The organism is Mesorhizobium sp. M0751, assembly GCF_040320265.1.
Lineage (GTDB): Bacteria > Pseudomonadota > Alphaproteobacteria > Rhizobiales > Rhizobiaceae > Mesorhizobium.
On sequence record NZ_JAMYPH010000019.1, the window covers coordinates 1 to 55,276 of the forward strand.

54 protein-coding genes and 1 pseudogene (1 of these 55 cut by a window edge) are annotated in these 55,276 nt (G+C 63.2%); 25 read left to right on the forward strand and 30 right to left on the reverse strand.

Features of this window, described 5'->3' with window-relative positions:
* Positions 1–292: 292 nt before the first annotated feature.
* Positions 293–1,177, reverse strand: a complete 885-nt coding sequence (mmsB, locus tag NKI19_RS24845) for a 3-hydroxyisobutyrate dehydrogenase (protein WP_352490699.1) — start codon at positions 1,175–1,177, stop codon at positions 293–295.
* A gap of 136 nt (positions 1,178–1,313) precedes the next feature.
* Entirely contained in the window at positions 1,314–2,480 is a 1,167-nt protein-coding gene (locus NKI19_RS24850; RefSeq protein ID WP_352951246.1) for an isobutyryl-CoA dehydrogenase, read from the reverse strand.
* A 253-nt stretch (positions 2,481–2,733) separates the two neighbouring features.
* On the opposite strand from NKI19_RS24850, the pseudogene NKI19_RS24855 reads away from it, so the two are divergent.
* A pseudogene (locus NKI19_RS24855) lies at positions 2,734–3,159 on the forward strand (dimethylsulfonioproprionate lyase family protein); the annotation flags it as partial.
* Positions 3,160–3,246: 87 nt separating this feature from the next.
* A complete protein-coding gene (locus NKI19_RS24860; protein ID WP_352565462.1) occupies positions 3,247–4,716 on the forward strand; it encodes a cobyric acid synthase in 1,470 nt (489 codons plus the stop codon).
* Here the strand turns inward: NKI19_RS24860 and NKI19_RS24865 are convergent.
* The 3 genes from NKI19_RS24865 to NKI19_RS24875 form a co-directional block, all read right to left on the reverse strand.
* Positions 4,713–5,135: a VOC family protein gene (locus NKI19_RS24865; protein WP_352565451.1), complete on the reverse strand. Its 423-nt coding sequence runs from the start codon at positions 5,133–5,135 to the stop codon at positions 4,713–4,715. The two genes, NKI19_RS24860 and NKI19_RS24865, sit on opposite strands and share 4 nt — an antisense overlap.
* A gap of 73 nt (positions 5,136–5,208) precedes the next feature.
* Positions 5,209–6,036, reverse strand: a complete 828-nt coding sequence (locus NKI19_RS24870) for a helix-turn-helix domain-containing protein (protein ID WP_352565450.1) — start codon at positions 6,034–6,036, stop codon at positions 5,209–5,211.
* Positions 6,037–6,163: 127 nt separating this feature from the next.
* Complete coding sequence (locus NKI19_RS24875; protein ID WP_023676480.1) at positions 6,164–6,334, reverse strand: hypothetical protein; 171 nt, start codon at positions 6,332–6,334, stop codon at positions 6,164–6,166.
* Between the two features lie 191 nt (positions 6,335–6,525).
* Between NKI19_RS24875 and NKI19_RS24880 the strand changes: the two genes are divergently transcribed.
* The gene (locus NKI19_RS24880; RefSeq protein ID WP_023676479.1) at positions 6,526–6,957 is read left to right on the forward strand and encodes a TerB family tellurite resistance protein; all 432 of its coding nucleotides are present in this window, start codon (positions 6,526–6,528) and stop codon (positions 6,955–6,957) included.
* A gap of 177 nt (positions 6,958–7,134) precedes the next feature.
* Here NKI19_RS24880 and NKI19_RS24885 read toward each other — a convergent pair whose 3' ends face one another.
* The 6 genes from NKI19_RS24885 to NKI19_RS24910 form a co-directional block, all read right to left on the reverse strand.
* Positions 7,135–7,443 carry an immunity 53 family protein gene (locus tag NKI19_RS24885; RefSeq protein WP_352565448.1) on the reverse strand — a complete coding sequence of 103 codons (309 nt, stop codon included), beginning with the start codon at positions 7,441–7,443 and terminating at the stop codon, positions 7,135–7,137.
* Positions 7,444–7,697: 254 nt separating this feature from the next.
* Positions 7,698–9,320, reverse strand: coding sequence for an ABC transporter ATP-binding protein (locus tag NKI19_RS24890; RefSeq protein WP_352565446.1), 1,623 nt, complete (start codon positions 9,318–9,320; stop codon positions 7,698–7,700).
* A complete protein-coding gene (locus NKI19_RS24895; protein WP_352565444.1) occupies positions 9,317–10,186 on the reverse strand; it encodes an ABC transporter permease in 870 nt (289 codons plus the stop codon). Before NKI19_RS24895 ends, NKI19_RS24890 begins: the two co-directional genes overlap by 4 nt.
* Positions 10,183–11,130: an ABC transporter permease gene (locus NKI19_RS24900; protein WP_352565443.1), complete on the reverse strand. Its 948-nt coding sequence runs from the start codon at positions 11,128–11,130 to the stop codon at positions 10,183–10,185. Before NKI19_RS24900 ends, NKI19_RS24895 begins: the two co-directional genes overlap by 4 nt.
* A 424-nt stretch (positions 11,131–11,554) precedes the next feature.
* Complete coding sequence (locus NKI19_RS24905; RefSeq protein WP_352565441.1) at positions 11,555–13,033, reverse strand: ABC transporter substrate-binding protein; 1,479 nt, start codon at positions 13,031–13,033, stop codon at positions 11,555–11,557.
* Positions 13,034–13,163: 130 nt separating this feature from the next.
* Entirely contained in the window at positions 13,164–14,453 is a 1,290-nt protein-coding gene (locus tag NKI19_RS24910) for an acetylornithine deacetylase/succinyl-diaminopimelate desuccinylase family protein (RefSeq protein ID WP_352565440.1), read from the reverse strand.
* A gap of 222 nt (positions 14,454–14,675) precedes the next feature.
* Between NKI19_RS24910 and NKI19_RS24915 the strand changes: the two genes are divergently transcribed.
* Complete coding sequence (locus tag NKI19_RS24915; protein ID WP_023676467.1) at positions 14,676–15,104, forward strand: L,D-transpeptidase; 429 nt, start codon at positions 14,676–14,678, stop codon at positions 15,102–15,104.
* A gap of 143 nt (positions 15,105–15,247) precedes the next feature.
* Here NKI19_RS24915 and NKI19_RS24920 read toward each other — a convergent pair whose 3' ends face one another.
* The 5 genes from NKI19_RS24920 to NKI19_RS24940 all read right to left on the reverse strand — a co-directional run bounded on the left by NKI19_RS24920 (position 15,248) and on the right by NKI19_RS24940 (position 20,211).
* Positions 15,248–16,240 carry a lipid A biosynthesis lauroyl acyltransferase gene (locus NKI19_RS24920; protein WP_352490683.1) on the reverse strand — a complete coding sequence of 331 codons (993 nt, stop codon included), beginning with the start codon at positions 16,238–16,240 and terminating at the stop codon, positions 15,248–15,250.
* 1 nt (position 16,241) lies between these two features.
* Positions 16,242–17,270, reverse strand: a complete 1,029-nt coding sequence (locus tag NKI19_RS24925) for a zinc-binding dehydrogenase (RefSeq protein ID WP_352490682.1) — start codon at positions 17,268–17,270, stop codon at positions 16,242–16,244.
* Positions 17,271–17,353: 83 nt separating this feature from the next.
* Complete coding sequence (locus NKI19_RS24930) at positions 17,354–18,625, reverse strand: beta-ketoacyl-ACP synthase (RefSeq protein WP_352490681.1); 1,272 nt, start codon at positions 18,623–18,625, stop codon at positions 17,354–17,356.
* Between the two features lie 75 nt (positions 18,626–18,700).
* Positions 18,701–19,888: a beta-ketoacyl-ACP synthase gene (locus tag NKI19_RS24935; protein ID WP_352565438.1), complete on the reverse strand. Its 1,188-nt coding sequence runs from the start codon at positions 19,886–19,888 to the stop codon at positions 18,701–18,703.
* A gap of 38 nt (positions 19,889–19,926) precedes the next feature.
* Complete coding sequence (locus tag NKI19_RS24940; RefSeq protein WP_023719977.1) at positions 19,927–20,211, reverse strand: acyl carrier protein; 285 nt, start codon at positions 20,209–20,211, stop codon at positions 19,927–19,929.
* Positions 20,212–20,428: 217 nt separating this feature from the next.
* Between NKI19_RS24940 and NKI19_RS24945 the strand changes: the two genes are divergently transcribed.
* Together NKI19_RS24945 and NKI19_RS24950 are read left to right on the forward strand one after the other, a co-directional pair.
* The gene (locus tag NKI19_RS24945; RefSeq protein ID WP_352490680.1) at positions 20,429–20,629 is read left to right on the forward strand and encodes a hypothetical protein; all 201 of its coding nucleotides are present in this window, start codon (positions 20,429–20,431) and stop codon (positions 20,627–20,629) included.
* Positions 20,630–20,640: 11 nt separating this feature from the next.
* A complete protein-coding gene (locus NKI19_RS24950) occupies positions 20,641–21,213 on the forward strand; it encodes a Fic/DOC family protein (RefSeq protein WP_502899335.1) in 573 nt (190 codons plus the stop codon).
* 14 nt (positions 21,214–21,227) lie between these two features.
* Here the strand turns inward: NKI19_RS24950 and NKI19_RS24955 are convergent, their stop codons facing one another.
* Positions 21,228–21,776, reverse strand: a complete 549-nt coding sequence (locus NKI19_RS24955; RefSeq protein WP_352470325.1) for a histidine phosphatase family protein — start codon at positions 21,774–21,776, stop codon at positions 21,228–21,230.
* A gap of 337 nt (positions 21,777–22,113) precedes the next feature.
* Between NKI19_RS24955 and NKI19_RS24960 the strand changes: the two genes are divergently transcribed.
* The 3 genes from NKI19_RS24960 (at position 22,114) to NKI19_RS24970 (ending at position 25,944) form a co-directional block, all read left to right on the forward strand.
* Positions 22,114–23,064 carry an AEC family transporter gene (locus NKI19_RS24960; RefSeq protein WP_352490678.1) on the forward strand — a complete coding sequence of 317 codons (951 nt, stop codon included), beginning with the start codon at positions 22,114–22,116 and terminating at the stop codon, positions 23,062–23,064.
* A 316-nt stretch (positions 23,065–23,380) separates the two neighbouring features.
* A complete protein-coding gene (locus NKI19_RS24965) occupies positions 23,381–24,838 on the forward strand; it encodes an NAD-dependent succinate-semialdehyde dehydrogenase (protein WP_352490677.1) in 1,458 nt (485 codons plus the stop codon).
* 80 nt (positions 24,839–24,918) lie between these two features.
* Positions 24,919–25,944, forward strand: coding sequence for an aldose epimerase family protein (locus NKI19_RS24970; protein ID WP_352565437.1), 1,026 nt, complete (start codon positions 24,919–24,921; stop codon positions 25,942–25,944).
* Positions 25,945–26,041: 97 nt separating this feature from the next.
* Here NKI19_RS24970 and NKI19_RS24975 read toward each other — a convergent pair whose 3' ends face one another.
* The 5 genes from NKI19_RS24975 to NKI19_RS24995 all read right to left on the reverse strand — a co-directional run bounded on the left by NKI19_RS24975 (position 26,042) and on the right by NKI19_RS24995 (position 30,850).
* Positions 26,042–26,962: a phosphorylase family protein gene (locus tag NKI19_RS24975; RefSeq protein WP_352490675.1), complete on the reverse strand. Its 921-nt coding sequence runs from the start codon at positions 26,960–26,962 to the stop codon at positions 26,042–26,044.
* Positions 26,963–26,976: 14 nt separating this feature from the next.
* Positions 26,977–27,768, reverse strand: a complete 792-nt coding sequence (locus NKI19_RS24980; protein ID WP_352490674.1) for an ABC transporter permease — start codon at positions 27,766–27,768, stop codon at positions 26,977–26,979.
* Entirely contained in the window at positions 27,761–28,648 is an 888-nt protein-coding gene (locus NKI19_RS24985) for an ABC transporter permease (RefSeq protein WP_352490673.1), read from the reverse strand. The genes NKI19_RS24980 and NKI19_RS24985 overlap by 8 nt, the downstream gene beginning before the upstream one ends.
* Entirely contained in the window at positions 28,645–29,682 is a 1,038-nt protein-coding gene (locus tag NKI19_RS24990) for an ABC transporter ATP-binding protein (RefSeq protein WP_352490672.1), read from the reverse strand. The genes NKI19_RS24985 and NKI19_RS24990 overlap by 4 nt, the downstream gene beginning before the upstream one ends.
* Before the next feature lie 127 nt (positions 29,683–29,809).
* A complete protein-coding gene (locus tag NKI19_RS24995) occupies positions 29,810–30,850 on the reverse strand; it encodes an ABC transporter substrate-binding protein (RefSeq protein WP_352490671.1) in 1,041 nt (346 codons plus the stop codon).
* Positions 30,851–30,996: 146 nt separating this feature from the next.
* Here NKI19_RS24995 and NKI19_RS25000 point away from each other — a divergent pair, with 146 nt between their 5' ends.
* A complete protein-coding gene (locus tag NKI19_RS25000; RefSeq protein ID WP_352490670.1) occupies positions 30,997–32,046 on the forward strand; it encodes a LacI family DNA-binding transcriptional regulator in 1,050 nt (349 codons plus the stop codon).
* 12 nt (positions 32,047–32,058) lie between these two features.
* On the opposite strand, the gene NKI19_RS25005 is transcribed toward NKI19_RS25000, so the two are convergent.
* Positions 32,059–32,643: a TetR/AcrR family transcriptional regulator gene (locus NKI19_RS25005; protein ID WP_352490669.1), complete on the reverse strand. Its 585-nt coding sequence runs from the start codon at positions 32,641–32,643 to the stop codon at positions 32,059–32,061.
* A gap of 107 nt (positions 32,644–32,750) precedes the next feature.
* On the opposite strand from NKI19_RS25005, the gene NKI19_RS25010 reads away from it, so the two are divergent.
* The 3 genes from NKI19_RS25010 to NKI19_RS25020 all read left to right on the forward strand — a co-directional run bounded on the left by NKI19_RS25010 (position 32,751) and on the right by NKI19_RS25020 (position 35,607).
* Positions 32,751–33,566, forward strand: a complete 816-nt coding sequence (locus tag NKI19_RS25010; RefSeq protein ID WP_352490668.1) for an oxidoreductase — start codon at positions 32,751–32,753, stop codon at positions 33,564–33,566.
* A gap of 86 nt (positions 33,567–33,652) precedes the next feature.
* The gene (locus NKI19_RS25015; protein WP_352490667.1) at positions 33,653–34,600 is read left to right on the forward strand and encodes an alpha/beta fold hydrolase; all 948 of its coding nucleotides are present in this window, start codon (positions 33,653–33,655) and stop codon (positions 34,598–34,600) included.
* 5 nt (positions 34,601–34,605) lie between these two features.
* Positions 34,606–35,607 (forward strand): NADP-dependent oxidoreductase, encoded by a 1,002-nt coding sequence (locus NKI19_RS25020; protein ID WP_352490666.1) that lies wholly within the window; start codon positions 34,606–34,608, stop codon positions 35,605–35,607.
* Here the strand turns inward: NKI19_RS25020 and NKI19_RS25025 are convergent.
* A complete protein-coding gene (locus NKI19_RS25025) occupies positions 35,600–36,529 on the reverse strand; it encodes a sugar kinase (RefSeq protein WP_352490665.1) in 930 nt (309 codons plus the stop codon). The genes NKI19_RS25020 and NKI19_RS25025 overlap by 8 nt on opposite strands.
* A gap of 157 nt (positions 36,530–36,686) precedes the next feature.
* Here NKI19_RS25025 and NKI19_RS25030 point away from each other — a divergent pair, with 157 nt between their 5' ends.
* From NKI19_RS25030 to NKI19_RS25040, 3 genes are all read left to right on the forward strand, one after another.
* Positions 36,687–37,133: a FixH family protein gene (locus NKI19_RS25030; RefSeq protein ID WP_352490664.1), complete on the forward strand. Its 447-nt coding sequence runs from the start codon at positions 36,687–36,689 to the stop codon at positions 37,131–37,133.
* 7 nt (positions 37,134–37,140) lie between these two features.
* Positions 37,141–38,340, forward strand: a complete 1,200-nt coding sequence (locus NKI19_RS25035) for a cytochrome-c peroxidase (RefSeq protein ID WP_352490663.1) — start codon at positions 37,141–37,143, stop codon at positions 38,338–38,340.
* A gap of 129 nt (positions 38,341–38,469) precedes the next feature.
* The gene (locus NKI19_RS25040; RefSeq protein WP_352490662.1) at positions 38,470–39,201 is read left to right on the forward strand and encodes a cysteine hydrolase family protein; all 732 of its coding nucleotides are present in this window, start codon (positions 38,470–38,472) and stop codon (positions 39,199–39,201) included.
* A gap of 21 nt (positions 39,202–39,222) precedes the next feature.
* Here NKI19_RS25040 and NKI19_RS25045 read toward each other — a convergent pair whose 3' ends face one another.
* The gene (locus NKI19_RS25045) at positions 39,223–39,675 is read right to left on the reverse strand and encodes an Lrp/AsnC family transcriptional regulator (protein ID WP_352490661.1); all 453 of its coding nucleotides are present in this window, start codon (positions 39,673–39,675) and stop codon (positions 39,223–39,225) included.
* Positions 39,676–39,837: 162 nt separating this feature from the next.
* Here NKI19_RS25045 and putA point away from each other — a divergent pair, with 162 nt between their 5' ends.
* Complete coding sequence (putA, locus tag NKI19_RS25050; protein ID WP_352490660.1) at positions 39,838–43,449, forward strand: bifunctional proline dehydrogenase/L-glutamate gamma-semialdehyde dehydrogenase PutA; 3,612 nt, start codon at positions 39,838–39,840, stop codon at positions 43,447–43,449.
* Positions 43,450–43,516: 67 nt separating this feature from the next.
* Here the strand turns inward: putA and NKI19_RS25055 are convergent, their stop codons facing one another.
* Genes NKI19_RS25055 through NKI19_RS25065 form a run of 3 tightly spaced genes read right to left on the reverse strand, consistent with a single transcriptional unit; the run spans position 43,517 to position 47,475 of the window.
* Positions 43,517–44,794: an energy transducer TonB family protein gene (locus tag NKI19_RS25055; protein WP_352490659.1), complete on the reverse strand. Its 1,278-nt coding sequence runs from the start codon at positions 44,792–44,794 to the stop codon at positions 43,517–43,519.
* Positions 44,795–44,830: 36 nt separating this feature from the next.
* Positions 44,831–45,262, reverse strand: coding sequence for a hypothetical protein (locus tag NKI19_RS25060; RefSeq protein WP_352490658.1), 432 nt, complete (start codon positions 45,260–45,262; stop codon positions 44,831–44,833).
* 5 nt (positions 45,263–45,267) lie between these two features.
* Entirely contained in the window at positions 45,268–47,475 is a 2,208-nt protein-coding gene (locus NKI19_RS25065; RefSeq protein ID WP_502899332.1) for a TonB-dependent hemoglobin/transferrin/lactoferrin family receptor, read from the reverse strand.
* A 200-nt stretch (positions 47,476–47,675) separates the two neighbouring features.
* Between NKI19_RS25065 and hemP the strand changes: the two genes are divergently transcribed.
* The 5 genes from hemP (at position 47,676) to NKI19_RS25090 (ending at position 51,853) form a co-directional block, all read left to right on the forward strand.
* Positions 47,676–47,882, forward strand: a complete 207-nt coding sequence (hemP, locus tag NKI19_RS25070; protein ID WP_352451949.1) for a hemin uptake protein HemP — start codon at positions 47,676–47,678, stop codon at positions 47,880–47,882.
* 9 nt (positions 47,883–47,891) lie between these two features.
* Entirely contained in the window at positions 47,892–48,953 is a 1,062-nt protein-coding gene (locus tag NKI19_RS25075) for a hemin-degrading factor (protein ID WP_352490656.1), read from the forward strand.
* A gap of 11 nt (positions 48,954–48,964) precedes the next feature.
* Positions 48,965–49,873 carry a heme/hemin ABC transporter substrate-binding protein gene (locus NKI19_RS25080; RefSeq protein ID WP_352490655.1) on the forward strand — a complete coding sequence of 303 codons (909 nt, stop codon included), beginning with the start codon at positions 48,965–48,967 and terminating at the stop codon, positions 49,871–49,873.
* A 5-nt stretch (positions 49,874–49,878) separates the two neighbouring features.
* The gene (locus tag NKI19_RS25085; RefSeq protein ID WP_352490654.1) at positions 49,879–50,982 is read left to right on the forward strand and encodes a FecCD family ABC transporter permease; all 1,104 of its coding nucleotides are present in this window, start codon (positions 49,879–49,881) and stop codon (positions 50,980–50,982) included.
* 82 nt (positions 50,983–51,064) lie between these two features.
* Positions 51,065–51,853 carry a heme ABC transporter ATP-binding protein gene (locus NKI19_RS25090; protein ID WP_352490653.1) on the forward strand — a complete coding sequence of 263 codons (789 nt, stop codon included), beginning with the start codon at positions 51,065–51,067 and terminating at the stop codon, positions 51,851–51,853.
* Between the two features lie 13 nt (positions 51,854–51,866).
* On the opposite strand, the gene rirA is transcribed toward NKI19_RS25090, so the two are convergent.
* Positions 51,867–52,328: an iron-responsive transcriptional regulator RirA gene (gene rirA, locus NKI19_RS25095; RefSeq protein WP_023676431.1), complete on the reverse strand. Its 462-nt coding sequence runs from the start codon at positions 52,326–52,328 to the stop codon at positions 51,867–51,869.
* Between the two features lie 191 nt (positions 52,329–52,519).
* On the opposite strand from rirA, the gene NKI19_RS25100 reads away from it, so the two are divergent.
* The 3 genes from NKI19_RS25100 to NKI19_RS25110 all read left to right on the forward strand — a co-directional run bounded on the left by NKI19_RS25100 (position 52,520) and on the right by NKI19_RS25110 (position 54,969).
* The gene (locus tag NKI19_RS25100) at positions 52,520–53,824 is read left to right on the forward strand and encodes a DUF445 domain-containing protein (protein WP_352490652.1); all 1,305 of its coding nucleotides are present in this window, start codon (positions 52,520–52,522) and stop codon (positions 53,822–53,824) included.
* Between the two features lie 80 nt (positions 53,825–53,904).
* Positions 53,905–54,333, forward strand: coding sequence for a phasin family protein (locus NKI19_RS25105; RefSeq protein ID WP_352490651.1), 429 nt, complete (start codon positions 53,905–53,907; stop codon positions 54,331–54,333).
* A gap of 138 nt (positions 54,334–54,471) precedes the next feature.
* The gene (locus NKI19_RS25110; RefSeq protein WP_292664992.1) at positions 54,472–54,969 is read left to right on the forward strand and encodes a MaoC family dehydratase; all 498 of its coding nucleotides are present in this window, start codon (positions 54,472–54,474) and stop codon (positions 54,967–54,969) included.
* Between the two features lie 30 nt (positions 54,970–54,999).
* Here the strand turns inward: NKI19_RS25110 and NKI19_RS25115 are convergent, their stop codons facing one another.
* On the reverse strand, positions 55,000–55,276 hold the end of the coding sequence (locus NKI19_RS25115; RefSeq protein ID WP_352490650.1) for an aminotransferase-like domain-containing protein. Its footprint extends 1,127 nt past the window's final position; only the last 277 of its 1,404 coding nucleotides appear in the window; the start codon falls outside the window, past its right edge; the stop codon is at positions 55,000–55,002.

Genomic DNA, 55,276 nt, shown 5'->3' on the forward strand with positions numbered 1-55,276 from the left:
GCCAGCGTCTCGATGCAAAGATGTCTACGAGGGGCGCAAACGCAAAAACCGCGCTCCATCGGAACGCGGCTTTGCCAGATACGCATGGCGCTTCGCCAACAATACACTTGCGAAACTTACGGCGAAACTTACGGGCTCCGGTACGCGAGACCTGATCCGGAGCGCCGGGCGGATGTCCGCCTCGCAATCCGTTTTAAACCCACATCGTTACTGCAGGGTTAGCAAGAGCTTAAGCAAACCTAAATTTGCCGACTTTCCGCTTTGGGCAGATCGAAAACTACGAAATTGGAGCTTACGCCGGGTCACCGCGCAGGAAATTGATGATGCCGGAAAAGTCGGCGCCGGCATTTCCCTGTGCGTTGAACAACGCATAGAGCTGGGCTGCCTCGGCGCCGAGCGGCGTTGCCGCACCGACGCTCAGTGCGGCCTCCTGCGACAGTTTCAAATCCTTCAGCATCAGCGCCGCTGCGAACCCAGGCTTATAGCCATTGTTGGCGGGCGATGTCGGCACCGGGCCGGGCACCGGGCAGTAGGTGGTCAGCGACCAGCACTGGCCGGACGAGGTCGAGGCGACGTCGAACAGCGCCTGGTGCGACAGGCCGAGCTTTTCCGCCAGCACGAAGGCCTCGGCAACACCGATCATCGAAATGCCCAAAATCATGTTGTTGCAGATCTTCGCCGCCTGTCCGGCGCCGTCGTCGCCGCAATGAACGATGCGGCCAGCCATCGGCTTGAGGATTGGTTCGGCCTTGGCGAAGGCGTCCTTCGAACCACCGGCCATGAAGGTCAGCGTGCCGGCCGCCGCACCGCCGGTGCCGCCGGAGACTGGCGCGTCGATCGTCAGCAATCCATGCTTGGCGGCGATGGCATGGGCCTTTCGAGCCGACTCGACGTCGATGGTCGAAGAATCGATGAACAGCGCGCCCTTTTTCGCCTTGGCCGCGATGTCTGCGTAAACCGACAGCACATGCTTGCCGGCCGGCAGCATGGTGATGACCGCATCGGCATCCTTCACCGCTGCAACTGTATTGGCCATGATGACGACGCCGTGTTCTCTGGCGATGACGAGGTTTTCCGGCACCAGGTCGAAGCCGTGGACGGCATACCCGGCCTTGACCAGATTGGCGGCCATCGGATTGCCCATATTGCCGAGGCCGATGAAGGCGATGGTGGTCATAATGGCGCTCCGTGGTTTGGGTAAGGCAGTAGGCAGCAGGCAGTGGCCGGCCTATTCGGGCGCAAGTTTGCTAATAAGTTGGCGAAGCATTTTTCCGATGCCCTTGATCTTGGCGGTCATCTTTCTGCCTGCTGCCCTACCGTCCGATCAGGGCGCGAGCGATGATGACGCGCATGATCTCGTTGGTGCCTTCGAGTATCTGGTGGACGCGCAGGTCGCGCACAAGCTTCTCGATGCCGTAATCGTGCAGATAGCCGTAGCCGCCATGCAGTTGCAGGGCGTCGTTGGCGACGTTGAAGCCGGTATCGGTGACGAAGCGCTTGGCCATTGCCGACCATTTCGAGGCATCCGGTGCCTTGCGGTCGAGCTTCAAGGCGGCGGTGTAGAGGAAGACGCGCGCTGCCTGCAGTTCGGTCTCCATGTCGGCAAGCTTGAACTGCAGCGCCTGGAACTGGTTGATCTTCGACCCGAAAGCCTTGCGCTCGGCGGTGTAGGCGAGCGCCTTGTCGAGCGCCGATTGCGCGCCGCCGAGCGAGCAGGCGGCGATGTTCAAGCGGCCGCCGTCGAGCCCGGCCATGGCGATGCCGAAACCGGCGCCTTCAGCCGACAACAGGTTTTCGGCCGGCACCTTGCAATCCTCGAAGACGACCTGGCGCGTCGACTGCATGTGCCAGCCCATCTTGTGCTCGTTGGCGCCGAATGAAAGGCCCGGCGCATCCTTCGGCACGACGAAGGTGGAAATGCCCTTCGGCCCGTCGGCGCCGGTGCGCGCCATGACGACATAGAGGTCGCTGTCGCCGGCACCGGAGATGAACTGCTTGGCGCCGTTCAGCATATAGTCGCCGCCGCTCTTTGTTGCCCGCGTCTTCAGCGCCGCCGCATCCGAGCCCGAGCCGGGCTCGGTCAGGCAGTAGCTGGCCAGCCATTCCATCGAGGTCAGCTTCGGCAGGAAGCGCCCGCGCTGCTCGTCGCTGCCGAAGCGGTCGATCATCGATGCCGCCATGTTGTGGATCGAGATGAAGGCGGAAAACGCCGGATCGGCACGCGAAAGCGCCTCGAAGATCAGCACGGCGTCGAGCCGGCCGAGCCCTGAGCCGCCGACATCGTCGCGGACATAGATGCCGCCAAGGCCGAGCGGGCCTGTCTCGCGGATCACATCGGCGGGGAAATATTTGTTGCGATCCCAGTCGAGTGCGTTCGGCGCCACGCGGTCGGCGGCGAAGGCCTCGGCCATCTCCTGGATGGCGCGCTGGTCCTCGTTGAGTTCGAACTGGCTGGTGCCCGCATCGACAGCGGCGTCCATGGCGTGCTCCCTGATGTTTCCGGCCTGCTGGCCTGTCGTTTTTGGCTTTGCGCGCAGTCCAATCTAGACCAATGATGCCGCCGCGCAACCCGACCGTCTCGATCCAACTATCTGGGCAGCCGCTGTGCGCGAATGCGCTTTGGAGCAAAGTGTGACGACAAATTTCGACGAACTGCTTGGACGCTTCCAGGCCTATCTCCAGACGTTCGACGATGCGCTGGTGCGCGACGCCGTGGCCCGGATCGGCTGGGACATGCCGGCGCGTCGGCTCGAGCCGCATCCGATCGCTTGCCTGCACCAGCTCGACCGCATCGTCGAACTCGTTCCCGCTGCCGCCAAGCCGTTGGCGCGGCTGGTTGCGGAGCGTCGTGGCGATCTGCACTGGAGCCAGACCTATGGCGAGGCGGATTTCGGCAGGATTTTCATGGAGAATTATGGCTGGCTGGAGGTGTTCGGCACACGCGGCCATTTCGTCAATGAAGAGGTCGCAGGCGGTCTGCTGATCCTTGGACCCGACATCGTCTACCCCGATCACCACCACGTCGCGGAGGAGATCTACATCCCGCTGACCGGCGGCACCGAATGGCGCATGGGCGATGGCGGTTTTCGCCTTCGAGCGGCGGGCGAGGTGATCCACCATGCCTCTGACGTCAGCCACGCCATGCGCACCGGCAAGGAGCCGCTGCTGGCGCTCTATCTCTGGCGCGGCGGCCCGTTGGCAGCCAAGTCGACGATCACCGCACCGTTGCGCAGGGCAGGGGCTGACATGGCCAAGGCGATCATGCTGCAGGGCACGGGTTCGGATGTCGGCAAGACGGTGCTCGTCGCCGGGCTGTGCCGCGCGGCTAGGAACCGTGGGCTGAAAGTGCGGCCGTTCAAGCCGCAGAACATGTCGAACAACGCCGCCGTCGCCGATATTCCCGGCGGTTCAGGCGGCGGTGAGATCGGCCGCGCCCAATGGCTGCAGGCGATCGCCTGCGGCGTGGCGCCGACCATCCACATGAACCCGGTGCTGCTCAAGCCGCAGACCGATGTCGGCGCTCAAGTCGTCGTGCAGGGCAAGGTGTTCGGCGAGGCGCGGGCGCGCGACTACCAGGCGCTGAAGGGCCGGTTGATGGATGCGGTGCTGGACTCCTGGGCAAAGGTCGGCGAGGGCGCCGATCTGGTCATTGTCGAGGGCGCGGGATCGCCGGCCGAGATCAATCTCAGGAGCCGTGACATTGCCAATATGGGCTTTGCGACGCGTGCCGGCGTGCCGGTGATCCTGGTCGGCGATATCGATCGCGGCGGCGTGATCGCCTCGGTCGCGGGCACCCATCTGATCCTGCCGGACGCGGATCGCCGCATGATCGTCGGTTATCTCATCAACAAGTTCCGCGGCGATGTCTCGCTGTTCGACGATGGCATCGAGGCGATCGAAAAATTCACCGGTTGGCGCTGTTTTGGCGTCGTGCCGTGGCTGAAGGCGGCGGCGCGGCTGCCGTCGGAAGACTCCGTCGTGCTCGAACGGCTCGCGTCCGGCGAAAAGCGCGCGCTGAAGATCGCCGTGCCGGTGCTCTCGCGCATCGCCAATTTCGACGATCTCGACCCGCTCAAGGCCGAACCGCAGGTCGAGGTGGTGTTCGTGCCGCCTGGTGAGCACTTGCCCGAAGATGCGGGTCTGGTGATCATTCCCGGCTCGAAGTCGACGATCGGCGATCTCCTGAAATTCCGCGAGAACGGCTGGGACCGCGACCTTGCCGCGCACAGGAAGCGCGGTGGCCATATCGTCGGCATTTGCGGCGGCTTCCAGATGCTCGGCCATGTCGTGCGCGATCCCGATGGCATCGAGGGCAGCGTCACCGAGACGCAAGGCCTCGGGCTGCTCGACGTCGAAACCGTGATGGAGCCGGAAAAGACGGTGCGCAACGTCAGCGCGCGCTCGGTGCAATTCGATCTGCCGCTCGAGGGCTACGAGATCCATCTCGGCCGCACCACCGGTCCGGACACGCTGCGGCCGTCCGCCGTTATCAACGGCATCGATGACGGCGCTATCTCGGCCGACGGCAAGGTGCTGGGCACCTATATGCACGGTCTGTTTTCCGCCGATGCCTTCCGGGCGAAATTCCTCGAAAGCCTCGGCGTCAAGGGCGGCGGCATCGACTACCGCGCCGAGGTCGAACGGGCACTGGACGAGATCGCAGCCGAGCTGGAAACCCACCTCGACTGCGACGCGATTTTCGGGCTGGCGCGTTAGCTGGCGGGTTCGTCGGCCTTCGGCCAGTAGGTGCCGAACGACCAGACGTTGCCTTCCGGATCGCGGCAGATGAATTCGCGGCTGCCATAGTCGCGGTCGGTGAGCTCTTCCAGAATCTCGGCGCCGGCGGTTTTTGCCCGCGCGTATGCCGCGTCGGCGTCAGCGACCGCGACATAGATCGACTTGCCGCCGCCCGAGCCGGGCGCGCCGACCATCTTGCCATAGGCATCGTCGCGCGCCGTGCCGAGCATGATGATCGAGGACCCGAAAGCGAGTTCGGCGTGGTGCACCAGGTCGCCTTCGCCATAGCGGGCGCGAACGCTGAAGCCGAAGGCCTCGCATAGCCAGTCGATCATCTTGCCGGCATTTCTGTAGCGCAGCGCCGGATAAAGCCGCGGTGGTTCGGTGGTGTTCGGCATGGCTGATCTCCTTCAGCGGGTTGGTCGATCAACCCAGTCTGCGCGAAGGCCGGTTGCGCGTCTTGAAGAAATGTTACCTCGCGGCGACAGTCGTCGGCGTGACGCCTGCGAGGTCGCGAAACTCGCGCACCAGATGCGCCTGGTCGGCATAGCCGCAGTCGGCGGCAATGTCGGCCCAATCGCTGCTGGCCCGTCTCGACAGGCCAAGCGCATGGTTGAAGCGGACAATTCGCGACAATGTTTTTGGGCCGGTGCCGACCGCGTCCGAAAACTTTCCGGTAAGATGCTTGCGGCTCCAGCCAAGCCTTTCGGCCAGCGTCGAGATGCGGATTCGCCCACGCGTCGAGACGATCGTCTCATAGGCCCAGACTATGTCGGCATGAGTGCGGTCTGCGGTTGCCAACCGGTCCGCGACGAAGGCCTCGGCGATGGCGAAGCGTGAGCTCCAATCCGGCGCATTGCCGAGCCTTTCGCGCAGCGCGATGCCTTCGACGCCGAGCACGTCATCCAGGCCGACCATGCGGTCGGTCAGTTCGCTCATCGGCCGGCCGAAGAAGCGACGGGCGCCGAGCGGGGTGAAATTGATCTGCACACAGCAGGCGCCGCCGAAGGATTCGATCACCACCGGGCCGGCATAAAGGCCGGCGGCAAAACTGGCGAAGCGGTCATTGTCGCTTGGGTCCTTGCCGAGCCCGATGGCAAAGGGTTCGGCAAAGCTGATGACCAGCGGCACGGTCAGCGAGGCATATTCTACGGTGCGGAAGTGGCCGGGCGTGGTTTCGCGATAGCCGCATATGTCGGTGACGGCGCCCTGAAGCCGATGACTGGGCACGCGCCGCACCATCTCGAACCGATCGAGCCCTGGGCCGTCGTGGCGGTTGCCGTCTTCGCTGGCGGGCATGTGCTTTCCCTCGTCCAGGAATTCTAACAGACCATCCTGCAGAATCAAAAGCGCCCGGCTTTTGGCCGGGCGCTCCGAGTTGCCTGAGATTGCGAGTTGCCTGAGATTCTGAATTGTCTGGACGTGTTTAAGCGCCGCGCATCAGGCAGCCGGCGGCCAGCACGATGTAGGCGATGACGACAATCCACGCGGCATTCAAAGGGATGAACGCAAGAACGCCAAGCGCGGCGAGAACGCCGATGATGGCGATGACAAGGGATATGATGAAAATAAGCTGGGTAGGCGCACTGAGATTCATGTCCGGTCCCTCCTCAACATGATTCGTACAGCGGCATAGTACCAGTCGCGCGGTCACACACCAATCAGCCCAGCGGGCTTGCCGGATCGGCCGGCACTTTCGGCGAGAGGATATGGGGGTTCCACCATTCGCAACCCCCTTTTGCCCCAAGCCGATTCCGCGCTACCTTTCCGACGAATCGGAAGGGGCAGATGGCGATGGGATTGCTGGACCAGATACGCTCGATCTTCGACGGCGACCCCGGCGTGCGCAAGGTGGCGGACGATCCGGTGCTGTCGGCGGAATTGCTGATGCTGTTCCGCATGATACTGGCCGATGGGTCGGTCAGCGAAAGTGAAATGACCGCCTTCAGGCGCATCTGCCGGGACGCCTTCGGCATTCCCGAAACCAGCATCGACAGCGTCATCGAATATCTCAACGAGTTCGGCTACGAGACCAACGGCTCGCAGGCCGTCGCGCAGTTTCGCGACCTCGACGTTGAACGGCGCAAGCTGCTCGCCCGCCACATGGCCGAGATCGCCAAGGCCGATTCGCAACTTGCCGGGAGCGAGATGCAGCTGTTGCGCCGCACGCTCGACCTGCTCGACATCAGCCCTGCCGATGTGGTGAAGCCGCAAGGCTGAGGCATCGGCTGACTGCTGACATTCTGAGCGTCATTTTGTCTGTAATAGGCCATCCTCCAGGATAACCTGTCACAGAAATTGCCGTGTCTCACTCATGGGATGCAGTCCAGCACCGTCACCGTAGTTCCCGTTTTGTACATCTGGCGAAAAAAATCTTTAGGCATCTAATTGCTCTATTTACCTTTGCGTATCCATCGCAAATTTTTTAAACTCATCGATAATCTTCGACAAGTTCCTTGCCCCTCCAAATCCCTTGAAAGTACCGTCCTTTACTGTTACAAAAAACCAATCTATTTCGTCGCCATACTGAAAGCTTATGTCTGTAAACTTTCTTCCATAGAGCTGCGTCCCGTGCAAATCTATTGAAACTTCCCATCCAGGGTTGTCGATCGTATCAATTTTTATGCCGTATTGGTGTTCCCAATCGCCGTTGCACTGCCCTTGGTACCACTCCTCTAACCACTCGAGCATTGATAGGTCGACCATTAGCCCCTCCTGTTAGTCGTTTGGAACAGAAGGAGGTTTATCGCCTCCTTTGTTGGGATTTGGCTTTACAGGGTCCCGACGCCCCGTTTCGCCGCCTCCTTAGCCATTCTAGTGTCCGCCATTGTTGCCGGTCGAATCCTTGCTTTCTTTGTGGCTAGACTCGACACTCCGCTCGCCTGATTGACCGCGATCGGTGTAGTTTTCACGTGAGGGGGTAGGTATGCTTTGTGGATCAAGCCGCGCCACGAAGCTGCTCACCCCTGTTCCTGCAGCCTTTTCGCAATTGCCCGATGCAAATCGGGAGCAGCGGCGACCAAGGCCTTGGCGGCTGCGGATTGCGGGTGGTCGAGCACTTCGCTCGTCCTGCCGCGCTCGACGATCTTGCCGTCATGCATAACCATCACTTCGTCGGTGATGGCGCGGGCGACGGTCAGATCATGGGTGATGAACAGATAGGCGACGCCGAGTTTCTGGTTGAGCTCGGCGAACAGATCGAGGATCTGGGCGCGGATCGAGACGTCGAGCGCCGAGACCGGCTCGTCGGCGACGACCAGCTTCGGCCGGGTGATGATGGCGCGGGCGATCGACAGGCGCTGACGCTGGCCGCCCGAAAACTCGTGCGGATATTTGTCCATGTCGCCTGGCGAGAGGCCGACCTCGTGCAGCGCATGCGCCACCATATCGCGCCGCGCGGCGGGCGCCGGCTTCTTCTCCAGCACATGCAGCGGCTCTGCCACCAATCTTTCGACCTTCTGGCGTGGGTCGAAGGAGCCATACGGGTCCTGGAATACGACCTGCATGTCGCGCCGCGCCGGCTTGAGCTCCGCCTCGCTCTTGCCGGTGAGGGTGTCGCCACGGAAGCGGATCGTTCCCGATGTCGGCTTGTCCAGTGCCAGAACCATGCGGGCAAGCGTCGACTTGCCACAGCCGGAACGGCCGACCAGCGCCACCGACTGGCCGGGCGCCATCGAGAACGAGACATCATCGACGGCGCGGATGGCAGCCGCGCGTTTCAACAGCGATATGCGCCGTCCCGGATAGTCCCGCGTTACGCTCTCTACCTGAAGCAGCGGCTTGGCCGATCCGCTGTCATGTGTGCGGGCCCGCGCGGGCATATGCATCGAGGCCTGCGCCAGTTGGCGGGTATAGGGATGAAGCTGTTCGGATAGCGTGCGGGCCGTATCGCCGGCCTCCATCACCTCGCCATGGCGCAGGATGGTGATGCGGTCCGCCATCTCGGTCACCACGGCGAGGTCGTGCGAGATGAGCAGAAGACCCATGCGGTTTTCCGCTACGAGGTCGCGCAGCAGGTCGAGGATCTGCGCCTGCAGCACCACGTCGAGCGCCGTCGTCGGCTCGTCGGCGATCAGCAGCTTGGGTTTCAGCGCACAGGCAATGGCAATGACGACGCGTTGGCGCTGACCGCCGGAGAGTTCGTGCGGATAACGCGACAGCGGGAATTGTGCCGCCGGCAGGCCGACCCGGTCGAGCATCTTTCGCGCCCGTTCCTCGGCGTCGGCGCGGCTCGCCCTGGTGTGCCAGCGAATACCCTCGGCGACCTGCTCGCCGATGGTCTTGACCGGATTGAGCGCCGTCATCGGCTCCTGGAAAACCATCCCGATGTCGTCGCCGCGCAGTGCGCACATCTGGTCTTCGCTGGCGGCAAGGATGTCTATGCCGTCGAAGGTGATGCGTCCGCTGGCGTGCGCCGCCCAGGGCAGAAGCTGCATCAGCGTGAGCGCCGTCATCGACTTGCCGGAGCCGGATTCGCCAACCAGCCCCATCACTTCGCCGGCCGCGACGGAAAGCTCGACGTCTCTGAGGATAGCGGTGTCGCCGATGGTCAGCGACAGCTTGTCGATTTCGAGCAGGCTCATCGCTGCCGCCGCGACTTCGGATCGAGAATGTCGGCGATGCCGTCGCCAAGCAGGTTCAGGCCAAGCACGGTGACGACGATCGCCATGCCCGGAAAGATCGCCATCCACGGCGCCACCACCATGCGGGTCTGGGCGTCGAACAGCATGCGGCCCCAACTCGGCATCGGTGGCTGGGTGCCCAGCCCGACGTAGGAAAGCCCGGCTTCGGCCAGTATGCCCAGCGCGAACTGGATGGTGCCTTGCACCAGCAGCAGCGTGGCGATGTTGGGCAGCACATGTTCGATGCTGATCAGCGTCCTGCTCTTGCCGGCGGCGCGGGCGGCGAGGATGAATTCGCGCGGCCAGATCGCCAGGGCGCCGGCCCGGGCGACGCGCGCGAACACCGGGATGTTGAAGATGCCGATGGCAATGATGGCGTTGAACGCGCCCGGCCCGAAGATGGCGGTGATCATGATTGCCGAAAGCAGCGCCGGAAAGGCAAAGACCAGGTCGTTCAGCCGCATCAGCAAGTCGTCGACGAAGCCGCCGCGCGCCGCGGCAAAGGCGCCGAGCGGCACGCCGATGCCCATGCCGATGCCGACCGCCACCAGCGCCACGGCAATCGAGTTGCGGGCGCCGACCATGATCATCGACAGGATGTCGCGACCGAAATGGTCGGTGCCGAACCAGTGCGCCAGCGATGGCGCCTGGGTCTTGTCGGAAATGACTAGCCTGGTGACGTCGTAAGGTGTCCACAAGAAGGAGATGATCGCGACCGCGGCCACCAGTGCGGTGATGACGAAGCCGGCAAGGAACGAACGGTTTTTGAACGCCTTGGCCAGGATGCCGGCAAGGTTCTCGTCGGGGATGTCGATGTGCAGCGTCATTGCCTTCCTCTCAGGCGCGGATCGACCACCGCATAGGAGAGATCGACAATGAAATTGACGACGATGACGGCGGCAACCAGCAGCATGACGACGCTCTCGACCACGATCAGGTCACGCTGGTTGATCGCCTGGAACACCAGCCGGCCGAGGCCGGGCAAATAGAAGACGTTCTCGATAATGATGGTTCCGGCAAGCAGGAAAGCGAATTGCAGGCCTAGAATGGTGACCACCGGGATCATGGCGTTGCGCAGCGCATGCCGCCACAAGACAAGGCGATAGGGCAGGCCCTTGGCGCGGGCGGTTCGGATGTAGTCCTCGTTCAGCACTTCGATCAGCGCTGAGCGGGTGACCCGGGCGAGGATCGCCGCCTGCGGCAGAGCGAGGGCGACCGCCGGCAGGAGCAGCGATTTCAGCGCCGGCCAGACGCCGGCGCCCCAGCCGGGAAAGCCGCCGCCCGGCACCAGCCGCAGCCAGACGGCGAACAGATAGATCAGCATCAGCGCAAACCAGAAATTGGGCACGGCGACGCCAAGCTGGGCGGCACCCATCGCGATCGTGTCGCCGGCGCGACCGCGCCGGCTGGCGGAAAACAGCCCGACCGGAATGGCAATGACGGTGGACAGCGCCAGCGCCATCAGCGCCAACGGCAGCGAGACGACGAGGCGCTCACGGACCAGATCGATGACCGGCACCGAATAGGTGTAGGAACGGCCGAAATCGAGGCTCAGCAAGCCGCCGGCCCAATGCAGATAGCGCAGCACGACGGGAGCGTTGAGTCCCATCTGGTCGCGCAGCAATTCGATCTGGTCGGCGCTGGCGTTCAGGCCAAGCATCAGCCGCGCCGGGTCGCCGGGAATGATCTCCAGCACGGCAAAGACCACCATCGAGGCCAAAACCAGCGTGACGACGGCGATGGCGAGGCGCTTGAGGAGATAGGCGGTCATCGCACACGGACCGCTGCCTTGCCTGTCGCCGAGACCAGGTGACAGTGCACTTTCACGCCCGTCTCTATTCTACTGGACGCTACGGGTCTCGCCAGGGCAGTCGTTTCAGACAAAACGTAGCGCTCGACCGGCCAATAGCCGAAGTCGGCGCCGCCCCTCATCTGCCTGCCGGCATCTTCTCCCCGTATAGGGACGGGGAGAAGGGGGCTGGCCGCAACCTCGGCACCCTTTCTGCAACGCTGAAGATTGGCGAAATCCTTTGCGAGGGCGTCCTTCTCCCCGTCACTATACGGGGAGAAGTGCCCGGCAGGGCGATGAGGGGCGGCGCAAACCTGAAGCGATTGCCCTGCGGCTCGGGCTAGCCAGCGCGGCAGGACAAAGGGGGGTGTGACGGAGTGCAACTTTCGCCCCTTCTGTCAGCCTCTCAATCCGTCCACTTCACCTTGGTCAGGTCGTTGGCCTGGATCGGGGCGTTTTCCCACAGGCCCTGCAGTTTGGCGTCCCAGACGCCGACCTTCGGCAGCTCGTAGAGGAAGCCGACCACGGCGTCGTCGGCCAGGACCTTCTGCGCCTCACCGAGCAGCGTCATGCGCTTGGCCTCGTCGGAGGTAAGGTTCAGCTCGTCGATGATCTTGTCGAAGGCCGGATTGTCGTAGTTGAAGTAATAGTCCTTACGCGAATAGATATCGATGTCGTTGGGCTCGGTATGGGAAACGATGGTCAGGTCGTAATCCTTCTTGGTGAAGACCTGATCAAGCCACTGCGCCCATTCGACCGGTATGATCTCGAGATCGATGCCGACTTCGCGAAGCTCGGAGGCGATAATCTCGCCGCCAAGCCGCGCATAGGAGGGCGGCGGCAGCTTGAGCGTCGCCTTGAAGCCATTCTCCAGGCCGGCTTCCTTCAGCAATTCTTTGGCCTTCTCCACATTGTGCGGATAGAGGCCGGTGAGGTCGACATAGGCCTTGCTGGCGGGCGACACGTGCGAGCCGATCGGCACGCCAAGGCCGGCCGAGGCGCCGTCGATGATCGCCTTGCGATCGAGCGCAAAGGAAATCGCCTGCCTGACCTGCAGCTTGTCGAAGGGCGGCTTCTTGTTGTTGATCGACAGGATGGTTTCGCCCTCGGTCGAGCCGATCACCACCTTGAAGCGCGGGTCGTCCTTGACCTGGGCGACGCTGTCGGGGTCGAAGAACGGAAAGGCCTGGACGTCGCCGGAAAGCAGCGCCGGAACGGCGGCGGCGGCATCCGGAATGATGCGAAACTCGGCCTTGTCGAGAAATACCGGGGCGCCCCAGTAGTTGTCCGACTTGACCAGCGTGATCGATGAGCCCTTGGCCCAGCTCTGGAACTTGAACGGGCCGGTACCAACAGGCTTTTCCTTGTTGGTGTCGGCTGTCTCAGGCGCCACGATCACCGCGTCGCCCCAGCCCATATTGTAGAGGAACGAGCCTTGCGGGTTCTTCAGCGTCACCGTCACCGTCGTGGGATCGACGACCTCGACCTTGTCGATGGCGGCGAACAGGCCCTTCTGCGCGTTGACCGAATTGTCGGCGCGGGCACGGTCGAGCGAGAATTTCACATCGTCGGCGTTGAAGTCGGTGCCGTCATGGAATTTCACGCCGGCATGCAGCTTGAAAGTGTAGACCTTGCCGTCGTCGGAAATGCTCCAGCTTTCGGCGAGATCGGGCAGCACTTCGCCGTTCGGGCCGATGCGGGTCAGGCCCTCGAAGACATTGGCATAGAGCACCTCGTCGATCGCCGCCGCGGCACCCGCGGTCGGGTCGAGATGCGGGGGTTCGAGCGTAATGCCGATGACCAGGTCGGTGCGCGCGGCCATTGCCGAGGTTCCGGCGGCCAACACCAGCGCCGCAGCGGCCAGGATGGTTTTCCACAATTTCATCGTGCAACTCCCCATATCTAAAACACGTGCTCAAACCCGGGCGGATAGAAGCGTGAATTCGCCGCCGAGTAAATTGCGTTTCGTACCGTCCGCCGACGCCGGGAGGAATGTTTTTCCGCCCACGGCCGGATCATCGCGGGCCGGCGCCTCTCAGCAGCACGTCGAGGCCGATCGCCATCACCTTTGCCGAGTCCAGCATGTCGGCAATGCCGACCCATTCGTCGGGCCGGTGGGCGAGATCGAGAATGCCCGGGCCATAGGCGATGCAGTCATAGATGTGGCCGATACGGGCGATATGCTTCTGGTCGTAGGTGCCGGGTGAAATCACATAATCCGGTTCGCGGTCGAATATCTCCATGATGCCTTGCGCGACCGCCTTAACGACCGGCGCATCGCGCTCGGTCATCAGCGGCAGCACCTCCATCAGATCGCGGATTTCGTAGTCGAACTTTTTGCGCTCGCGCTTCAGCCGCTCGAGGATACCGATCACCTCGCCCTTGACCGTAGCGAGATCCTCTTCGAGCAGGAAGCGGCGGTCGATGGTCAGCCGGCAGGAATCGGGCACGTTGGGCGAAGGCAGGCCGGGCCGGAAATCCTCCGTCTGGCCGCCATGGATCGAGTTGATGTTTAGGGTCGAGCGTCTTGCGCCTTCGGGCACGACCGGCATGCGCGTCATCTTGCGGTCGAGCGCCGGAAACAATTCGTCCTCGAAGGCCCGCAGCACGGCGCCCATATGGCGCACCGCATTGTCGCCGAGGAACGGCATCGAGCCGTGCGCGATCTCGCCCTTGGTCTCGATCTCCGCCCACCAGACGCCGCGATGGCCAAGGCAGATGCGGTCCTTGTTGAGCGGCTCGGGAATGATGACGTGGTCGACCTTCGGCCTGGAGAAATAGCCGAGCTTGGCCAGATGGGCGACGCCGCCAAAGCCGCCGGACTCCTCGTCGACCGTGCCCGAAATCTCAATGGCGCCGGGAAAATCGGGAAAGACCTCCATGAAGGCTTCAGCGGCGATGATCGAGGCGGCAAGCCCGCCTTTCATGTCGCAAGCACCGCGGCCATAGACCTTGCCATCCCTGACGATGCCGGAGAACGGATCGAGGCTCCAGCCGTCGCCGGGCTCGACCACGTCGATATGCGAATTGAAGTGCACGCAAGCACCCGGCGCCCGGCCATCGAAACGGGCGACGACGTTGACGCGCGGATAACGGTCGGTGTCGCCGGGCGCGCCTTCGGCACGGATGAATTCGATCTCAAAACCACGCTTCTTCAGCCGCGCGCCGATATATTCGGCACACGGCCGATAGGCTTCGCCGGGCGGATTGATGGTCGGAAAGCGGATCAGATCCGCAGTCAGTGCAACCAGATCATCGGCTAGGTCATCGATAGCCTTGAGGAGCCGTTCGTTCGGTTCGTTCATTCGGTGAATTGAGCAGCGGATGAGGCGGTTTTGCAAGCCCGATGGCGAATTGCCAGGCGATTGCGTGTCGCTACGGCAACTATTGCGGGAAATCGTTCAAATTCGCTGCTTTGGATTGGTGAAATCGTCAGGGAGTAGGTGTTAGCTCGCTGGCTTGCCATCAAAACGCTGGGGAACAGCGTGACGGCAGGCAGGCAAGGGGCATCAAAGGGGTTTGATTGCATGAAAAACACTGTTCTCATGGCAGCGGCATTGATGGCGATGCTGTTCGGTTCGTCGTTCGAGAGCCGGGCGGCCAGCCTGGTCGCGAACATCGATATTTCCTCACAGACGATGACGGTAAGATACGGGCTTTCGTATTACCGGTGGAGCGTTTCCACCGCCCGCAAAGGTTACATCACGCCGCGCGGCAGCTATCGCCCGCAGCGGACGGCCCGGATGTGGTATTCGCGCAAATACGACATGTCGCCGATGCCTTATTCGGTGTTCTTCCGCGGCGGCTATGCCATCCACGGCACCGGCGCGATCCGGCAATTGGGGCGCCCGGCATCGCATGGCTGTGTGCGCCTCCACCCCAGCAACGCCGCCGCGTTCTATTCGATGGTGCGCAAAGCCGGCTTCGGTAATACGCGGATCCTCGTGACGAATTAGGGCCTGCTCCTCGGCCGCAATAAAAAACCCGCCGGAGCGGCGGGTTCGTCGGGGCCAATTAGCACCATACCGAAGTTAGTAGCATAGCTGCCGGCACAAAGCAAGAACAAAATAGGGTCGGTGCCCAAAAAAGATCGTTCCGCTCAGGCGGCTTTGTCGCGCACTGTCGCCGGCCGACGCTTTTTGCGGCCGCTGATCTCCCAGCGCTTGTGGAACCACATCCACTGGCCGGGGTCTTCGCGCACCCAGCGCTCGACCACGTCGTTGAGAAGCTGGGTAGTGGCGCGGACGTCGACACTGCCGCCGGCGGTGCGCGGCAAGGTGAGCTTGTCCTCGATCTCGAGCCGGAAACGATTGTTCGGCAGGCGCACGCAGCGCGCCGGGTAGACATCGCAATCGTAGTGCCGCGCCAGGGTGCCGAGAACCCGGTTGCTCTCGCAAGGGCGGCCGAAGAATGTCGTCTCGAGGCCGCCGGTGAATTTCTGGTCGACCAGCACGCCGATGTTGCCGCCTTTCTCGAGGATGGCCGCAAGCGCGAACGATGCACCGGTCGAAGACGGCAGCAGCGATCCCATGCTCGAGCGGCGGGTCGAGAGGATGTAGTCGGCGAGGTAAGGGTTGTTGGGCGGGCGAAACAGCGCCGTGATGTTCATCCCGAAGGTCGCCGCAGCCACCGGCAGCAGCTCGAAATTGCCGAGATGCCCGGTGAAGACGATATGCGGCTTGTCCTCGCCGGCGATGCGCACGAAATGCTCCACGCCCTTGACCTCGACACGGCCCGGCTTCGTCGCAGTGGGGTCGTAGTCGAACAAAGCATCGAGAAAGATATATTCGGCGGCGAGGCGGGCCATGTTGCCCCACATGTCGGAAGCGATCGCCTCGATCTCGGCATCGCTCTTTTCCGGATAGGCCTTGCGCAGATTGTCGACAGCAACCTGATGGCGCGCTACCCAGGGGCCGATGCGGCGGGCAGCGCGGTCGGCGAAATTGAGCGCGCTGTCGGGCGGCAGCATCCGCAGTGCGGAGATGATGATCATGGCGGCCTGCGCCACCAGCCAGTAGTTGAACTGGCGAAGCCGCCTGCCATAGCGGAATCCCACGTCCCTGCGGATCTTCCTGAAGGCGTTGCCGATCATTTCAGCCGACGCGCAGGATGATCTTGCCGAAGACGTCGCGGCCTTCCATGCGTTTCAGCGCCGCATCGATGCCGTCGAAGCCGACCTCGGTGTCGATCACCGGCGCGACCAGGCCCGCCGCCATCTTCTGCATGGCGTCGGCCATGTTTTCCATGCGGCAGCCGAACGAGCCGAGCAGCTTCAGTTGCTGCTGGAACAACTGCATCAAATTGATCTGCGTCGACACGCCGGAGGTCGAGCCGCAGGTGACCAGCCGGCCGCCGCGTTTGAGGCACAGCATCGAGGCGGCAAAGGTGTCGGTCCCGACATGCTCGAACACCACGTCGACGCCCTTCTTCTTGGTCAGCTTGCGCACGACGCCTTCGAAGCGGTCGTTGCGGTAATTGATGACGTGGTCGGCGCCGAGCGCCTTGGCCTTGTCGATCTTGTCGTTCGAGCCGACGGTGGTGATGACCGTGCAGCCCATCTTCTTGGCCAGCTGAATCGCGGCGGAGCCGATGCCGGAGCCGCCGGCATGGACCAGTATCGTCTCGCCGGGCTGCAGCCGGGCATTGTCGAAAAGCATGTGCTCGACCGTGCCGAAGGTGACAGGCGCCACCGCCGCGCCGATTTCGCTCACGCCGGGCGGAGCCGGGACCAGAAGGCGCGCCGGCAGGTTGATCTTTTCCTGCGCAAAGCCGTCGAGATGGAAGCCGTGCACGCCCGAAACATGCTCGCAGAGATTGTCGCGGCCTTCGCGGCAGGCGCGGCAAAGACCGCAGGTGCGGGCGCCATAGATCGACACCAATTGCCCGGGCACAAGGCTGGAAACGCCGGGGCCGACCGCCTCGACCTCGCCCGAGGCCTCGGCGCCGACGACCAGCGGCAGCTTGCGCTTGGCGAAGGCCATGCCGCGCCAGCCCCAGACATCGATATGGTTCAGCGCCACGGCCTTGATGCGCAGCGTCACCTCGCCGAGCGAAGGCGGCGGCGGCGGCGGCAGATCCACCGTTTCAAGCCGGCGATCCTCGATAAGTTGCAATGCGCGCATGCCAGATCCCAGGTTGCGCATGACCGAGAACCGTTTCGGAAAGGACCATGCGCACGACAACAGTGCTAGAGCGGAACGGTCGCTTAGACCGGTTCCCGCGCCATGACAAGGCAGGTGTTCTGGCCGCCGAAGCCGAAGGAGTTCGACAGGACCGTGCCGACCTCGGCGTTGCGCTTGGTGTTCGGCACCACGTCGAGGACGATCGCCGGGTCGGGATTGTCGTAGTTGATGGTCGGCGGAATGACGCTTTCGCGCATCGTCATCAACGAAAATGCAGCCTCGACAGCACCGGCAGCCGATAGGGTGTGGCCGATCATCGACTTGTTCGACGAGACCGGCATCGACGAGATGCGCTCGCCGAACACCGTCGACAGCGACAAATGCTCCATCTTGTCGTTTTCGGGCGTCGAGGTGCCATGGGCGTTGACATAATCGATCCCGTCCTCGCTCAGGCCGGCATCGGCAAGAGCGGCGCGCACCGCCGCGATCGCCGGCGAACCGTCCGGCTTGGAGCGGGTGCGATGGAAGTCGTCGGCCTTTTCGCCGCAGCCGCGCAATATGCCGAGAACGGTCGCGCCGCGGGCAAGTGCTGCCTGCAGCGATTCCAGCACGAGGGCGCCCGAGCCTTCGGCGAGCACGAAGCCGTCGCGGTCCTTGGAGAAGGGTTTTGAGGCCTTTTCCGGGATGTCGTTATGCGTGGAGAGCGCGGACAGAAGCGAGAAGCGGATCAGCGCCTCGGCGGTCGCCGACCCGTCGGCGCCGATCGAAAGCGCCCTGTCGCATTCGCCGCGGCGGATCGCTTCGACGCCGAGCTGGATCGCCGTGGCGCCCGAAGCGCAGGCGGTCGACAGCGTAATCGGCAGGCCGCGCGTGCCGAAACGGTCGGCAAGCCGATCGGCGATCGAACCGAACTGGGTGGTCTCGAAGATGTCGAGTTCCCTGAGGCCGCGCGCCACCCGCAGCAGCCTCTCTGCACCGGTATCGTGCGTGTCGGAATTGTAGAGCGAAAAGCGCTCGCTCCAGTCGAGCTCGACCGGCGGCGAAGCGAGGAACAGCGGTCCGCCGAAATCGCCGGCATCGAGGCCCGCCTCCGACATCGCTTCCTGGGCGGCGGTTTCGGCAAGCTCATAGGTGAGGAGACTGGCGCCCTTGGAGCTCGACGGCAGGAAATCGACCATGCCGGAGATGCGGGTGTTGAGATGATCGACCGGGAAGCGGGTGATCGGATGGATGCCGGACTTGCCTGAGGTAAGTGCCGCCCAATTGTCGGCTTTGCCGACACCGAGCGACGTCACCACGCCGATGCCGGTGACGGCGACGATGGGCCTGCCCATGTGGTCGTTCAGATTGGCCATTTGTTGTCCAAAAACCTGTTTCTCTTGGAGCGTCGGATCGCCCGAAAACCGCGCCAGACTTTTCGGTCCGATGCTCTAGGCGGCTTTGATCAGCGCCATGCCCTCGAATTGGTGATAGCCGATCGCCGTTGCAAGGACGGTCTTCGGGACACCGGCAAACGGTTTTTCGACTGTGGCGTCGAAGACAGGATAGGCGGCCTTGCGGTCGACAGCCAGTGCCGCCAGCGCCACGGCAAAGGGGAACTGCGCTTCCTTCATGTGGCCGGTCAGCGTCGAAAAGCCGCGTGCGGCGATCGCCGGATTGGCGTCGAGCGCCGATTTCTCGGCAGCGGTCGCGGCATGGGCGCCCGAAGCGCCGGAGATCGCGAGCAGCTCGCCATTCGGCAATACGGCCTGCTTCAGCAGCGTGGCGATCTCGCCGTCGAGTTCGCCCCGCCGGCGCCTGGCGCGGCCGGACAGGACCGGGCCGAGTTCCGCATAGATCTTCCGGCCACGGCTTTCCGCGTGCTCGCGCTGCTCCAGGACGAGAAACGCGCCGCCGGATCCGGTCACCACGCCGCCGCCCTCGGCACCTTGCCTCTGCCAGACCGGCCGCCACGGACCGCGATGCAGGTAGCCGGCCAGTTCATAGCCGAGCAGCATGTCGGAATGTTCGGTCTGGAAAGCGCCGCCGACCAGTATATGCGTCGACTGGCCGGAGCGGATGCGCGCGGCCGCGGTCTCGACAGCGGCAACGCCGGCACCTTCCTCGCCCATGAAGGTGCGCGACGACCCCGTCACCTTGTGGACGATCGAGATGTTGCCGGCGAGCAGGTTGGAAAGCTGTGCCAGAAACAGCGTCGGACGCAATTCGGTGGTCAGCTTCTCGTTGAGCAGCACGTCGCGGTCATTGCGGCTTTCCGATGCCGCGAGAATGGCCGCATCGACCGCCTCGTCGCGCTCGCCGCCGCCGGCGGCCACCACCATGTCCATGGTCGCGCAGAGTTCGTCATTGCCCTTGATGCCGGCATCGTCGAGCGCAAGGCCGGCCGCATAGGTGCCGAGCCTCTGCCAGGTTTCCATCTGCCGCTGGTCGCCACGCTTGGCGATCTGCAGGTTCCAGTCGATCTCGGGCAGCGGATGGACCGTATAGGGCGAGAAGCGCGAGGCCTCCAGAACCGGCTCAAGCCGTGGCTGGACGAGCTTTTGCCAATGCGCATCCGGACCCTCGCCCAGTGACGAGACAAGGCCGATGCCTGATATGACGACGTCGTGGGGGTTCATGGGAGGCTGTTGTGGGTCGGGCGCGTCAGGCGCTGTGTTCACGTGGCGTTCTTGGCGGCGACGAGCGCGTCGATCTTGGCGCACAGGTTCTTCATGACGAAATAGTCGTCGGTCGAAGCCTTGCCGTCATTGACCTCCTGCGTCCACTTTTCCAACGGCACCTTGATGCCGAATTCCTTGTCGATGGCAAAGACGATGTCGAGGAAGTCGAGGCTGTCGATGCCGAGATCGTCGATGGTGTGGCTTTCGGGCGTGATCGTCTCGATATCGATCTCGCTGGTGTCGGCGATGATCTTGGCGACTTTGTCGAACGTGGTGGACAAGGGCTTTTCCTTCGATTGCGGGCGGAATCTGTCCGCATGTGTTTGGCGCTGTCTAATCGGTTTTTCCGGGCAGGAAAAGGCCTGATGCGCCGGGCGCAGATGGGCTGGCTGTTCTGCCAGGGCCAGGAAGGGCCGCCGAACCATATCGTCAGGCAGCGCGCTTGATCGCTTCAAATTCACTTTGCGGCCGAATCGGCAGGCGTGGTATTATGAATCTATGAAGAAAACCACCACCGTTGCCCGGAAAGCCAAAACTGGTCAGTTCACCCTCAGCAGCCGCAAAGGCGAGAAAATCAGCGCGGTTGAAGGCATGAAGTTGTCGCCGCGGATGGGGGCGATCCTGAAGGAGAGCCGCGAGCGCGGACTCAGTAGCGATGAGCAGCGCCGGCTCGTCAAAAAGCAGATTTCCAGGAATTAGCTCGCTACGTGGTGTATGCCGCCGAGCCTGACCCGCTATGCTACCCAGGCACGACCGTCCTCCGCAACAAGCTTGATATCCAAAACCGGGCCGATCTCGACGAAGTCGAGCTGGCGCTTTTCTTGATCCGCGCCGACGAGCCGATTCCAAGCGGTGCACTCGATTATGCGCATTTCCGAGCTGTGCACCATCATCTGTTCCAGGATGTCTACGACTGGGCCGGCGAGGCGAGGACGATCCGTATCGGCAAAGGTGGCAATTGGTTCTGCTACCCTGAATACATCTCAGGGGAAATGAACCGGATTTTCGGGGAACTGGCGTCGAAAAACCATCTGGTCGCTTCGCAGGCGCAAGACTTCGCAATCCATGCAGCGCATCTGCTCGCTGAAATCAATGCTGTGCATCCTTTCCGGGAGGGTAATGGGCGAACGCAGCTTACCTTCCTGGCGATGCTTGCCGAGCATGCCGGTTTCGCCTTCAATGAGGATGTGCTGGACCGTGATCGAGTGCTGAATGCCATGATCGGCAGTTTCGCCGGCAACGAAAAAGCCTTGGTGGACCTCATAGCCGAGATCATCGCCTGAAGCACGGTGTCAGTTCAGAACGTAACGCGGCCGAGTACCCGCAGGCCGTCGCCCTGCGGCTCGACGACCACGGCCTCGCCTTCACGCGGCGAGATGCCGGTCAATTCCTTGATGTTTTCGAGATGCGTGACCATGACCAGATTGTCGGAGCCGGAATAGCCGCGGATCTCGGCCAGGATCGCAGCGATCTGGGCGGCCTTCTCCTTTTCGTCGGTCTTCAGCAGGTCAAGCGGTGCGAACGGCTCCGGCTCGCTTTCGAAAGCGATGCGGGCAGTCTCGAGGCAGCGGCAATAGCGGCTGGACAGCACGCGCTCGACCGGTGCCGCGCGGGCGCCAAACAGCGCGCCGATCTTGCGCGCCTGTTGCTTGCCGCGCTCCGAGAGATTGACCTGGGTCGCGCATTTGCCGAGGTCGAAATTGGCCGCGTCGGTGGTGCCGGTGACCATGGCATGGCGCAGCAGGACCACATGCCCGCCGTCGCGCAGCAGCGCCCAGCCGGCTTCCGTCGCATGAGCTGTGGCGGAAACGGCAAGCAACAGCAGCGCCAGCACAAATCGAAGCATCAGACATCCTTTTCGGGTGACCGGCAGGCAGGTCCCCGGTGACCGGCATATAGGGACGGCAAAGCCGACTGAAAGACAAGTCGAGTGCAACCTGGAGCCGAGGCCGGCCTGCGCCAGCGCCAAGCGAGGCCGGTCCGGCTTGGGAGTCAGTCACGCCGTCTGAATAGGTGCTGCTTCCGGCAAGGCTTATTCGCACGCCGACACTCCCCAAGCCTGCATAAAGCCTGCATAGCGCTGCCAACCATGACCAAATGGCGATCAGCGAATTGCTTGGGCCGGTACATTCGTCAGGGAAGGGCGATTGCGCCGCCGCCGGGGCTCGCCTATCACGGGAAAAATGTCTCCGCTTACCGAAACCGTCCTCTTCGTCTTCAGTCTTGTCGGGCTCGGCTATCTTGCCGGGTTCACCGGCTATTTGAAGCCGGCGAGCGGCGAGGGCGTATCCGAATTCGCCATCAACGTGGCAATGCCGCTTTTGCTGTTCCAGACCATGGTAAAGGCCGATTTCCACGGCGTGGCGCCGTGGTCGCTATGGGGCGCTTATTTCGCGGCGGTAGCGCTCACCTGGGCCGCCGGCCATCTGGTCATTACGCGCATCTTCGGGCGGGACGCCCGCGCCGGCGTCGTCGGCGGTGTGTCGTCGTCCTACTCCAACGTTGTACTGCTCGGCGCGCCCTTCATCATCGGCGTGTTCGGGCCGGCCGGGTTCGAAGTGCTGTCACTGCTCGTTTCCATTCACCTGCCGGTGATGATGATGGCCTCGATCATCCTGTTCGAGATGTTCGGCCGCGGCGGCAGCGAGCCTGTGCATCCGCTCCGCGTCGTCAGGAGCTTTCTCAGGAGGGTATTCATCAATCCGCTGATCATCGGCATACTGGCCGGGCTGGCGTGGCGCTTCACCGGTGCGCCGCTGCCGGTGCTTGCGACGCGGCTGACCGACGCGCTGGCCGGGACGGCCGCCCCGGTGGCGCTGTTTGCCATGGGGCTCAGCCTGCGCCGCTTCGGCATCTCCGGCAATGTAAGGCCGGCGCTGGCGCTGTCGGCGCTGAAACTGTTCCTGATGCCGGCGCTGGTTCTCGGCCTGGTCTGGCTGATCGGCCTGCCGCCTTTGACGGCCAAGGTGGCGGTCATGGTTGCGGCGTTGCCGTCCGGCATCAATTCCTATCTCATCGCGGTGCAGTTCAACACCGGCCAGGCGCTGGCATCGAACCAGATGACCATCGCCACCGCCTGCGCGGTCGTGACCACTGCGTTTTGGCTGGCCGTGGTCGTCCATGTTTTTGGATAGGGTATGTCGATATTCAGGTGATGCCGGCCTGCGAGTGGCGGTTTCCTGCGCTTCCGGTACTCACGGACCCGAATGTCCGCTCCGTCCCGGTTCTCGGAACCCACCCTTCTCGACTCGGCCTGACCTGAATCTCAACAAACCCTGGAGCCTTGGTTGGGATCGCTCTCGCTTTGGCTGGCCCAAACCCTATATGCCATCTTGTGATTGCTTGCGGGGCTTGCCCTGGGCTAAGAGCAGTGGCTCTAGCGATGCTATCGCGCACGTCCATTCACGAAATCAGCGACCGGCCCGCCAGGTGCCGAACGGAGGCGAGATCATGCTTCAGAAAACCAGCCATTTCATGCGGCAGGCCAATCTCATCAATGGCGAATGGGTGCAGGCCGATTCAGGCCAGATGGTCGACGTCAACAATCCTGCCACCGGCCTCAAGATCGGAACCGTGCCGAAGTCGGGCAAGGCCGAGACGCGCCGCGCCATCGAAGCCGCCGACGCTGCCTTCAAGACATGGCGCAAGACCACCGCGCTCGAACGCTCGAAGCTGTTGCGCAAGCTGCACGACGCGATGATGGACAATCAGGACGTGCTGGCCGAACTGCTGACTATCGAGCAGGGCAAGTCGCTGTTCGAATCGAAGGGCGAGATCGGCTCGGCCGCGTCCTACATATTGTGGTTCGCCGAAGAGGGCCGCCGCACCTATGGCGACGTCGTGCCGTCGCCCTGGGCGGACCGCCGTATCCTGGTGACCAAGGAGCCGGTCGGCGTCATCGCCGCCATCACGCCATGGAATTTCCCGTCCTCGATGCTGGCCCGCAAGCTCGGCCCGGCGCTGGCCGCCGGCTGCACCGCCGTGGTCAAGCCGGCGTCGCAGACGCCTTATTCGGGCCTTGCCTGGGGCGCGCTGGCCGAGGAAGTCGGCTTCCCGAAGGGCGTGATCAACATCCTGACGGGTGCCGCCGGCGAGATCGGCGACGAAATCTGTGCCAACCCGCTGGTCAAGAAGATCACCTTCACCGGCTCGACCGAGGTCGGCAAGATCCTGATCCAGAAGTCGTCGGTGACCGTCAAGAAAGTGTCGATGGAGCTCGGCGGCAACGCGCCGTTCATCGTCTTCGACGACGCCGACATCGAGCGGGCCGTCGCTGGCGCCATCACCGCCAAGTACCGCAATTCCGGCCAGACCTGCGTCTGCACCAACCGCTTCCTGGTGCAGGCCGGCATCTATGACCAGTTCGTCGAAAAGCTGGCTGCTGCGAGCAACGGGCTGAAGGTCGGTTCCGGCCTCGAAGACGGCGTCCAGCAGGGACCGCTGATCGACGAGAAGGCGGTGGAGAAGGTCGAGGAGCTGATTGCCGACGCTACCGCCAAAGGCGGCAACGTCGTCGCCGGCGGCAAGCGCCACGCGCTCGGCGGCTCGTTCTTCCAGCCGACGGTGATCGCCAATGCGACGCCGAAAATGCGCTTCATGAAGGAAGAAATCTTTGGCCCGGTGGCGCCGGTGTTCAAGTTCGAGACCGAGGAAGAGGCCGTAGGACTCGCCAACGACACCGAGTTTGGCCTGGCCTGCTATTTCTACACCGGCGATCTCGGCCGCGCCTTCCGGGTCATGGAAGGGCTCAAATACGGCATGGTCGGCGTCAATGAAGGGCTCATCACCACGCCTGAGGCGCCGTTCGGCGGCGTCAAGGAATCGGGCCTGGGCAAGGAAGGCGGCCATCAGGGCATCGAGGACTATCTCGACACCAAATATGTCTGCATCGGCGGACTTGGTCTCTAGAAGCCTCATGCGGTAACACCGAAAACGATCCTGGGCCGCTTCGGAAGGCCAGGCTGGCATCGGGCAACGAACTTGCGAGCATGGCGATGAAGGACGGCGAGGTTTTCGGTACGACGCAGGCGGGCGAGGAAGTCCGCCGCTTCACCATCCGTGGCGGCGGCCTCACCGCCAACATTATCGGCCTGGGCGCGATCATCCAGGATCTGCACCTGGCCGGGCACGAGGCGCCATTGGTGCTCGGCTACGATCGTTTCGAGCACTATGAGACGGATATCGCCTTCTTCGGCACTGTCGTCGGGCGCTACGCCAACCGTATCCGCGACGGCCGCTTTACGCTTGCCGGCAAACGCTACCAGACCGAGCGTAATTTCCTCGAAAAGCACACGCTGCATGGCGGTTCGCAAGGTTTTTCGCGCCGTGCCTGGGCGGTTTCGCTGCATGGCAGGGATTTTGTCACACTGACCCTGCACGACCCCGACGGCACGATGGGCTTTCCCGGCGCGCTCGACGTGACCTGCACCTACCGGCTGAAGATCCCCGGCACGCTCAGCGTCGAACTGACCGCCACCTGCGAGGAGCCGACGCTCTGCAACCTCACCCAGCATTCCTATTTCAACCTGGATGACGGCGGCACCAGCGACATTCTCGACCACCGGCTGATGCTGAATGCCGGCGCCTATCTGCCGGTCGACGCGGATCTGATCCCGGCAGGCACGGTCAAGCCGGTCGACGGCACCCCCTTCGATTTTCGCCAGGCGCGGCCGCTGCGCATGGAGACCGAGGGGGAACAACTCCCCTACGACCAGAATTTCTGCCTCGCTTCGACGCGCGGGCCGCTGAAGCAGGCGTCGTGGGCGCAAGGGGCGAATTCCGGCGTCGAGATGGAGCTCTGGACCACCGAGCCAGGTGTCCAGCTCTATACCGGCCAGTATCTGGCGCCGTCCTCGCCTGGATTGGGCGGACGCCAGTACAAGGCGTTTTCAGGCTTCTGCCTGGAGCCGCAAATCTGGCCGGATGCGCCGAACCGGCCGTATTTCCCGCAAGCCACGCTATGGCCGGGCCAGATCTACCATCATGTGACGGAATACCGGTTCAGGCTGCCTTAGGGCAGGAGTGCCCGTTGCCGAAGCGTACGACTTGAGCGTCGCCCTCGGGTCCGTGGTCGGCGGCAGAACTTCAGCTACCCGGCGCACCAGGGTTATCTCAGAACCGGCTGGAGCGTTCTTCCGGCTGAGGCGACTTCAAGCCCTGACACGAGCATTCCGGGTCAGCGGGAAGTCGCGCGGCGGTCTCCAGCGCGACCCGCGAGGCTGTCATGGAGAGACTGGGCAGCACGTCCTCCTGCAGCAATTTCTGGCGATTGCGATCCATATAGTCGTTGAAGCCCGCCGTCACGAATGCGAAAGGCACGAAACACGCGCCGATCTCGCGCGACAAGGTCGCCTCAGGGGCGATGGAATGGTTGAGTACATCCGCCCCCATGCCCCGATACGCCAAGGCTTCGGCTGGCGTTGTCAGCCGGGGTCCATAACAATGGGCAGCCACCAACTGCTGTTCGATGCCGTAAACGCGGCATTCGGCTGGCCAATGACGCCGGGCCGTTTCAACCAGAACCGCCGCACATCTTGGACACACGATCTGCTTGCCCGAACAGTCAAAGCTCTGGCGGTCAGGAAGCAGTGAAAACGGGGTCTGCGTCAGTTCGATGATATCGGCGGCCACCACCATGTCGCCCGGCTGGATCGCCTTGTTGACGGCGCCCACAGTCGAGCAGGCGAGAACTTGCCGTACACCCGCCCGCATCAATACCCAGAACGCGCGGCGATGGCAGGAATGGTCGATACGGTCGCGGGGATTGCCGTGCGAATACATGCACAACGCGCGTTTTGCTCTCCCTTCGGCTGTGATCGACGCATCGAACTCGAGCAGCTTCCAGTTGTCGGTACGACCGAAAGGCGTTTCAAAACTCATGTCGCGCCGCAAGGTGCGCACGCCATCGAATTCGACATCTTCCGGGAAGGCAAGCCCCCAGTTTGCCGACCCGGTGATGATGGCCAACCCTACCTGAGGGACGTCCGTCGAATGATCCGCCGGAGCACCGGCTGCGTAGTGATTGGTGGGCATGTTTCCAGTCTCGGTCAGGATTTTTGGCGAAGGGTCACAATCAGGACCACGGCCACGACGATGACGGTCCACAATGTCGAGATCGCCGCAATGGTCGGATCGATCTGATCGCGCAGCGACAGGAACATAAGCTTCGGCATCGTGCTGTTGCGACCACTTGCGACGAAGATCGAAATCACAGACTCGTCGAGCGAAGTCAGGAACGCCATCAATGTCGCCGACAGCAAGCTGATCCGAAGTTGCGGAACGATTATTCCGCCAATGGACCTGGCCCAGTTTGCACCGAGGCTGCGCGCCGCCTGAACCTGGTTCCAGTCAAAGCGGGCGAGAGCGGGTAGCAACACAATGCAGGCGACCGGAACGGCCAACACCACATGTCCGACCAGCACACCGAATAGCGTTCCGATCAGATGTTGTGCGGCCAACACAAAGAAGAGACCTATCGCAAGCAGGATTCCTGGGGTGATCGAGGGGGTTAGCAGGACGCTCTGGATGGCCGCAGCGGACTTTCCGCCCAGCCGATTCATTGAAATGCAGGCGAGCAGCGCAAAGGGCACGGCGATCAACGCCGTCAACGTCCCAAGGATCAAACTCGTTCTGAGCGCGGCCATCCACGTTGCCGAGCCGAAGAAGTTCTCGTACCAGCGCAACGAGTAGGCGTGCGGCGGAAACTCGAGGAGATTCGACGCCGAAAAGGAAAGCGGCACCACAACGAGCGTCGGCAGCATCAGAAATGCCATGACAAGAGCGGCAAAGCTCCAGAGCAAGATACGGGCGAGCCTGTTTTGCGGATAGGCTTCAAGCATGGGAGGCTTCCACGGTGTTCCGGGCCACCAGGCGGCGTGCCGCCAGCAACATCACACCGATCAGCGCCATCAGAACGAGGAGCAGAATGCCCAGGACGCTCGCCGCCCCCCAGTCCTGAAAGGTCGATAGTGTACGCTCGATCCGGGTAGAGAGCGGATTTACCTTGCCGCCGCCAAGCACCGCCGGCGTGATGAAAAAACCTATGGCGTAGATGAGGACGATGATCGAACCCGAGAAGATGCCGCCCGCCGAAAGTGGCATGATGACTGTGCGGATGACCTGTCTGAGAGTGGCTCCCATGCTTGCTGCCGCGCGAATGAGATTTGGGTCGATATCGCGCATCGCAGCATAAACAGGCAGCAGAAAAAGCGGCAGCATGTAGTGCACCATGCCGATGAGCGTTCCCGTGAAGTTGTAGACCAGCGGCAATGGCTCCGCCGTCAGGCCTGAACCGGTCAAAGCAGCGTTGATCAGGCCATCGCGCCGCAAGAGCACGAGCCAACCATAGGTGCGCACCAGAATAGAGGTCCACAGCGGCAGCATGACGAACGCCATGAGCACGTTGGCCAGCCTTGGTCTGACGCTGGCCAGCGCCAGCGCCAGAGGGGTGCCGAGAACAATGCACGCCGCCAGCGTACCCAAGGACAGTTCGAGGGTCGTGACGAGCGCCGACCATGTCAGTCCGCTCGAAAGGACCTTCTGGTAATTGCCGACGGTGTACTCGCCCCCGGTGGTCAGGAAGGATTGCCGGACGATCCAAAGGATGGGCAGTATCGCCGCCAGTCCAACGATGAACAGCGCCGGGAGCGAAAGTGAAAGAAAAAACCGCCGCTCGCGCCGCGCATCCGCCACGAGCGCCGGGTCCCGGAAGACGGTCACGCCATCGCTCCCGGTATCGCGTGAACCTTCGCTGCTGGTGCATATGCGGTCATCCGCTGACCGGCGGCAAGCTCGGCGCAGCCGCCGGCCAGTGCTGCCGGAATGCAGACAAGAACCTCTTGCCCGCCGTCAAGCGCCAGCGTCAAAAGCCAGTTCTCGCCGCGGAACGCTTTGGCGCGCAGTATTCCTTCGAGAGCCACTCCGTCTCCCCCGACGAGCTTCGCATCAAGATGGAAGCTTTCGGCGCGGATCATCAGAGTTTCGCGTGATGCTTCGGCGCCGTCGATTCTGCGTGCCGAGCCCGGGGCCACAATGTTGGCCTCGCCCATGAACTCCGCGACGAAGCGGGTCAATGGACGATCATAAATCCGCTGCGGTGTATCTATCTGCTGGATGCGGCCAGAATTCATCACCGCAATCCGGTCAGACATAATCAGCGCTTCGCGCTGGTCGTGGGTTACATAGATTGTGGTGATCCGTAGATGATCATGCAGACGCCGGATCTCATACTGCATGGTCTCGCGCAGGTTCTTGTCGAGTGCCGACAGCGGCTCGTCCATCAACATCACGCGCGGTTCGAAGACGATAGCCCGCGCCAATGCCACCCGTTGACGTTGGCCGCCGGATAGTGCGGCAATATTGCGCTCCGCCAGACCATCCAGCTTCACGCGGGCCAAGGTATCAAGCGCCCGCTGACGTGCCTCCGCTCTCGGTACCTTGCGCAGCATCAGCGGATACGCGACGTTCGCCAGGACATTCATGTGGGGAAACAAGGCGTAATTCTGGAATACTATGCCGATGTCTCGTTTGTTGGGCGGCAGGCGGGTGATGTCTCGATCGCCCAAGAAAAGTTTACCGGAATCCGGCCGGACAAAACCGGCCAGAGCCATGAGTAAAGTGGTTTTGCCCGATCCCGATGGCCCTAGCAGCGTGAGGAATTCGCCAGCCTGAATGTCGAGCGAAACATCATCCAGTGCGACGTAGGACCCATAAGCCTTGTGCACGCTTTCGATGGTGATCGCGAGCGACTTCATCATGTGCTCCAGCCTTGAAGCGCGTCGCGTTCGACCAGCCTCACGCGACACGCTTCAGGTTCTTGTTTTCATGCATGTCGTTGTCGCGCGCTGCACATTTTTGCGCGACATGCGTTAGAGCTGAGGGTCAGCGGGCCATCATTTCATCGAAGGCTCTTTGGGCAGCCTCGCCATTCTTGACCCACCATTCTGAATTGGAAAACACCGAAGTGCCAGCATTTTCAGGCGCGGTCGCAAGGGTCTTCAGACGGTCCGCGGGAATAAGGCCACCCTCATATGCCGCAGGATTGACTGGGCCGTAGGCAATGAAATCGGTCAGCTTGGCAACGCGCGCGGGTTGCGTCATCGCTGCGATGAGCTTCATCGCGGCTTCCTTGTTCGGCGCTCCCTTCGGCACCCCAAGGCAGTCCGTGCCGATGACCGAACCCTTGAACGTGTAGTCAGCCGCGCCGCCATCTGCTTTCACGGTTTGGGCCCGTCCGTTCCAGGTAATAACCAAATCCGCCTCACCGTCTTTCAGCAACTGCGCGGACTGGGCCCCCGAGGTCCACCACACGGCGACATCTGGTTTGATCGCTTCAAGCCGCTTGATGGCGCGTTCTAGCCCTTCCGGCGTACTGAGCACGGAATAGACGTCCGCCGGTGCCACGCCGTCGGAGAGAAGCGCGATCTCGATCGAATCTTGCGCATTGGCGCGCAACGCGCGACGGCCAGAAAATTTGGCAACATCCCAGAATTCCGCCCACGTCTTCGGCGGGTTTTGGCCATAGGTCTTGGTGTTCCACGACATGACGGTGCCATAGGAATCGAACGGATAGCAGTAGTCGGACTTCGCACCCTCCGGCACGGATTTCGGATCGATGATCTTGTAGTCGAGTGGCTCAAGAAGCGACTGTGCGGCAGCCTGCGCGCCTTCCGGCGAACCCAGGTGGACGATGTCGGTCGTGACCGCACCCGAGGTAACCTGCATCTTCAGGGCGGCCAGGCCGTCGCTCTGCGTCTCCTCGCGGACATCATAGCCAAGCTCTTTTGCAGCGGGGCCCCACATGGCCTCCTTTATGGCGTTGCCATAATCGCCACCTGCGGTCGTGATGGTGACCGTCTGCGCGTGCACGGGCAGGGCAGCCGAGATTGCGAATGCTGTTAAGGAAATGCGTAGCCAGGACATAGGTTCTCCTCCCCAACTTTTATGGAATATCGCTTGAAGAGCCATTATTTTGTAATCGTAACGTTACGATTGCATCTGAATGCGCTAGAGTCAAGCTGCTTCCTGCGGGAGTTTGGATTGACCGGGATGTCGAATTCGGCAACGTTATGGCGGTCAGCAAATCAGCCGGCGCTTTCGCAAATGAAGTCGGGCGAACAATGGCCAATCTAAAGCAGATCGCCGCGGAACTTTCCCTGTCGGTGACCACGGTATCCCGCGCTCTGAAGGACGGGCCGGAAGTGCTGCCCTCGACCATAGCCCGCGTCAAGGAGGCGGCTAAGCGGGTCGGCTATTTACCAAATCATCATGGTCGCGCGCTCAAAACCGGTCGAACGCAGACGCTGACGGCGGTACTCCCGATGGAGACCCGAGACCATCTGTCCGATCTGTTGAAGCTTCCTTTAATCGAAGGCATGACGCTGGCGGCGCGGCAAGCCGGTTATAGTCTGTCCATCTATTCCACCACGCCCGACGACGATCCCGTCGAGAGTGTGCAGCGGCAGCTTCAGGCGCGCAGCGCAGACGGCCTGATCATCACGCGCCTGGTATCGGCTGATCCGCGCGTCAAGCTGCTGCTTGATAAACGCATGCCATTCGTCGCGTTTGGAAGAACCGACCTGGATATTGCGTATCCCTATGTCGATGTCGACAATGAACAGATTGCCTACGAGGCGACCCGGCGGCTCATGGATATGGGCTGTCGACGCATTGCGCTGCAACTTCTCGTTCCGGAGGACCAGACGAGTGCCATGCGTCTTTCCGGGTATGGAAGGGCAATGGCCGAGGCCGGTATTCCGATCGACCAATCGTTGATCGGCCATGGCATGTTCACGATGGAATCGAGCGCGGGCTGGTTCGATCGCTTGCTGGCGTCATCAGATCCGCCGACTGGCCTGGCGTGCGCCAACGAACTGGGCCTTCTGGGAGCGTTGCACGCTCTCGGCAAGCGGGGTCTTACACCGGGCCGCGACGTCCACATCGTCAGCCGTGACAGCACGCGGCTGGCACGTTTCCTGCCGGCAAAGATCGGAGTTCATTTCGTGGATATGGCTGGTGTTGGACGCAAACTTATCGAAGTCCTGGAGAGCCGGATCATCAATCCGCTTGGGCCGGTGGAGACAGTCTTGGTGCAAGGCAGTTTCGAGCCGGCCGAATAGTCCAGGCTGCCCTCAGGAGGCCACCTCGTCTTGAACCGGCCGGATCAGCGCCTTTGCGGCAGCTGCTCCCGCCGCAAGGATACGATCCGACAATTCCGTCCCTTCCACGGCGCGCGCGAGTTGAAGCGCGCCGATGAGCGTTGCAAACATGCCCAACGCAGCGCCCTCTGGATCATTGGTCTGCGGCAGAGCTTCGGCTATCTGTCGCACCAGGGATTGAACGCGCTCGGCGTAGAGGGCCCGCGTTTCAGGCGGCTGCCGCGCGATTTCCGGCAACAACGCGGCCGAAGCGCAGCCCTTTCCAGGATTGTCCCGGTGCTCGGCCGATAGATATGCCTCTATGGCCATTTCCGGGCCGCCGGCGTCCAACGCTTCCTGCACTTGATGCGACTGCGCGTCCAACGCCGCCGCCACGCTTTCACGGACGAGCTCCGCCTTGGACTGGAAGTGCGGATAGAAGGCGCCGTTCGTCAGCCCGGCGTCGCTCATGATGGTCGCAAGCCCGGACGCCGCGATGCCGTCAGATCGAAAACGTTCGGCGGCGACCTCCATGATCCGGCTGCGTGACGCGTCTTTTCGGCCCTTTTCGTAGCGCATGGTCTTTCTTTCCTGTCCTGCTATTGCATTATGCTCATAATCTGATATTACGACCATAATTCAATTCGTGGAAATATGCTAGACCTCTCGAACCTGGAACATCAAAAATGAATGGGAATTCTGAAAAGACCGCAATCGTGACCGGAGCCTCCTCAGGCATCGGCCGCGCCAGCGCCGAGGCCTTGGCGCGGGCGGGTTTCACTGTCTTCGGGACAAGTCGCCGCAAGACCAGTAATGGCCCAAATGGAGTGACCATGCTGGCATGCGACGTGACCGATGATGCGGCCGTCAATGCGCTCGTTGCCACCGTGCTCGCGCAGACCGGCCGGATCGACCTCCTGGTCAATAATGCCGGTGTCGGCCTGCTAGGCGGCGCAGAGGAATCCTCGGTCGCACAGGTACAAGCCCTGTTCGACGTCAATCTGTTCGGCGTCATGCGAATGACCAATGCGGTGTTGCCGTCGATGCGGCGGCGCGGCAAAGGGCGCATCATCAATATCGGCTCCATTCTGGGATTGGTACCCGCGCCATACTCAGCTCATTACTCGGCAGTCAAGCACGCGCTCGAGGGCTATTCGGAATCGCTTGACCACGAGGTGCGCGCCTTCAACGTCCGAGTTTCCGTCATCGAGCCGGCATTCGTCCGCACCGTCTTCGACCAGAACGGCATCGAGCCGGATTCGCTGTTGAAGGAATACGATCGGGCTCGAGCCGGGCTCAAGGCGCTGCTGAGCGATGTGATGCCCAAGGCCGATCGGCCGGAAGTGGTGGCGGATGTGGTTGTCAAGGCAGCGACCGATGCCCGTCCGCGACGGCGCTATACCGCTGGCAAGGCAGCGCGCCAGGTCAGCCTGCTGCGCCGCTTCGCCCCCGCGGGGATTTTCGACAAGAGCCTGCGCAAGCAGTTCCGACTGCCGGTCTGAACGACAGCGAGCCAGAGGATTTCACGCACATGCGACTAGCAACCACAACACATTTGGCCAGGCCCTACGAGACGGAGGCGCCAAACATGACACATACATCCAATCGGCCGCCGCGTTCACCGGCATTGTTCGAGGACGCGCCAACGCGCGCGGTCGATGTCGGCGGCACAGCATTTGCTTACAGGGAACTCGGGTCCAGGGCGGGCGTGCCGGTGATCCTGCTCAACCATCTGGCTGCTCAGCTGGACAATTTTGATCCGCGCATCGTCGATGGCCTCGCTGCGACCCGGCGGGTGATTGCCTTCGACAATCGCGGCATCGGTGCTTCGGGTGGCAAAACTCCGTCGACCATTTCCGGCATGGCGCGGGATGCGGTCGCCTTTGTCCGGGCGCTGGGGTTCGAAGAAGTCGATCTCTTCGGCTTTTCACTCGGCGGCTTCGTAGCGCAGGAGATCGTGCTGACTGAGCCCAAGCTTGTGCGCAAACTCATCCTGGCTGGCACGGGGCCGGCCGGTGGGCAAGGCATCGACAAGGTGACGCCACTGACGATCGTGGACATGATCAAGGGCGCGCTGACTTTGCGGGATCCGAAATACTATCTCTTCTTCACAAGAACGCCGAATGGCCGCCGCGCCGCAGACGCATTTCTGAAACGGCTGAAGGAGCGCCGGACCAACCGGGACAAGGCGGTATCGCTGAGCGCGTTCGGCGCGCAACTCAAGGCGATCAAGGCCTACGGACTCCAGGCGCCACAAGACCTGAGCACCATTCGCATTCCCACTTTGGTTGCGAATGGCGACCAGGACAGGATGGTGCCGAGCAGCAATACCTACGATCTCGCCGGGCGTATCCCGGGGGCGCATCTGGTCATCTATCCGGATGCCGGGCATGGCGGGGTATTTCAGAACTACGCCGATTTCGTCCCGAAAGCCCTGTCCTTCCTCGAGGCTGAGGCCTTGCCGCAGGGCGGCCATGCAGCTGAAAACGTTCGGCTTGTTTCGTCCCGAACAGCAACAGACATTCCTAGAAAGTAACTGCCATGAAGGCATTCGTTGTCGATAAGTATAATAAAAAGGGCATTCTGCGGCTGGCCGAAATGCCGGAGCCGCAGCTGCAGGACAGCGATGTTCTGGTCGAGGTCCATGCCGCAGGGGTGAACCTGCTCGATTCCAAGGTCAAAACCGGAGAATTCAAGCTCATCCTGCCCTACCGCCGGCCCTTCATCCTGGGCCACGACGTGGCTGGGAAGGTTGTTCGCGTGGGATCGAAAGTCCGCAAGTTCAAGGCAGGCGACGAGGTCTATGCGCGGCCGCGCGATGGCCGGATTGGGACATTCGCCGAATTCATTGCCGTGAATGAAGCCGACGTGGCCTTGAAGCCTGCGAATCTCAGTATGGAAGAGGCGGCGTCGATTCCCCTGGTCGGTCTCACCGCCTGGCAGACGCTCATCGAACGGGCAAACCTGAAGAAGGGACAGAAGGTCTTCATTCAGGCTGGTTCCGGCGGCGTCGGGACATTTGCCATTCAGTTGGCCAAGCACCTCGGCGCGACCGTTGCAACAACCGCGAGCGCGGCGAGTGCCGATCTGGTCAAAAGTCTCGGCGCCGTTGTCGTCGTCGACTACAGGAAAGACGACTTCGAGAAAGTTCTGTCGGGCTACGACGTCGTCTTGAATAGCCAGGACGCCAAGACACTGGAAAAATCCCTGAGCGTGCTGAAACCGGGTGGCAAGCTCATCTCCATCTCCGGTCCACCGGATCCCGAATTTGCCAGGGAAAAGGGACTGAATTTGATGCTGAGGCTGGTGCTGCGCCTACTCAGCCGCGGTATTCGGGCCAAAGCCAAGCGCCGTGGTGTGCAGTTTTCGTTCCTTGTCATGTGGGCGCAGGGCGATCAGCTGAGCAAAATCTCCGCCCTCATCGAAGCCGGCGCGATCCGCCCGGTTGTGGATCGGGTCTTCCCATTCGAAGCGACCAATGACGCCCTGGCCTATGTCGAAACAGGACGCGCCAAGGGCAAGGTCGTCATCAAGGTCAGATAGCAAGTCCTTCGAACGCTGCCCGCAGCGTCTCGAACGGCGCGAGTGCGCCGCGCACCTGCACGACGGCGGCGGCGACGCGATGAGCGCGCTGCACCGCCTCAGTCGGCGCATGGCCGGCAAGGCGGGCGGCGAGATAGGCGCCGTTGAAGGAGTCGCCGGCGCCGGTGGTGTCGACCGGGTTGGCGACGTGCACCGCCGGAACCGATTGCAAGGTCCCGTTTTGCGCTATCAGCGCCGGTTCCTCGCCGTTCTTGACGACGACTTCGCCGACCAGTTTTCGCAGCCGGTCGGCTGTTTTCTGCGGTGTCGTATCACCAAACAGCATCTGCTCGTCGGGAAAGGTCGGGAGCGCGATATCGGCGACGGCGAGCGCCTCGAGGATCGCGGCCTGCGCTTCCTCGCACCGGCGCCATAGCCGCGGCCGGTAATTGGGATCGAAGGCAATCAGCGAGCCGGCCACGCGCGCCTCGGCCACGGCCGTCAGCAGCACCTTGCGTGCGTCGTCGTCTAGGATTGCCAAGGTGATGCCGGAAAAATAGACAAGCGCCTGGTTTTCAAGGCTTTTCTGCAGAGCGGCTGGGTCGGAAGCCAGCTGCCTGGCGGCCGCATCGGCCCGCCAATAGGTGAAAGAACGTTCGGCGCCGGTCAGCGTGATCGCATAGAGGCCGGGGCGGGCGCCCGCTATCACCGGGCTGGCGCCGATGCCGATGCCGTTCTCGGCCAGGAACTTGATCTGGTCGCGTGAGAACGGGTCGTCGCCGAAGGCCGACACATAGGTCGCCGGCCGCTCGCTGCTCAAGGCATGCAGCGCCCACAAAGTGTTGAACGTGTCGCCGGCAAAGCCCATGCGCCAGTTCGGCCCGACCTGGCCCGAAAGCTCGAGCATGCACTCGCCGATCGAGGCGATGCCGTTTCCTGCCATGAAGCACTCCTCCATCCTGCAATTGCGGTGCTGTAGCTTTTTGCGGCCGGCAGCGCCATGCTTGGCGACGGCGGATTCTTGCACTGGGCGCGATTTCCCACAGGGGCGTGGGACGCGATCTGCCCAGCGAAACGTTATCCGCAGAACAGGAATGGGTTTGGCATCGTTATGGCGTTATCTTCTTGGAGGCCTCGGCCTGGCTGCCTTGCTCGCCGGCGTGCTGGCAATCGTCTATCTGACGGCGCCGCATGCGCCGCAATCAAGCTCGGACGTAGGCCGTTCCAAGACGACGGCGAACAAGCTGTTCGTGGCGACTTTCGAGCCGGAGAAAGGCGTCATCCGGCAGGGCGAACTGGAATCCTGGCTGCTGACGCTGAAAACCGTCGAAGGTGCGCCGGTGGAAGGTGCTGCGATAACGATTTCCGGCGGCATGCCGCGGCACAAGCACGGCCTGCCAACCAGCCCGCAGGCGACCGATTACCTCGGCGCGGGGCGCTATCGCATCGACGGCGTGAAATTCACGATGAGCGGGTGGTGGCAGTTGCATTTTGCCATTTCCGCTGCGGCCGGTTCGGACACTGTCGTCTTCAACGTGGTGCTGTGAGGCACTGATGAGCCGGTTTTCCAGCCTTCTCGCGTTGGTGATGGTAGCCGTGCTCGCCGGCTGCGGCAGACCGGAGTTTTCCGATGCCGAAAAGCAGACCATCGCCTCGCTGGCGCTGTCCAAGCTGCCGCCGCTGAAGCCCGACACCACCAACCGCTTTGCCGACATGCCGGCCGCCGCGGCACTCGGCTCGACGCTGTTTTTCGACACCGGCATGAGCGGCGGCGGCACCGTATCATGCTCGACTTGCCACAAGATCGACCGCCAGTTCCAGGACGACCTGCCCCAAGCGGTCGGCGTCGGCCGCACCAACCGGCGTACCATGCCGTTGGCCGGCGTCGCGCATGATCCCTGGTTCTTCTGGGACGGGCGGCGCGACAGCCTGTGGGCGCAAGCACTGACACCGCTCGAAAATTCGCTGGAGCAGGCCGGCAACCGTGCCGCCTTCGCGCATTACATCAAGGCCCGCTTCGGCGAGCGTTATGAGCGCATCTTCGGGCCGCTGCCCGATCTTTCCGCTGTGCCGGCCAATGCCAGCCCGCTCGGCACCGATGCGGAGAAGGCGGCCTGGAACGCCATGCCCGCCAGCCAAGCCGAGGAGGTCAACCGCGTCTTTGCCAATATCGGCAAGGCGATCGCCGCCTTCGAGCGCTCGATCGCGCCGCCGCAGACACGCTTCGACCGCTTCGCCATCGACGTGGCCGCGGGCGCCGAGCCGAAAGGCGACGCCGCCTTTTCGCCGGAGGAAATCCTCGGCCTGAAGCTGTTCATCGGCAAGGCCAATTGCGTGACCTGCCACAATGGCCCGCGTTTTACTGACGGCAGCTTCCACAACACCGGGGTGCCGCCGGTCGCGGGCCTGCCGCCGGATCACGGCCGTGTCGACGCGGTACGCCAAGTCGAGGCCGATCCGTTCAACTGTTTCGGCGCCTTTCGTGACGGCGATGCCAGCGCCTGCCGCGAACTGCGCTTCATGGTCAAGACCGGGCCGGAACTCGTCCGCGCCTACAAGACGCCGTCGCTGCGCGGCGCCGCCACCCGGCCGCCCTACATGCATGCCGGGCAGTTTTCCTCGCTCGACGAAGTGGTGGCGCATTATTCCAAGGCGCCGGCAAGTGTCGAAGGCACGTCCGAGATCCACCCGCTGCAGCTCTCTGACCGCGAGCGCGCGGCACTGGTGGCGTTTCTGAAGACGCTGGCGGAGTGAGGCCGGGTTAGTCTGCGACAAGAGCGGACCATCGTCTTGGGCCGCCAAGCAACGTTGACACGATGCAGGGTCGCTGCTCATGACAACATAGGCGCAAAGTGCGATACCTCAGGCTGTGGGAGGATAAAGATGCAGCCACTTGTCATCGACGCAAAACCTCAACCTGTTTCAATTGACCCCTCCAAGACTGCAGTTCTCGTCGTGGACATGCAGAATGACTTCGGCTCGAAAGGCGGGATGTTCGACAGAGCCGGCATCGATATCTCCGGGATTCAAAAGGCTGTCGGCCCTACTGCAACCGTAACAGCGGCCGCTCGCAAGTTGAGACTGCCCGTCATCTATCTGAAGATGGGGTATCATTCCGACCTTTCGGATCTCGGGACATCGGATGCCCCCAATCGTCTCCGACATCTCCAGATCTTTGGGGTCGGTGAGAAAATGACAGCGCCGGATGGCAGCGAGAGCCGGATTCTGATCCGCGACACCTGGGGAACAGACATCGTCAACGACCTAAGGCCGGAGGCGGGGGATGTTGTCCTCTACAAAACCCGGTTCAGCGGCTTCTACGAGACCGAACTCGATGCTGTTCTGAAGGCCGCAGGCATCAAACAGCTCATCGTGACTGGCTGCACGACGAGCGTGTGTGTGGAGTCGACAATTCGGGATGCCTTCTTCAGGGACTATCACTGCATCCTGCTGACGAATTGTACGAGTGAACCGATCGCATTGGACGCCCCACGGAGCAACCATGACGCCTCAATTACGCTCGTGCAGATACTCTTTGGATGGACATCGACGTCCGACCATTTCCTGAAGGCGATCCAGGAGCAATTTCAGGAGCGTCTTGAACGAGCCGGATGAGCTGACGAGCTCGGTGAGCGCCTACCGGTCCTTCACCGTCTCCATCGCGACAAACGTCGAGGTCTGGGCTACGTGCGGCAGGGCAGAGATACGCTCGCCGAGCACGCGGCGGTAGGCGGCGATGTCAGTCGTGCGGACCTTCAGCAGATAGTCGAAGCTCGACGCCATCATGTGGCACTGCTCGATCTCCGGCACCGCCTGCACCGCGCGGTTGAAGGCGTCGAGCGCGGCCGAGCGGGTGTCGGACAGTTTCACCTGGACGAAGGCGACATGGCCTTCGCCCATGCGCTCACGGTCGATGATCGCCTGGTAGCCCCTGATGAAGCCGTCCTTCTCCAGCCGTTTGACCCGGGCCTGCACCGGTGTCTTCGACAGGCCGACTTTCGCCGCCAGTTCCGACATGGAAAGCCGGCCGTTGCCGCCCAGGGCCGACAGGATGTTCCTGTCGATGCGGTCCAATTGGTCTTCTGTCACTGGATTCCTGGTCGAATTGGACGTTGCCCGTCCTAATGATAGATCAATCGACCTGTCCTGTCGATTTCTTTGGACCGACTGGAATCCCTACTTATGTTAGCTTGCGCCGTTCGGTCCGGTGACCGCCGGCCCGCCCCCTTATGCTCGCTCTACAGGACCGCCATGCCAGCGCTCGACACCATCCGCCAGCAAATCCGTGCCAATTATTTGCCCGACGAAGACCAGGCGGTGAAGCGGCTGGCCGAGGCGGCCGGGCTGTCCGTCCAAGACCGCAAGGCGATTTCGGCCCGTGCCGCCGATCTGGTGCGCGCGGTGCGCGGCTCGTCCGATCCGCGGCTGATGGAGGTCTTCCTGTCCGCCTACGGCCTCTCGACCAAGGAGGGCGTGGCGCTGATGTGCCTGGCCGAGGCGCTGCTGCGGGTGCCCGACACCGAGACGATGGACGACCTCATCGCCGACAAGATCGCGCCGCACGACTGGTCGGCGCATTCGGGCGGCTCGAGCTCGATCTTCATCAATGCGTCGACCTGGGCGCTAATGCTGACCGGCCGCGTGCTCGACGAGGGCGAGGGCGGCATCGAAGGCACGCTGCGCGCCATGGTGCGCCGGCTCGGCGAGCCGGTCATCCGCAAGGCGGTTGCGGCGGCGATGCGCGAGATGGGCGAGCAGTTCGTGCTCGGCCGCACCATTGCCGAGGCGGTCAGGCGCGGCAGGCCGATGACGCAGAAGGGCTATCTCTATTCCTTCGACATGCTGGGCGAAGCGGCCCGCACCGAGGCCGACGCATTGCGCTATCTCAAGGCATATGCCGACGCCATCTCCTCGCTCGATGCCGGGGCCAACGGCCCCGACATCCGCCAGAACCACGGCATTTCGGTAAAACTGTCGGCGTTGCATCCGCGCTATGAAGTGACGCAGAAGGAAAAGATGCTGCCCGTCATGGCCGAGCGGCTGCTGTCGCTGGCGCTGGCGGCGCGCCATTCGCGCATGGGGCTCAATATCGATGCCGAGGAGGCCGATCGCCTCGATTTGTCGCTCGACGTCATCGAACGGGTGCTGGCCGAGCCAGAGCTGGCCGGCTGGAACGGTTTTGGCGTCGTCGTGCAGGCCTATGGCCCGCGCGCCGCTTTCGTCATCGACTGGCTCTACGAACTGGCGAGGAAATACGACCGCAGCATCATGGTGCGGCTGGTCAAGGGCGCCTATTGGGACACCGAGATCAAGCGGGCGCAGACGCTCGGGCTCGACGGCTATCCGGTCTTTACCCGCAAGGCCAACACCGACGTCTCCTATCTGGCCTGCGCTAAGAAGCTGTTGGCGATGACCGATCGCATCTATCCGCAATTCGCCACACATAACGCCCACACCGTCGCCGCCATCCTGTCGATGACGACGGAGCGCGATACATTCGAGTTCCAGCGGCTGCACGGCATGGGAGAGGCGCTGCATGAGACGGTGCGGCGGGCCGAAGGCACGCGCTGCCGCATCTATGCGCCGGTCGGCGCGCATTCCGACCTGCTTGCCTATCTGGTCCGCCGGCTGCTGGAGAACGGCGCCAACTCCTCGTTTGTCCACCAGCTCACCGACGAGGAGGTCGAGCCTGAGGACATCGCCCGCGACCCGCTCGAGACGGTGGAGAAACAAGGCCCCGCCGCCAATCCGGCGATCGTGCCGCCGTCGGCGATCTTTGGCCCCGGCCGGCGCAATTCCAAGGGTTTCGACATCACCGACACGCTGACGCTGGCTGCGATCGACAAGGCTAGGGCCGAGTTCGCCGGGCCGGACCGCTGGCACGCCAAGCCGGTCAGCCGCGCCGCCGGCGATGGCAAGCAGCGTCCGGTCGTCAATCCGGCAAAACCTTCGGAAGTGGTCGGCACGGTCAGCGAGGCCGGCGCCAAGCAGGTCGAGACCGCCGTGCGCATCGCCGTCGAGGCACAACCGGCATGGGCAAGACGCCCGGTCGCCGAGCGCGCTGCCATCCTCAACCGGGCGGCCGATCTCTACGAGGCGAACGCCGTCGAGTTCTTTGCGCTCGCCGCCCGCGAGGCCGGCAAGTCATTGGCCGATGGCGTCGCCGAGGTGCGCGAGGCGGTCGATTTCCTGCGCTACTATGCGGCTGAGGCCGCCAATGCCGAAGCTGGAACGGAGGCGCGCGGCGCCATCGCCTGCATCTCGCCGTGGAATTTTCCGCTCGCCATCTTCACCGGCCAGATCGCAGCAGCGCTCGTCACCGGCAATTCCGTCATCGCCAAGCCTGCCGAACAGACGCCGCTGATCGCCTTCCGCGCTGTCCAGCTGCTGCGCGAGGCCGGCGTGCCGGAAGACATCATCCAGCTTCTGCCCGGCGACGGCCCCACGGTCGGCGGCCCGCTGACCGCCGATCCGCGCATTGCCGGCGTCTGCTTCACCGGCTCGACCGAGGTCGCCAAGCTGATCGAAAAGCAGCTCGCCGAGACCGCCGCGCCCGACGCCATGCTGATCGCCGAGACCGGCGGCCTGAACGCCATGATCGTCGATTCCACCGCGCTACCCGAACAGGCGGTGCGCGACATCCTGGCCTCCGCCTTCCAGAGTGCCGGCCAGCGCTGCTCGGCATTGCGCATGCTCTATGTGCAGAAGGACGTCGAGAAGAAGATGCTGGAGATGCTGAAGGGCGCGATGGAAGCGCTCAGCCTCGGCGACCCCTGGCGGATCTCGACCGATGTGGGCCCGGTCATCGACGACGAGGCGCAGGCGTCGATCCGCGACTATTGCACGAAAATGGGCCTGCAGGGCCGGCTGTTCGCCAAGCTCGAAGCACCGAAGGACGGCCGCTTCGTCGCGCCGCACGTCTTTCGGGTCAAGGGCATCGAGGAGTTGGAGCGCGAGGTGTTCGGCCCGGTGCTGCATGTCGCCACCTTCGATGCCGACGAGATCGATGCGGTGATCGCCGCGATCAACCGCAAGGGCTATGGCCTGACCTTCGGTCTGCACACCCGCATCGAAGGCCGCGCCCAGCATTTCGTCGACGGCATCCATGCCGGCAACATCTACGTCAACCGCAACCAGATCGGCGCCGTCGTCGGCGCGCAGCCGTTCGGCGGCGAGGGGCTTTCCGGCACCGGGCCGAAGGCCGGCGGCCCGCATTATCTCCGGCGCTTCCGCAAGGGGCCGGAGGCCGGCACCCATCTTGCCGAAGGCCGCAAGGTGACGGCGACCGAGCTCGCCGACAATCTGCCGGATCCGGCGTTTGGCGGCTGGTCGACGCGTCCGGATCGCGTCGCCATCCTGAGGAAACATCTGCGCGGCAAGGGTGCCGCGGCCATCGGCACTGCAGCCGCGATCGATTTCGGCCAGGTCGACCTGCCCGGGCCGACCGGCGAGGCCAACACGCTGTCGCTGTCGCCGCGCGGCCGCGTGCTGTGCCTCGGTCCGGACGCCGATACGCTGCTTGCTCAGACGATCCAGGCGCTGGCCGCCGGCAATGCCGTGCTCGCCGTCGCACCCGGCGCGCCGGCGGCACTGTCGGCGCTGACCGGCAAGGGCCTGCCGCTGGCGGCGATCGACGGCCGTCCGGACCCGGTCGAAGCGCGCTCGCTGCGGGTCGATGTCGTCGCCTTTTCCGGCACGCCCGAGGCCGCGCGCATCGTGCGTAAGGTCATCGCCGAGCGCGCCGGCCCGATCGTGCCGCTGGTCAGCGAAGTCTATTATCCGGCCGCCTATGCCCACGAGCGCGCGGTCTGCGTCGACACCACGGCGGCGGGCGGCAATGCCAGCCTGCTGGCTGCGGCCTAGGTTTCGCCAGGGCTCGCGTATCGCGGGCAGGGCGGCGCCAACTTTGGTGTCGGCATGGGGACGGTCGCTACCTGATACCGAGCGGCACTTCGAACTGCCAGGCCGAGCGACCAGCTCCGTCTGGAATCGGGGGAAACGGAGAAGCCCGGCGGACCGCGTCGAGAGCGGCCTTGTCCAGCGCGGCAACACCCGAACTGCCCGTCAGCCTGGCGGACCGGACCCCGCCATTCGAAGCGACTGTGAAGGCAACCGTAGCCGTGCCGGTGGCGCGCGTGCGTGTCGAATTGAAGGCCCGCACCAGTTTTGACCTGATCTTGCCGGGATAGTTGGTGACGGCGGCATTGCCGACGCCTGATTTGCCGCCCCTGCTGGCGGTCAGGATCTTGCCGTCCTTCTTGCCGTCGGCCGTGCCGCGCGCGACATCCGTTTCGTCACGGCCGCCGGAGCCGGTCTTTCTCTTCTTGGAATCGGCTTTGGCAAGTGCCTTGCCCGACTTCTTGCGCAGGGCCGGCTTTTCAGGTTCGTTTGCTTCGGCCTTCCTGGCCGGCTTGCTCTTTGCAGTTGCCTTCTTCGACTGCCTGGGCTCCGGCCTGTCCAGCTTCGGTTCTTCCGCCGCGCTGACTGTCTCGGTCGTCTGGACTGTTTCGGCTGGCGCCGGTGCCCTTGTCTCGGCAGGCTCGGCCGTTTCGGTGGCGCTCACCGGCGGCGGCACGGCATTGTCGTCGGCAGGCACCAGCCTGTCGGTCGCAAGGATGTCGGGCGAGGGGTCCTGGCGCGCCGGCTGGACCGGTTGCGCAGGTGCGGGCTCGGTGCGATCGGCAAGGGCAGCAGTTTCCGTTGCGGCCTGGCTGACCGGCTCGACCACTCCCGATGCTTCGGCCGCGTCAGTGACCGGCTGGAGCGTCTCCTCGGCCGCGGTCGCCTGTGCCTCGACCGTTTCGACGGGCTTGGCGTCGAGCATGGTCACCATCGTTACGTTGGCCACTTCCCGGTCGTCTGCGGCATTGCCGGCCGCCTGCTGCGGATCGGCGCCGAGCAGCATTTCGCCTTGCTGGTCGGCACCTTCGATCGTTGGCCGGTCGTCCGGCAGCGTGAGAAAGGCCAGCGCCAAGGCTACGTGGAATGCGCAAGAGCAGGCGATCGCCACCGTCCAGTTGCGGCGCCGCTGCGTCTGTCGTGCCTGCCACAACGGCTCCACAGGGACCGTAGGCAAGTCGCCATCGGCATCGGCGATGTAACTGTCTTCCGGCCTGTCGCGCGGCGAAACACGCAGCGCCCCGCGCGGGATGGCGAAATCCGGATCGTCCGGCTCCGGCGGCAGGATGCCGGCTAGCGGCCACGCCACGGCGTTTCGTGCGAAGGCGGGTTCCAGTCCCAAAATTCAGACCCCAAAGGCGATGCCGGTCCTGGTCTGCGTCTTCAGTCCGCGCATGCAGGCATTCGGCTCGGCGCCGGCGCATTCCGTAGCGCTGTTGATCAACACGCGGCTGACCTTGCCGCAATCGGTGCCGGCAAGGTCGAAACGCGTCACCTTGGTCTTGCCTGCCGGCAGCTCCTTGAAATCGAGCACGGTCAGCCGATCGACGACACCGACCTCGTTGAACAGCGCGATCTCGAATGCCGCCTTGGACAGACCGGCGCCGAGATTGTTGGTGACCACGAAGGTCAGGCGGCAGCCCTTGTCGGAAGGCTGCGCGCCGTTGAGCTCGAGGAGAAGCGCCGGCGCTTGCTGTTGTGTCCATGCCGGAGCCGCCGCAAGCGACATTGCCAGCGCCGCGGCGAACAGACGAAGGGATGCCGTCATGCCTGTCATTGTCGTCAGCCTCCAAACCTCATGGTCGCCGCCAGCTTCAGCGTGACGCCGGGCTCGTAGACGACGCTCGTCGTCGACGCGTTCAGCGGGTTGGCATATTTGACGTCGCACAGATTGTCGGCGCGGAAATCGACCTTGAAATTGTCGGTCGCCTGGTAGCTGGCGAATGCATTGACCAGCGTGTAGTCCCTGGCCACCGGATTGCCCTGCGGCTTGCCGTTGTATTGCACCTCGCCGCCGATGGTCAGCCGGTCCTCGAGAAAGCGAAAGCCGAGTTGCCCGGTGACCTGGGAGGAGGGGACGGTGACAAGGTCCGCCCGTTCGCCTTCATAGGAAATCGTGCGGCCGTCGGTGACCGAGGCGGAAAGCCCGGCAAAGCCCCAGGCGGCGTCATAGACGCCCTCCATCTCGAAGCCGCGGATCTTGGCCTTGGCGAAATTCTGATACTGGAAGCAGATCGGTATGCCCGGACCGAACGGGCAGCCGCTGGTCGGGTCGAACGCCGATAGAGTTACGCCGTCGATGTAATCGTCGACATTGTTGTTGAAATAGGCCGCCTTCAGCCGCAGCGCGTCGTCGGCCTCGATGACGCCGTTGGTGCTGTAGTTGACGCCAAACTCCACAGTCTTGCCGGTTTCGGGCTTGAGATTGGGGTTGGGGAGGAACGGGAAGCTGACGCCGGCTGGATGGTTGCCGCTGATCAGGGTCTCCGACAGCGACGGAGAACGATAGCCTTCCGCGTAGGTGCCGTAGAATTGCAGCCCGGAAAGGCTGGCGGTTTCGAAGGGCGAAACGCCTACTGTAATGCGTGGCGACAGCCGGTTACCCGAGGTTTCGCCGACATCGCTGTCGAGCTTGTAGCTGTCGTAACGCACCCCGGCGATGACCTCGAGCCAGTCCCAGGTGAGCTTGTCCTGGACGTAAGCGCCGGAGACGTTCCTGTTGCCCGAGGGCGTGTAGAAACTGTCGCCGCCCGCCGTGCCGCCTGTCTCGACATCGTCGCCAACCCAGTCGCCGCCATAGGTCAGCTCATGCGCAATGCCGACGGTCTCGAATCTCGACGTGTTCCAGATGTCGATGCCGGAGGTGCCGATGTCGAACGTCGATTTCGAACCCGCTGGCAGGACGATCGGAAGGCCGGTGACCGGATCAAACCGGTTTTGCGCGATAAGGGTCGTCAGATCGAGCTTGGTTTTGTTGTAGGATGCGTTGACGTGGAGATCGAGCCAGCTTTTGTCTTCGTCGGTGATGTTGTAGCGGGCCGTGAAGGTATTCGCCTGCAGGTCGGCGTCGTTCACCGGCGCGCTGCCGCTGGTCTCGGTCCATCCGTCGTTCGAGCCGATCCAGCCGAGCTTCAGCTCGCTGTTTTCGCTGGGGCGGATGGTCGTCTTGAGCAGGCCGCTCAAGACATCGAAGCCAGTGCCCGCCACAGTGTCGCCGCCGCCATGCTTGTAGTCGTCATAGTCGCGGTAGACGATATTGCCGAGCACGTCCCAGTTCTCGTTGATCCGATAGGCGCCGGTGGCGCTGGTGGTCCAGCCTTTACCGTTGGTTTCATAACGTCCGGTCGCTGATGCCGCCCAGGTCTCGTCCGGCTTGAGGAAATCCTGCGCATCCTTGGTGTCGAAAAAGACGACGCCGCCGATCGCCCCGGAGCCGTAGGTGTTGGCGACCGGGCCGCGGATCACGTCGACGGATTTGATCAGTTCGGGATCGATGTAGAAGGTCGATTGCGTACCGTGATCCGAGCGCTGGAAATTCTGGCGGGCACCGTCGACGATGACCGAGACGCGGCCGAAATCCTGCAGGCCGCGGATGTTGATGCTGGAGCTGACACGCCTTGCGTCGGCCTGGACGGCGACACCCGGTACACCGAACAGCATTTCGTTGGGCGTCGTCGCCATGCGGCGCTCGAGCTGTTCCTCGTCGACATGGCTGGCCGAAGCAAGCGACTCGATCGCCGTCTCGCCGGTACGGCTGAGGATCAGGATCTTGTCGAGCAGCGTGATGCCGGGGGCCGGCTTTGCCTGTTCGGGCTGTTGAGACAGGTCAGTCTGCTGGTCGGCTGCCGGCTGGGCGGTCTGCTGGGCGCCGGCCGGTGTGGCGAGGAGCGGGATCGCCGCCGCGCCGGCCAGCAACGCGGCCATTTTGCTTGTCATAGAACAATGTGTCAGGCCGCTGCCCGCCAGCCGTCCCCAATTTGCCAACCCCATGCTGCAACTCCGAGAATCCATGTTCGATGCTGGCTGGCTTGGGGCTCGCTGGCATTTTTCATCGCATCCGGCTCTTAAATGTTGACTCATTTACTCCGGTATTGCACTGCTAGATAACATGATCATTCGAGTCAAGAATTGAATCGGCATTGCACGCAGGCGCCGAGCCAGATGCCCAGCACCGGAAAGGGATCGAACCAATGAACACGCACAATCCCAGCGACTTTCGCTATCGCGTCCGCCGTTCCGACGAAAATTCCGTCCGTTTCGACCGGGTCCAATCGGCCGTGAGAACGCTGTCCAGCAACACGCTGTTCCAGGGCGAGCACGAGATCGGCATCGAACATCACGGTGCGCTGTATCGGCTGAAGATCACCCGGCAGGGCAAGCTCATCCTCAACAAGTAGGTGGTAGAAATGGACCAGCGCGTAAAACCCGCCCCGCACGAGATCCGGCGGGCACGGGCAGACAATCCGAAAATGCGCGAGCGCGACCTCGCCGCCCAGCTCGGGATTTCGGAGGCCGAACTGGTCGCCGCGCATTGCGGCGACGGCGTCGTGCGCGTCGAGCCGCGTGTCAACGACCTCCTGACTGGCCTCGAAGCTGTCGGTGAGGTGATGGCGCTGACCCGCAACGAAAGCGCGGTGCACGAGAAGATCGGCGTCTACGACAGGGTCGTCACCGGCAATCACAATGCCATGGTGCTCGGTGAGAACATCGACCTGCGCATCTTCCCGAAAGTCTGGGCGCACGGCTTCGCCGTGGAAAAGCGCGACGGCGCCGACATCCGACGCAGCCTGCAGTTCTTCGACACCGCAGGCGAGGCGATGCACAAGGTGCATCTCAGACCCGCATCCAACCTCTACGCCTATCAGAAGCTGGTGGCCGGGCTGGAATCGCCGAACCAGGAACCGACGGTGGCGATTTCAGCGGGCGCGGCTGACGACGAGACCGAGACTGCGGGCAATTCGGCGAGCGTCGACGATCTGCGCGACCGCTGGAGCCAGCTGACCGACGTGCATCAGTTCTTCGGCATGTTGAAGACACTGAAGCTCAGCCGCCGCCAGGCGGTGCGCATGGTCGGCCAGGACTACGCCTGGCTGGTCGACAAGGATGCGGTGGGCGCCATGTTCAACCACGCCGCTGCTGGCGCCATGCCGATCATGTGCTTTGTCGGCAATCGCGGCTGCATCCAGATCCATTCCGGCCCCATCGCCTCGATCAAGCCGATGGGACCATGGCTCAACGTGCTCGACGAGACCTTCCACCTGCACCTGCGCACCGACCACATCGATGAGGTCTGGGCCGTGCGCAAGCCGACCAAGGACGGCCATGTCACGTCGCTCGAAGTCTATGGCGCCGACGGCAAGATGATCATCCAGTTCTTCGGTAAGCGGCATGAAGGCGAAAGCGAGCGCGAAGACTGGCGCTTTCTGGCCGAAAACCTGCCGCGTATTCCAAGCCCGACCGCAGCCTGAGGAAAACGACGATGGTTCTTTTCTCCAGGCTGGCATCGGTCTCCAGGTCGGCGCCTGGTCCTGCGGCCGCTGTTTTCCTGGCGTTCGCCGCGCTGATGCCGGCTCAAGCCGCCGAGGGCATCGCGACTTTCGCCGACCGCTCGAGGATCGTAGCCATCGGCGGCTCGATCACCGAGATCGTCTACGCGCTCGGTGAACAGGATCGTCTTGTCGCGCGCGATTCGACCAGCCGCTATCCGCAAGCGGCGGCAGAACTGCCTGACGTGGGCTACATGCGCCAGCTGTCGCCGGAGGGTGTGCTGTCGGTCAATCCGTCGGGCATATTGGCCCTGCACGGCAGCGGACCGAAGGAAGCCGTCGACGTCTTGAAGAAATCAAGCATCCCATTCATCGAGGTGCCCGAGCGCCATGATAATCAGGGCATTCTCGAAAAGATCCACATCGTCGGCAAGGCGCTCGGCACCGAGGCCAAGGCCGATGCGCTGGCGGCCCAGATAGACGCCAAGCTGAAGGCTGCAGAAAAGCAGACCGCGTCGATCAAGGCGCGCAAGCGCATCCTGTTCGTGCTGTCGATGCAGGGCGGCAAGCTGCTTGCCGCCGGCAGCGACACCGCCGCCGACGGCATCATCAAGCTTTCGGGCGGCATCAACGCCATCGACGGCTTTGCCGGCTACAAGCAATTGTCGGACGAGGCAGTCATCACCGCCAGGCCCGACGTGATCCTGATGATGAACAATGCCGGACCGGCCACCGCGGATGACGAATTGTTTTCGAACCCTGCCGTGGCTTCGACGCCGGCGGGTGCCGCCCGCAAGCTGATCCGCATGGACGGCGGCTATCTGCTCGGCTTCGGCCCGCGCACGGCCGACGCCATCCACGACCTCGCCGTCTCGCTCTATGGCGGCCAGGTCACGGATTGAGCGCGATGGCGGATCATTCGATCGCCGGTGCGGCGGGCATCATGGCGACGGCCGCCGAGGGTGACCGTTCGCGGCGCGCCCGTCTCGTCATCGTGCTGCTCTGCGTCGGGCTGGCTGTCGCCGTGCTGTTGTCGCTGACCTCCGGCGCATCCGATGCCTCGGCCATCGGCGTCATGCACAACTGGCTGTTCGGCGCGTTGCCCGGCGATGCGGCGTTGAGCGCCCGCGACCGCCTGATCATCCATGACATCCGTCTGCCGCGCATCATTCTGGGCGTGCTGATCGGCGCATCGCTTGCCGTCTCCGGTGCCGTCATGCAGGGGCTGTTCCGCAATCCGCTGGCCGACCCCGGCCTGATCGGCGTTTCGGCCGGATCGAGCCTCGGTGCGGTCGCCGTCATCGTGCTCGGCTCGACCATGCTGGCGCCGCTGACTTCGGCGCTCGGCACGCTGGCTCTGCCGCTGGCTGCGTTCTGCGGCGGGCTGGCGACGACATTGCTGCTCTATCAGGTCGCGACACGGCAAGGCCGGACCTCGGTCGCCACCATGCTGCTCGCCGGCATCGCGCTGGCGGCGCTTGCGATGGCGCTGACCGGCATCCTGATCTTCATGGCCGACGATCGGCAATTGCGCGACCTGACCTTCTGGCAGCTCGGTTCGCTGGGCGGCGCAACCTGGCAAAAGATCGGCTCGGTCGGGCCGGTCATCGTGCTGGCGCTGGCGGCAATGCCGTTCCTGGCGCGCGGCCTCAACGCGCTGGCGCTCGGCGAGGCGACGGCCGGCCATCTCGGCATCCCGGTGCAGCGGCTGAAATACACCGCGATCGTCGGCGTCTCGGCAGCGGTCGGCGCGTCGGTCGCCGTCAGCGGCGGCATCGGTTTCGTCGGCATCGTGGTGCCGCATCTGCTGCGTCTGCTGATCGGCCCCGACAACCGTTACCTGCTGCCGGCATCGGCGCTGCTCGGCGCCGCGTTGCTGCTGTTGGCCGACGCCGTTGCCCGCACCATCGTTGCCCCGGCCGAATTGCCGATCGGCATCGTCACCGCGGTCGCCGGTGCCCCGTTCTTCCTGTGGATCCTGCTGCGCAAGCGCGGCGTCATCGACCTGTGAGAGACCGTTTGGAAACTCTACTCTGGCGGCCATCTGATGGCGTTGCCAGAGCGATTTTCGAAACAGTCTCTAAGGGGTTCTTATGATCGAAGCGCGCGATGTCTCGGTGGCGATCGGCGGCAAGCGCATTGTCGCCAATGTGGATTTCGAGGCGCGGCCCGGCGAAATCGCGGCCATCGTCGGCCCCAACGGTTCGGGCAAGACGACCTTCCTCGAAGCACTGTCCGGCGATCTTGGCTATTCGGGAGAGGTCACCATCAACGGCCGCAATCTATCGGCGATGAAGCCGATCGAAGCGGCGGCGCTGCGCGCCGTGCTGCCGCAGGCGACGACGCTGTCCTTCCCGTTCACCGTGCGTGAGATCGTCAGGCTGGGCCTGGTCGGCGGGCGTTCCGGCGCGCTGCCCGGCGAGGACCAGCGCCTGCCCGAACGGGCGCTGGCTCGCGTCGACCTCGACGGTTTTGCAGGCCGCTTCTACCAGGAGCTGTCCGGCGGCGAACAGCAGCGCGTGCAGCTTGCCCGCGTCCTCTGTCAGGTCTGGGCGCCGGTGCTCGACGGCAAGCCGCGCTATTTGTTCCTCGATGAGCCGGTGTCCAGCCTCGACATCAAACACCAGCTGATCATCATGGACATCGCGCGTGATTTCGCCAGACGGGGAGGCGGCGTGGTCGCCATCCTGCACGACCTCAATTTGACGGCGATGTATGCCGACAGGATTTTCGTGATGCATCGCGGCAAGCTCGCCGCTACAGGTTCGCCGCAGCAGGTGCTCAGCGACGAGCTGATCGAAAAGGTCTTCGATTGCCGGCTGAAGGTCGGTGTGTTGCCGGCCGCAAACATGCCGTTCGTATTGCCGCAATCGGCAGCGTAGGCAATCCGAGAAGTCAGGCGGCCGGCGCCCTTTGCACCAGCATGTCGATGCCGAGCAGGTGCCTCACGTTCGGGCGCGCCGCCACCAGATCGGCGATCGTGTAGCGAGACAGCACGGCGAAGAAGGCGTTGAGCGCTTCGCGCAATGCCGAATTCAACGCGCAGCTGTCGACCAGCGGGCATTCGGCGGCGTCGTTCTCGAAGCACTCGGCCATGGCAAAGCTTTCCTCCGTCACGCGCACGACGTCGAACAGGCTGATTGATTCGGCCGCGCGGCCGAGCCTGACGCCGCCATTCCTGCCGCGCACCGTTTCGATCAGGCCGTTTTCGACCAGCGGCTGCAGGATCTTGAACAGGAAAAGTTCAGATACCGAATAGGCGGCGGCGATCTCGGGGATGCGGCTCAACCGCTCGGTGTTGGCGGCGCAATACATCAGAATGCGCATGGCGTAGTTGGTCTGACGGGTAAGCCGCATTGTGTCCTCACATAACAGTGGTTGGCGTCAATATGGCCTATAGTTTGGAACAATTCCAGACTGGCGCTGCATAATAGGTGAATTCCGGCGTCAAGTTTGCGTGCACGATTGCGCGCGCCGGAACCAGCGGCGCGCTTTCTGGGGCAGGCGACACTAGATAAGTTCGCATACACGATCAGGAGCGGCCCATCATGTCACGACCAGCCCCGGCATTTGCATCCGTCGCGTCCGTCCGGTTCGACGCCGATGCCGACGCCAAGCTTTCGGCGCTCAGGCGCACCAAGTTCGCCGCCGCCGCAGCACTTGCGTTTTGCGTGCTGGTCTTTGCGGTGGCGAAATCGCTCGAGAGCCGGCATGCGTGGCTGGGCTTCGTCGCCGCTTTCGCCGAGGCGGCGACGATCGGCGGGCTGGCCGACTGGTATGCGGTGGTGGCGCTGTTTCGGCGGCCGCTTGGCCTGCCGATCCCGCATACGGCGATCATCCCGGAAAACCAGAACCGCATCGCGGACAATCTCGGCCGCTTCATCGAGGCCAATTTCCTGGCGCCGGAACCGGTGCGCGAAAAGCTCGCCGAGGTCGACTTTTCCGCGCTGGTCGCGGACTGGCTGGCCGACCCGAACCGCGCCGCCGACCTGTCGCGCTTCGTCGGCCGGCTGGTGCCGCAGACGCTGGCGGCGGTCGAGCAATCCGGACTGCGCGGCTTCATCACCAGCCGTATGCTGGAGCAGATCGAAAAGGTGCCGCTGGCGCCGCTCGCCGCCGAGCTGCTGTCGGCGCTGACCGACGATCGCCGCCACCAGAAACTGTTCGACGAGTTCACCAAGGTGGTCGGCCGCTTCCTGAGCGACGAGCAGGCGCTGGCGACGATGCGCGAGAAGATCCGCGAGGAACTGCCGTCGCTGTTCAACCTGTTTCGCGCCGACGCCTATCTGTTGAAGAAGATCGTTGCGTCGGCCGGCTCGCTGCTCGATGAAGTGCGGGCCGATCCGCACCACCCGATGCGGGCCGAATTCGATCTTTTCGTCGAAACCTTCGTCGAGCGGTTGAGGACATCCAAACAATATGCCAGGCGCGCCGAAAAGCTGAAACGCGATTTCCTTGCCCGGCCGGAGCTCAGCGCGCTGGCCGGCGATATGTGGGACAGCCTGCGGCTGTTCATCGAACAGGACGCCAAGGCGCCGAATTCGATGATCCGCGACCATCTCGCCACCATGTTCGTCGAGGTCGGCCGCGATCTTGCCGACGACGCGCAGATCAGGGCCGACATGAACCAGGGGTTCATCGTGGCGCTGGCGTCGTTCGTCGAAAGCCAGAAGAGCGGCGTGTCGAAGTTCATCGCCGACCAGGTCAAGCGCTGGGACCTCGCGCAACTGACAAGGCTGATCGAAATGAACATCGGCAAGGACCTGCAATATATCCGCTTCAACGGCATGATCATCGGTGGCCTTGCCGGGCTCGTGCTCTACACCGCCGAACGGCTGTTTCTCGTCGGCTGACTCGTCCGAATGGACCGCTGAGCTTCGCTGCACTATCTTCCGTGCAGTGGCGGCGTTCACGGCAACAGGGGGAGAGAACCATGGCAAAACGACCGGAGTCCGAGTCCTTCATCGACATGTTCGGCAAGTTCGGCCGCGACCTGAAGCTGCCGAATGTCGACGTCGAGGCGATCCTCGCTCACAACCGCAAAAACTTGGAAGCGCTGGAGAAGTCGGCCCGGGCGAGCGCCGCCGGAGCCTCGGCGCTGTTGTCAAGGCAACGCGAGATGCTGCAGGACACGCTGCGCGAAATCACCGACATGGCACAAAACTACAGGGCGCCCGGCAATCCGCAGGAAATGATGCAAAAGCAGGCGGCGTTCGCCAGGAAATCCTTCGAGACCGCGCTGAAGAATGCCGGCGAGATGGCCGAACTGGCGAGGGTATCCGGCACCGAATCGATCGAAATCCTGCGCAGCCGGATCAAGGAGGCGATGGAGGAGATCCGCGCCGGCCACGACAAGAAATAAGCTGTTCCCCGGCAGCACGCTTGCCGGCGGCGAAGACCGGCGGTTCGCGGCCGAAGAATATGGGCTGGAATCGCACTGGCGAATTGACAGGGGCGGCCCGTCGTGGTCCGGAACAGGCAAGCGATCGGGAAAGCAGGAATGACGCAGATACGGCCGAGGACGCCGCCGACCTTCGAGCAACTCAGGGCGATGGCCGGGCAGGAGTTGGGCGTCTCGGACTGGACGCTGGTCGATCAGCACCGCATCGACCAGTTTGCCGAATGCACTGGCGATCATCAATGGATCCATGTCGATCCGGAGCGGGCGAAGCGGCAAAGCCCGTTCCGCACCACGATCGCGCATGGCTACCTGACCCTGTCGATCATCGGCGCGCTGGCGCTTGAGATGGGGATCGTGCCCGAAAACACGCAGGCCGCGTTCAATTACGGTTTCGACAAAGTGCGCTTCGTGGCGCCGGTCAGGGTCGGCTCGCGAATCAGGCTGCGCACCACGCTGTTGTCGATGGAAGACAAAGGTCCGGGCCAATATCTGATGAAGGCTGCCAATACGGTCGAGATCGAAGGCGAGCAGAGGCCGGCGCTGACCGCCGAGACGCTCGTCATGCTTTACGCACGCCGCAAGCGGGCCGGCACCTGAGAGTTCAGCCTCAGTTTTGCGGCAGCGCAATCAACGAGACATCGCCTCTTCAAGCGCCCTGAAAATCCGGTCGTCTCCCGATTGGGCGACGTTGAAGCGCATGTAACGACTGGCTGACCGGGACAGGCTGAACGCATTGCCGGGCGCAAGCACGACATTGGCCGACAGGGCATGGCGGGCGACATCCGCGGCATCGATCCCCTCCGGCAGCCTGCACCATAAAAACATGCCGGCCGGCTGATCTATCCATGGCACGATGCCGATTGCCCTCAGGCGGGTGCTGGTTTCTTCCATGGCGCGCGAGAGC

What these genes read in the sequence shown, in the direction of transcription:
- mmsB (WP_352490699.1), bottom strand. Translation starts at nt 1,177, where the DNA reads ATGACCACCATCGCCTTCATCGGCCTCGGCAATATGGGCAATCCGATG.
- NKI19_RS24850 (WP_352951246.1), bottom strand. Translation starts at nt 2,480, where the DNA reads ATGGACGCCGCTGTCGATGCGGGCACCAGCCAGTTCGAACTCAACGAG.
- NKI19_RS24860 (WP_352565462.1), top strand. Translation starts at nt 3,247, where the DNA reads ATGGCCAAGGCGATCATGCTGCAGGGCACGGGTTCGGATGTCGGCAAG.
- NKI19_RS24865 (WP_352565451.1), bottom strand. Translation starts at nt 5,135, where the DNA reads ATGCCGAACACCACCGAACCACCGCGGCTTTATCCGGCGCTGCGCTAC.
- NKI19_RS24870 (WP_352565450.1), bottom strand. Translation starts at nt 6,036, where the DNA reads ATGCCCGCCAGCGAAGACGGCAACCGCCACGACGGCCCAGGGCTCGAT.
- NKI19_RS24875 (WP_023676480.1), bottom strand. Translation starts at nt 6,334, where the DNA reads ATGAATCTCAGTGCGCCTACCCAGCTTATTTTCATCATATCCCTTGTC.
- NKI19_RS24880 (WP_023676479.1), top strand. Translation starts at nt 6,526, where the DNA reads ATGGCGATGGGATTGCTGGACCAGATACGCTCGATCTTCGACGGCGAC.
- NKI19_RS24885 (WP_352565448.1), bottom strand. Translation starts at nt 7,443, where the DNA reads ATGGTCGACCTATCAATGCTCGAGTGGTTAGAGGAGTGGTACCAAGGG.
- NKI19_RS24890 (WP_352565446.1), bottom strand. Translation starts at nt 9,320, where the DNA reads ATGAGCCTGCTCGAAATCGACAAGCTGTCGCTGACCATCGGCGACACC.
- NKI19_RS24895 (WP_352565444.1), bottom strand. Translation starts at nt 10,186, where the DNA reads ATGACGCTGCACATCGACATCCCCGACGAGAACCTTGCCGGCATCCTG.
- NKI19_RS24900 (WP_352565443.1), bottom strand. Translation starts at nt 11,130, where the DNA reads ATGACCGCCTATCTCCTCAAGCGCCTCGCCATCGCCGTCGTCACGCTG.
- NKI19_RS24905 (WP_352565441.1), bottom strand. Translation starts at nt 13,033, where the DNA reads ATGAAATTGTGGAAAACCATCCTGGCCGCTGCGGCGCTGGTGTTGGCC.
- NKI19_RS24910 (WP_352565440.1), bottom strand. Translation starts at nt 14,453, where the DNA reads ATGAACGAACCGAACGAACGGCTCCTCAAGGCTATCGATGACCTAGCC.
- NKI19_RS24915 (WP_023676467.1), top strand. Translation starts at nt 14,676, where the DNA reads ATGAAAAACACTGTTCTCATGGCAGCGGCATTGATGGCGATGCTGTTC.
- NKI19_RS24920 (WP_352490683.1), bottom strand. Translation starts at nt 16,240, where the DNA reads ATGATCGGCAACGCCTTCAGGAAGATCCGCAGGGACGTGGGATTCCGC.
- NKI19_RS24925 (WP_352490682.1), bottom strand. Translation starts at nt 17,270, where the DNA reads ATGCGCGCATTGCAACTTATCGAGGATCGCCGGCTTGAAACGGTGGAT.
- NKI19_RS24930 (WP_352490681.1), bottom strand. Translation starts at nt 18,625, where the DNA reads ATGGCCAATCTGAACGACCACATGGGCAGGCCCATCGTCGCCGTCACC.
- NKI19_RS24935 (WP_352565438.1), bottom strand. Translation starts at nt 19,888, where the DNA reads ATGAACCCCCACGACGTCGTCATATCAGGCATCGGCCTTGTCTCGTCA.
- NKI19_RS24945 (WP_352490680.1), top strand. Translation starts at nt 20,429, where the DNA reads ATGAAGAAAACCACCACCGTTGCCCGGAAAGCCAAAACTGGTCAGTTC.
- NKI19_RS24955 (WP_352470325.1), bottom strand. Translation starts at nt 21,776, where the DNA reads ATGCTTCGATTTGTGCTGGCGCTGCTGTTGCTTGCCGTTTCCGCCACA.
- NKI19_RS24960 (WP_352490678.1), top strand. Translation starts at nt 22,114, where the DNA reads ATGTCTCCGCTTACCGAAACCGTCCTCTTCGTCTTCAGTCTTGTCGGG.
- NKI19_RS24965 (WP_352490677.1), top strand. Translation starts at nt 23,381, where the DNA reads ATGCTTCAGAAAACCAGCCATTTCATGCGGCAGGCCAATCTCATCAAT.
- NKI19_RS24970 (WP_352565437.1), top strand. Translation starts at nt 24,919, where the DNA reads ATGGCGATGAAGGACGGCGAGGTTTTCGGTACGACGCAGGCGGGCGAG.
- NKI19_RS24975 (WP_352490675.1), bottom strand. Translation starts at nt 26,962, where the DNA reads ATGCCCACCAATCACTACGCAGCCGGTGCTCCGGCGGATCATTCGACG.
- NKI19_RS24980 (WP_352490674.1), bottom strand. Translation starts at nt 27,768, where the DNA reads ATGCTTGAAGCCTATCCGCAAAACAGGCTCGCCCGTATCTTGCTCTGG.
- NKI19_RS24990 (WP_352490672.1), bottom strand. Translation starts at nt 29,682, where the DNA reads ATGAAGTCGCTCGCGATCACCATCGAAAGCGTGCACAAGGCTTATGGG.
- NKI19_RS24995 (WP_352490671.1), bottom strand. Translation starts at nt 30,850, where the DNA reads ATGTCCTGGCTACGCATTTCCTTAACAGCATTCGCAATCTCGGCTGCC.
- NKI19_RS25000 (WP_352490670.1), top strand. Translation starts at nt 30,997, where the DNA reads ATGGCGGTCAGCAAATCAGCCGGCGCTTTCGCAAATGAAGTCGGGCGA.
- NKI19_RS25005 (WP_352490669.1), bottom strand. Translation starts at nt 32,643, where the DNA reads ATGCGCTACGAAAAGGGCCGAAAAGACGCGTCACGCAGCCGGATCATG.
- NKI19_RS25010 (WP_352490668.1), top strand. Translation starts at nt 32,751, where the DNA reads ATGAATGGGAATTCTGAAAAGACCGCAATCGTGACCGGAGCCTCCTCA.
- NKI19_RS25015 (WP_352490667.1), top strand. Translation starts at nt 33,653, where the DNA reads ATGACACATACATCCAATCGGCCGCCGCGTTCACCGGCATTGTTCGAG.
- NKI19_RS25020 (WP_352490666.1), top strand. Translation starts at nt 34,606, where the DNA reads ATGAAGGCATTCGTTGTCGATAAGTATAATAAAAAGGGCATTCTGCGG.
- NKI19_RS25025 (WP_352490665.1), bottom strand. Translation starts at nt 36,529, where the DNA reads ATGGCAGGAAACGGCATCGCCTCGATCGGCGAGTGCATGCTCGAGCTT.
- NKI19_RS25035 (WP_352490663.1), top strand. Translation starts at nt 37,141, where the DNA reads ATGAGCCGGTTTTCCAGCCTTCTCGCGTTGGTGATGGTAGCCGTGCTC.
- NKI19_RS25040 (WP_352490662.1), top strand. Translation starts at nt 38,470, where the DNA reads ATGCAGCCACTTGTCATCGACGCAAAACCTCAACCTGTTTCAATTGAC.
- putA (WP_352490660.1), top strand. Translation starts at nt 39,838, where the DNA reads ATGCCAGCGCTCGACACCATCCGCCAGCAAATCCGTGCCAATTATTTG.
- NKI19_RS25060 (WP_352490658.1), bottom strand. Translation starts at nt 45,262, where the DNA reads ATGACAGGCATGACGGCATCCCTTCGTCTGTTCGCCGCGGCGCTGGCA.
- NKI19_RS25065 (WP_502899332.1), bottom strand. Translation starts at nt 47,475, where the DNA reads ATGGGGTTGGCAAATTGGGGACGGCTGGCGGGCAGCGGCCTGACACAT.
- hemP (WP_352451949.1), top strand. Translation starts at nt 47,676, where the DNA reads ATGAACACGCACAATCCCAGCGACTTTCGCTATCGCGTCCGCCGTTCC.
- NKI19_RS25075 (WP_352490656.1), top strand. Translation starts at nt 47,892, where the DNA reads ATGGACCAGCGCGTAAAACCCGCCCCGCACGAGATCCGGCGGGCACGG.
- NKI19_RS25080 (WP_352490655.1), top strand. Translation starts at nt 48,965, where the DNA reads ATGGTTCTTTTCTCCAGGCTGGCATCGGTCTCCAGGTCGGCGCCTGGT.
- NKI19_RS25085 (WP_352490654.1), top strand. Translation starts at nt 49,879, where the DNA reads ATGGCGGATCATTCGATCGCCGGTGCGGCGGGCATCATGGCGACGGCC.
- NKI19_RS25090 (WP_352490653.1), top strand. Translation starts at nt 51,065, where the DNA reads ATGATCGAAGCGCGCGATGTCTCGGTGGCGATCGGCGGCAAGCGCATT.
- rirA (WP_023676431.1), bottom strand. Translation starts at nt 52,328, where the DNA reads ATGCGGCTTACCCGTCAGACCAACTACGCCATGCGCATTCTGATGTAT.
- NKI19_RS25100 (WP_352490652.1), top strand. Translation starts at nt 52,520, where the DNA reads ATGTCACGACCAGCCCCGGCATTTGCATCCGTCGCGTCCGTCCGGTTC.
- NKI19_RS25105 (WP_352490651.1), top strand. Translation starts at nt 53,905, where the DNA reads ATGGCAAAACGACCGGAGTCCGAGTCCTTCATCGACATGTTCGGCAAG.
- NKI19_RS25110 (WP_292664992.1), top strand. Translation starts at nt 54,472, where the DNA reads ATGACGCAGATACGGCCGAGGACGCCGCCGACCTTCGAGCAACTCAGG.